The 51,331-nt window shown below is 44.8% G+C and carries 42 protein-coding genes, 1 pseudogene and 1 riboswitch (1 of these 44 running past the window's edge); of the genes and pseudogenes, 18 read left to right on the top strand and 25 right to left on the bottom strand.

Annotated features, from left to right (window positions below; all coding sequences use genetic code 11):
* Positions 1–159 precede the first annotated feature (159 nt).
* The 6 genes from ACBR23_RS06775 to ACBR23_RS06750 all read left to right on the top strand — a co-directional run bounded on the left by ACBR23_RS06775 (position 160) and on the right by ACBR23_RS06750 (position 6,779).
* Positions 160–399: a NifU family protein gene (locus tag ACBR23_RS06775; protein WP_341739772.1), complete on the top strand. Its 240-nt coding sequence runs from the start codon at positions 160–162 to the stop codon at positions 397–399.
* Positions 400–569: 170 nt separating this feature from the next.
* On the top strand, positions 570–2,816 hold the full coding sequence (locus ACBR23_RS06770; RefSeq protein ID WP_371119216.1) for a glycoside hydrolase: 2,247 nt from the start codon (positions 570–572) through the stop codon (positions 2,814–2,816).
* Positions 2,817–2,960: 144 nt separating this feature from the next.
* Positions 2,961–5,516, top strand: a complete 2,556-nt coding sequence (locus ACBR23_RS06765) for a PAS domain S-box protein (RefSeq protein ID WP_371119215.1) — start codon at positions 2,961–2,963, stop codon at positions 5,514–5,516.
* Positions 5,517–5,656: 140 nt separating this feature from the next.
* Positions 5,657–6,049, top strand: coding sequence for a response regulator (locus ACBR23_RS06760; RefSeq protein ID WP_341739835.1), 393 nt, complete (start codon positions 5,657–5,659; stop codon positions 6,047–6,049).
* Between the two features lie 202 nt (positions 6,050–6,251).
* On the top strand, positions 6,252–6,470 hold the full coding sequence (locus ACBR23_RS06755) for a hypothetical protein (protein ID WP_341739834.1): 219 nt from the start codon (positions 6,252–6,254) through the stop codon (positions 6,468–6,470).
* Between the two features lie 186 nt (positions 6,471–6,656).
* The gene (locus ACBR23_RS06750) at positions 6,657–6,779 is read left to right on the top strand and encodes a hypothetical protein (RefSeq protein WP_341739833.1); all 123 of its coding nucleotides are present in this window, start codon (positions 6,657–6,659) and stop codon (positions 6,777–6,779) included.
* 159 nt (positions 6,780–6,938) lie between these two features.
* Here the strand turns inward: ACBR23_RS06750 and ACBR23_RS06745 are convergent, their stop codons facing one another.
* On the bottom strand, positions 6,939–7,082 hold the full coding sequence (locus ACBR23_RS06745) for a chlorophyll a/b-binding protein (RefSeq protein ID WP_332960203.1): 144 nt from the start codon (positions 7,080–7,082) through the stop codon (positions 6,939–6,941).
* 1,046 nt (positions 7,083–8,128) lie between these two features.
* On the opposite strand from ACBR23_RS06745, the pseudogene ACBR23_RS06740 reads away from it, so the two are divergent.
* Positions 8,129–8,404: pseudogene (locus ACBR23_RS06740) on the top strand (NYN domain-containing protein); the annotation flags it as partial.
* Positions 8,405–8,749: 345 nt separating this feature from the next.
* Positions 8,750–9,430: a ribonuclease III gene (gene rnc, locus ACBR23_RS06735; RefSeq protein WP_371119214.1), complete on the top strand. Its 681-nt coding sequence runs from the start codon at positions 8,750–8,752 to the stop codon at positions 9,428–9,430.
* A gap of 34 nt (positions 9,431–9,464) precedes the next feature.
* Here rnc and ACBR23_RS06730 read toward each other — a convergent pair whose 3' ends face one another.
* A complete protein-coding gene (locus tag ACBR23_RS06730) occupies positions 9,465–10,400 on the bottom strand; it encodes a polysaccharide deacetylase family protein (RefSeq protein ID WP_341739831.1) in 936 nt (311 codons plus the stop codon).
* 241 nt (positions 10,401–10,641) lie between these two features.
* Between ACBR23_RS06730 and ACBR23_RS06725 the strand changes: the two genes are divergently transcribed.
* Positions 10,642–11,067 carry a DUF1824 family protein gene (locus ACBR23_RS06725; RefSeq protein WP_341739830.1) on the top strand — a complete coding sequence of 142 codons (426 nt, stop codon included), beginning with the start codon at positions 10,642–10,644 and terminating at the stop codon, positions 11,065–11,067.
* A gap of 97 nt (positions 11,068–11,164) precedes the next feature.
* Here ACBR23_RS06725 and glgA read toward each other — a convergent pair whose 3' ends face one another.
* Positions 11,165–12,589, bottom strand: a complete 1,425-nt coding sequence (gene glgA / locus ACBR23_RS06720) for a glycogen synthase GlgA (RefSeq protein WP_371119213.1) — start codon at positions 12,587–12,589, stop codon at positions 11,165–11,167.
* A 258-nt stretch (positions 12,590–12,847) separates the two neighbouring features.
* Between glgA and ACBR23_RS06715 the strand changes: the two genes are divergently transcribed.
* The gene (locus ACBR23_RS06715; protein ID WP_371119212.1) at positions 12,848–14,932 is read left to right on the top strand and encodes a prolyl oligopeptidase family serine peptidase; all 2,085 of its coding nucleotides are present in this window, start codon (positions 12,848–12,850) and stop codon (positions 14,930–14,932) included.
* Between the two features lie 418 nt (positions 14,933–15,350).
* Positions 15,351–15,725: a hypothetical protein gene (locus ACBR23_RS06710; protein ID WP_371115053.1), complete on the top strand. Its 375-nt coding sequence runs from the start codon at positions 15,351–15,353 to the stop codon at positions 15,723–15,725.
* 191 nt (positions 15,726–15,916) lie between these two features.
* Here the strand turns inward: ACBR23_RS06710 and ACBR23_RS06705 are convergent, their stop codons facing one another.
* The 4 genes from ACBR23_RS06705 to ACBR23_RS06690 all read right to left on the bottom strand — a co-directional run bounded on the left by ACBR23_RS06705 (position 15,917) and on the right by ACBR23_RS06690 (position 21,305).
* Complete coding sequence (locus ACBR23_RS06705) at positions 15,917–16,756, bottom strand: ABC transporter ATP-binding protein (RefSeq protein ID WP_371119210.1); 840 nt, start codon at positions 16,754–16,756, stop codon at positions 15,917–15,919.
* A 153-nt stretch (positions 16,757–16,909) separates the two neighbouring features.
* The gene (locus tag ACBR23_RS06700; RefSeq protein WP_371119209.1) at positions 16,910–18,340 is read right to left on the bottom strand and encodes an ABC transporter substrate-binding protein; all 1,431 of its coding nucleotides are present in this window, start codon (positions 18,338–18,340) and stop codon (positions 16,910–16,912) included.
* A 270-nt stretch (positions 18,341–18,610) separates the two neighbouring features.
* Positions 18,611–19,456 (bottom strand): nitrate ABC transporter permease, encoded by an 846-nt coding sequence (gene ntrB / locus ACBR23_RS06695; RefSeq protein ID WP_371115050.1) that lies wholly within the window; start codon positions 19,454–19,456, stop codon positions 18,611–18,613.
* A 102-nt stretch (positions 19,457–19,558) separates the two neighbouring features.
* A riboswitch (cyclic di-AMP (ydaO/yuaA leader) is annotated at positions 19,559–19,766 on the bottom strand.
* A gap of 201 nt (positions 19,767–19,967) precedes the next feature.
* A complete protein-coding gene (locus ACBR23_RS06690; protein WP_371115049.1) occupies positions 19,968–21,305 on the bottom strand; it encodes an ArsB/NhaD family transporter in 1,338 nt (445 codons plus the stop codon).
* A 285-nt stretch (positions 21,306–21,590) separates the two neighbouring features.
* Here ACBR23_RS06690 and ACBR23_RS06685 point away from each other — a divergent pair, with 285 nt between their 5' ends.
* Both ACBR23_RS06685 and bchD read left to right on the top strand, forming a co-directional pair.
* Complete coding sequence (locus tag ACBR23_RS06685; RefSeq protein WP_371115048.1) at positions 21,591–22,799, top strand: sensor histidine kinase; 1,209 nt, start codon at positions 21,591–21,593, stop codon at positions 22,797–22,799.
* A 52-nt stretch (positions 22,800–22,851) separates the two neighbouring features.
* Positions 22,852–25,005 carry a magnesium chelatase ATPase subunit D gene (bchD, locus tag ACBR23_RS06680; RefSeq protein ID WP_371119208.1) on the top strand — a complete coding sequence of 718 codons (2,154 nt, stop codon included), beginning with the start codon at positions 22,852–22,854 and terminating at the stop codon, positions 25,003–25,005.
* Positions 25,006–25,051: 46 nt separating this feature from the next.
* On the opposite strand, the gene ACBR23_RS06675 is transcribed toward bchD, so the two are convergent.
* Positions 25,052–25,351 carry a PEP-CTERM sorting domain-containing protein gene (locus ACBR23_RS06675; protein ID WP_371115046.1) on the bottom strand — a complete coding sequence of 100 codons (300 nt, stop codon included), beginning with the start codon at positions 25,349–25,351 and terminating at the stop codon, positions 25,052–25,054.
* Positions 25,352–25,735: 384 nt separating this feature from the next.
* Between ACBR23_RS06675 and ACBR23_RS06670 the strand changes: the two genes are divergently transcribed.
* The 4 genes from ACBR23_RS06670 to rpsU all read left to right on the top strand — a co-directional run bounded on the left by ACBR23_RS06670 (position 25,736) and on the right by rpsU (position 29,823).
* Positions 25,736–26,464: a Bax inhibitor-1 family protein gene (locus ACBR23_RS06670; protein WP_371119207.1), complete on the top strand. Its 729-nt coding sequence runs from the start codon at positions 25,736–25,738 to the stop codon at positions 26,462–26,464.
* A gap of 134 nt (positions 26,465–26,598) precedes the next feature.
* Positions 26,599–28,185 carry a tetratricopeptide repeat protein gene (locus ACBR23_RS06665; RefSeq protein WP_371119206.1) on the top strand — a complete coding sequence of 529 codons (1,587 nt, stop codon included), beginning with the start codon at positions 26,599–26,601 and terminating at the stop codon, positions 28,183–28,185.
* 84 nt (positions 28,186–28,269) lie between these two features.
* Positions 28,270–29,380 (top strand): peptide chain release factor 2 gene (gene prfB, locus ACBR23_RS06660; protein WP_371115043.1). Its coding sequence is split into 2 segments (ribosomal slippage): positions 28,270–28,341 and positions 28,343–29,380, totalling 1,110 coding nucleotides; the frame shifts between segments, so codons are not numbered across the junction.
* A 248-nt stretch (positions 29,381–29,628) separates the two neighbouring features.
* Positions 29,629–29,823: a 30S ribosomal protein S21 gene (gene rpsU, locus ACBR23_RS06655; RefSeq protein WP_006632476.1), complete on the top strand. Its 195-nt coding sequence runs from the start codon at positions 29,629–29,631 to the stop codon at positions 29,821–29,823.
* Between the two features lie 2 nt (positions 29,824–29,825).
* Here the strand turns inward: rpsU and ACBR23_RS06650 are convergent, their stop codons facing one another.
* The 12 genes from ACBR23_RS06650 to fbp form a co-directional block, all read right to left on the bottom strand.
* Positions 29,826–31,289 carry an AtzE family amidohydrolase gene (locus ACBR23_RS06650; RefSeq protein ID WP_371119205.1) on the bottom strand — a complete coding sequence of 488 codons (1,464 nt, stop codon included), beginning with the start codon at positions 31,287–31,289 and terminating at the stop codon, positions 29,826–29,828.
* 14 nt (positions 31,290–31,303) lie between these two features.
* Complete coding sequence (locus tag ACBR23_RS06645; RefSeq protein ID WP_371119204.1) at positions 31,304–31,480, bottom strand: DUF4089 domain-containing protein; 177 nt, start codon at positions 31,478–31,480, stop codon at positions 31,304–31,306.
* A 59-nt stretch (positions 31,481–31,539) separates the two neighbouring features.
* Positions 31,540–31,995: a KGK domain-containing protein gene (locus ACBR23_RS06640; RefSeq protein ID WP_371119203.1), complete on the bottom strand. Its 456-nt coding sequence runs from the start codon at positions 31,993–31,995 to the stop codon at positions 31,540–31,542.
* A 99-nt stretch (positions 31,996–32,094) separates the two neighbouring features.
* Complete coding sequence (locus ACBR23_RS06635; protein ID WP_371119202.1) at positions 32,095–32,547, bottom strand: hypothetical protein; 453 nt, start codon at positions 32,545–32,547, stop codon at positions 32,095–32,097.
* Positions 32,548–32,558: 11 nt separating this feature from the next.
* On the bottom strand, positions 32,559–32,867 hold the full coding sequence (locus ACBR23_RS06630; RefSeq protein ID WP_371119201.1) for a hypothetical protein: 309 nt from the start codon (positions 32,865–32,867) through the stop codon (positions 32,559–32,561).
* Between the two features lie 80 nt (positions 32,868–32,947).
* Positions 32,948–33,439: an ureidoglycolate lyase gene (locus ACBR23_RS06625; protein ID WP_371119200.1), complete on the bottom strand. Its 492-nt coding sequence runs from the start codon at positions 33,437–33,439 to the stop codon at positions 32,948–32,950.
* A gap of 93 nt (positions 33,440–33,532) precedes the next feature.
* Positions 33,533–35,272: a cobyrinate a,c-diamide synthase gene (locus ACBR23_RS06620; protein ID WP_371119199.1), complete on the bottom strand. Its 1,740-nt coding sequence runs from the start codon at positions 35,270–35,272 to the stop codon at positions 33,533–33,535.
* Positions 35,273–35,552: 280 nt separating this feature from the next.
* The gene (gene opcA, locus ACBR23_RS06615; protein ID WP_371119198.1) at positions 35,553–36,917 is read right to left on the bottom strand and encodes a glucose-6-phosphate dehydrogenase assembly protein OpcA; all 1,365 of its coding nucleotides are present in this window, start codon (positions 36,915–36,917) and stop codon (positions 35,553–35,555) included.
* Positions 36,918–37,060: 143 nt separating this feature from the next.
* Complete coding sequence (gene zwf / locus ACBR23_RS06610) at positions 37,061–38,590, bottom strand: glucose-6-phosphate dehydrogenase (protein ID WP_371119197.1); 1,530 nt, start codon at positions 38,588–38,590, stop codon at positions 37,061–37,063.
* A gap of 52 nt (positions 38,591–38,642) precedes the next feature.
* The gene (iscB, locus tag ACBR23_RS06605; RefSeq protein WP_371119196.1) at positions 38,643–39,998 is read right to left on the bottom strand and encodes an RNA-guided endonuclease IscB; all 1,356 of its coding nucleotides are present in this window, start codon (positions 39,996–39,998) and stop codon (positions 38,643–38,645) included.
* Between the two features lie 696 nt (positions 39,999–40,694).
* Positions 40,695–41,849, bottom strand: coding sequence for a transaldolase (gene tal / locus ACBR23_RS06600; RefSeq protein ID WP_371119195.1), 1,155 nt, complete (start codon positions 41,847–41,849; stop codon positions 40,695–40,697).
* Between the two features lie 239 nt (positions 41,850–42,088).
* Positions 42,089–43,162 (bottom strand): class 1 fructose-bisphosphatase, encoded by a 1,074-nt coding sequence (gene fbp / locus ACBR23_RS06595; protein ID WP_371119194.1) that lies wholly within the window; start codon positions 43,160–43,162, stop codon positions 42,089–42,091.
* A 364-nt stretch (positions 43,163–43,526) separates the two neighbouring features.
* Between fbp and ACBR23_RS06590 the strand changes: the two genes are divergently transcribed.
* Positions 43,527–44,330: a DUF4058 family protein gene (locus tag ACBR23_RS06590; RefSeq protein WP_371119193.1), complete on the top strand. Its 804-nt coding sequence runs from the start codon at positions 43,527–43,529 to the stop codon at positions 44,328–44,330.
* Positions 44,331–44,757: 427 nt separating this feature from the next.
* Here the strand turns inward: ACBR23_RS06590 and ACBR23_RS06585 are convergent, their stop codons facing one another.
* The 5 genes from ACBR23_RS06585 to ACBR23_RS06565 form a co-directional block, all read right to left on the bottom strand.
* Positions 44,758–45,372, bottom strand: a complete 615-nt coding sequence (locus ACBR23_RS06585) for a pentapeptide repeat-containing protein (RefSeq protein WP_371121197.1) — start codon at positions 45,370–45,372, stop codon at positions 44,758–44,760.
* A 207-nt stretch (positions 45,373–45,579) separates the two neighbouring features.
* Positions 45,580–46,275 (bottom strand): hypothetical protein, encoded by a 696-nt coding sequence (locus ACBR23_RS06580; protein WP_371119191.1) that lies wholly within the window; start codon positions 46,273–46,275, stop codon positions 45,580–45,582.
* Positions 46,276–46,359: 84 nt separating this feature from the next.
* Positions 46,360–47,454: a hypothetical protein gene (locus tag ACBR23_RS06575; RefSeq protein ID WP_371119190.1), complete on the bottom strand. Its 1,095-nt coding sequence runs from the start codon at positions 47,452–47,454 to the stop codon at positions 46,360–46,362.
* Positions 47,455–47,694: 240 nt separating this feature from the next.
* Positions 47,695–51,096 carry a CHAT domain-containing protein gene (locus tag ACBR23_RS06570; protein WP_371119189.1) on the bottom strand — a complete coding sequence of 1,134 codons (3,402 nt, stop codon included), beginning with the start codon at positions 51,094–51,096 and terminating at the stop codon, positions 47,695–47,697.
* Between the two features lie 39 nt (positions 51,097–51,135).
* A protein-coding gene (locus ACBR23_RS06565) for a hypothetical protein (RefSeq protein ID WP_371119188.1) crosses the window boundary here: on the bottom strand, positions 51,136–51,331 show its 3' portion. Its footprint extends 629 nt past the window's final position; 196 of the gene's 825 nt are visible here — the last part of the coding sequence; its start codon lies beyond the right edge, outside the window; its stop codon occupies positions 51,136–51,138.

Here is a 51,331-nt window from a genome sequence, read left to right as displayed (position 1 = left end):
TAGCCTCTATCCTGTGATGCCAGCAGGTATGCCAAAAAGAATGACCACTTTTGAGGTGCCAAGGTTTTCTTTTGTATGCTGAGTCCACGTTTGTCCAATTAATTGGCGATTAGAGGCGTAGCGATCGAAATCAGCAGTAAATAATCTACAAGGTGAAATATGACGACACTAGCACTAACAAGAGATAACGTCGAAACAATTCTGGATGAAATGCGCCCCTACCTGATATCCGATGGTGGCAACGTCGAACTGGTAGAAATCGAAGGCCCAGTCGTACACCTGCGGCTACAAGGAGCTTGTGGCTCTTGCCCAAGCTCTACAATGACCCTGAGAATGGGCATAGAACGTCGCCTGCGCGAAGCCATCCCAGAAATCTCGGAAGTTGAACAGGTAATGTAATTAGTCAGTAGTCATTAGTCAGTAGTCAGTAGTCAGTAGTCATTAGTAACAAGTAGATAAAGCAACTAATGACTAATAAATCATACTGCCGATTAATGACTGCCGATTAATAACTGCCGATTAATGACTGCTGACTAATGACTGCTAACTAATGACTAAGGACTAGAGTAATGTCTCACCCCCTGTATGTAGCCTTCATTTGGCATCAACACCAACCGCTGTACAAATCCAGAGTAGCTGCTAAGGAAACAGAGGCTCAATATCGATTGCCTTGGGTGCGCTTGCACGGGGTTAAAGACTACTTGGATTTAGTGCTAATTTTGGCAAAATATCCCAAACTGCATCAAACTGTAAACCTTGTGCCATCCTTGATTTTGCAGATAGAAGATTGCATCGCAGACCGAGCATTAGACCCCTATTTGGCTGCGGCTCTCAAGCCCACTGAAGATTTAAAGATATCAGAAAAAGAATTTATTTGTCAGCACTTTTTTGATGCCAATTACCACACCCTAATTCAACCCCATCCCCGCTACAATCAGCTCTACACTCAGCATCAGGAAAAAGGTATTCAGTGGTGTGTGGAAAATTGGAATCAACAGGACTTTAGCGACTTGCTGGCTTGGCACAATTTAGCTTGGATTGACCCGCTATTTTGGGATGACCCGGAGATTGCCCGGTGGCTGAAACAAGGACAAAATTTTAGTTTAGCCGATCGCCACAAAATCTACTCCAAACAAAAACAAATCCTAGCCAAAATCATTCCCCAACACCGAAAAATGCAAGCTGAGGGACAATTAGAAGTCTCCACAACCCCCCATACACACCCGATATTACCGCTGCTTGCTGATACGAATTGCGCTCGCATAGCTATTCCCAACATGACCCTGCCACAACATCGGTTTCAGTGGGCAGAAGATATTCCCCGACACCTCAGAAAATCCTGGGAAATGTATCAAGATAGGTTTGATTGCGAACCTCGCGGTTTGTGGCCCTCGGAACAGGCAGTTAGTCCAGAAATCTTGCCCTATATTGCAAAACAAGGCTTCAAATGGATAGTCTCCGACGAAGCTGTATTGGGATGGACAATTAAACACTTTTTTCATCGCGATGGGGCAGGGAATGTCTGGGAACCAGAATTGTTATATCGCCCTTACCGTCTAGAAACTCCTCACGGGGATTTGGCGATCGTCTTTCGAGACCACCGATTGTCAGATTTGATCGGATTTACCTACGGTTCGATGGCACCGAAAAAAGCAGCATCAGATTTAGTGGGACACCTAGAGGCGATCGCGCGAACCCTCAAACACCGACAATCTAGTGGCACCACAACCCTAGAAAATCCCTGGTTAGTAACCATCGCCCTAGACGGCGAAAACTGCTGGGAATTCTATCCCCAAGACGGCAAACCCTTCCTAGAATCCCTCTATGAAACCCTCAGCCTCGACCCAGATATTAAACTGGTAACAGTCTCCGAATTTCTTGACAAATTCCCCCCAACAGCCACAATTGAGTCAACCCAACTCCACACCGGTTCTTGGGTTGATGGTTCCCTCGCAACTTGGATCGGCGATCCCGCCAAAAATCGCGCTTGGGATTTGTTAGGCCAAGCAAGGCAAATGCTGGCAAATCATCCAGAAGCTACGGAAGAAACCAATCCCGAAGCTTGGGAAGCACTCTACGCCGCCGAAGGTTCCGACTGGTTTTGGTGGTTTGGCGAAGGTCACACCTCTAACCAAGATGCCATGTTTGACCAGCTATTCCGGGAACACGTAGCAGCAATTTACGAAGCTCTCAACGAGCCAGTACCTCCCCAAGTGCGCCGACAAGTAGAGGCCCACGAAGCTCCAGGCGACCATCAACCGCTGAGCTTTATTCATCCGGTGATTGACGGTATTGGTAATGAACAGGATTGGGACAAGGCTGGGCGGATTGAAGTTGGGGGAGCGAGGGGGACAATGCACCGCAGTTCTGCAATTCAGCGGATTTGGTACGGGGTGGATCACTTGAATTTTTACCTTCGGGTTGACTTCAATGCGGGTGTTCGGCCGGGAATTGACTGTCCGCCGGAGTTGAATTTATTCTGGTTTTATACCGATCGCACCATGCACAACAGCCTGATTCCACTGTCAGATTTGCCTGATACTGCACCCCTGAACTATCGATTCCACCATCAGTTAGGGATTAATTTGCTAACTAAATCGATTAGGTTTCAGGAGGCTGGAGAACGGGATGAGTGGCATCCTCACATCAGCCGCGCTCAGGTTGGGTTGGATAAATGTCTGGAGGTAGCAATACCTTGGGCAGATTTGCAGATTATGCCAGACTGGTCACTGAGGCTGATTGCGGTGTTATCGGAAGGGGAGCGTTACTGTAGCTGTTTGCCGTTCGATTCTTTGATTGCGATCGGAATGCCTTAAAGAGTTATTGGTTATTGGTTCTTAGTTATGAGTTATTGGTTATTCGTTAGGCCGGAGCTAGCAAATAACTAATCACAAACAACAAATGACAATACATAACTAATAACAAACAACACATAACCCATAACTAATTACAAACAACCAATGAGCCGGATTTTGGTTTTGCTCGATCGCCACCAACAACCTTTGCCGATACAATGCCTCAACAACAAACACGAGGTGTTTGCACCCGATCGCCCCATTTTCTCCAACTTTCCTGTCGAAATGGGCAACATCCCTTTTGACTTGTGCATTCTAGACGAGTCAAATTTCGATCGCATCCGCCCACTTGTAGAAACCTTAAAAACAGCATCGGCACCCCTGTTTTTACCGTTTTTGCTGGTTAGCCAAGGCAGAATTTCTGCTGATATAAATTCGCCATTTCTCCTTACCCCAGAACAACTTGAAGGCAGAATCGACGATTTGCTCCTTAGTCCCTTCCCTCCCACAGAACTCCACTTGCGGGTGGAAAATTTGTTAGCCCGTCGCCACTTGTCCCTAGAACTCCACAGCATTCAGGAAGTAGTTAAAGAACGGACTTTGGCCGAAAATGTGTTGATTGAATCCCTGGAAACAACCAACGAAAATCTGCAAGGGGAAATCTACAAGCGGGTGGAGGTAGAAGCCACTGTGCGATCGAATTCCTATCTGGATTCTCTGATGAATGCGATGCCAGATATTGTCTGTTTCAAAGATGCCCAGGGCCGATGGCAAGAGGCAAATCAAGCAATACTGGAACTGTTCGAGCTTTCGTGCGATGAATATCGGGGACTCAAAGACTCTGAACTAGGAGAACTCAGCACCTTTTATCGGGAAGCTTTGGCTGCCTGCGAAGTTAGCGATCGAGAAGCATGGCATAAAGGTAGTGTTTCTAGGGGTGAAGAAGTGATTCCCCGATCGGACGGTACGATTAAAATCTACGACGTCATTAAAATACCCTTATTTTACCCAGACGGCAATCGCAAAAGTCTTGTGATTTTGGGCCGCGACATCACCGAACACAAGCAAGCTAGAGATGAACTCGTCCGCTTGGCATCTATTGTTGAGTCTTCTGACGATGGCATCATCGGCAAATCCCCCACCGGGACAATTATGAGCTGGAATGCAGGAGCCGAAAATATTTATGGCTATGTGGCGACAGAAGTCAAGGGCCAGTCGATCGAGATTTTAGCCATACCCTCACGCCCCAACGAAATGTCACAAATTCTGGCAAACATTCGCGCGGGAGCCACCATCGACCATTATGAAACCCTTCATTTACGCAAAGACGGCAAAGAAATAGATGTTTCTCTGACTATTTCTCCGATTAAAGATACCACAGGAACCATCATCGGCGTCTCCACTATTGCCAGAGATATCAGCGACAGTAAGCGAGTTGAAAAAGCCCTGGAACAACTCCGCCATCAAAATGAATTGATTCTTTTCTCCGCAGGAGAAGGTATTTGCGGATTGAATAAAGAGGGAAAAGTTACTTTTGTCAATCCCGCAGCGGTGAGAATGGCTGGCTGCGAATCCAAGCAACTGATCGATCGACCGCTTTATCAAAGCATACATCCGAGACAGGAGGACTGCCCACAGGCGATCGACCACAATTCATCTACAGAAATCAATGCGGCCTCTAAATTTCCCACCTCCACCACATCCACTGTGGATCGACTCCTTCCCAATCAAATAAACAGTCAAATTCTCGCCACCTTGCAAGACGGAGAGGCGCGCCGCGTCACTAACGAGGTGTTTTGTCGCCGAGATGGCACGAGTTTTCCGGTTGAGTACGTCGTGGCTCCCATGCGAGAACAAGGCAAAATCATCGGGGCTGTGGTGACATTTAAGGATATCACCGATCGCCTTGCCGTAGAACGGATGAAAGATGAATTCATTTCCGTTGTCAGCCACGAACTGCGGACACCCATGACTTCGATTCACGGAGCCCTGGCCCTCCTCAACAGCGGTGTCCTCGACAATGAACCGGAAAAAGCCAAACGGATGCGATCGATTGCCGTGACTAACACAGAACGTTTGGTACGCTTAATCAATGACATCCTCGATTTAGAACGAATGGAGTCTAGTTATCACAAAGCGGTTAAGCAAACTTGCAATGTGGCAGAACTGATGCTTCAGGCTGTGGACGAGATGCAGGGAATGGCTGACCACGCTGGAGTTATACTGTCCGTGGTCCCTGTGAATGCTCCCTTGCGGGCTGTTCCCGATCGCATAATTCAAACCTTGACTAATTTGCTCAGCAATGCTATTAAATTTTCCTCCGAGGGCGCTACCATTTGGCTGAGTGCCCAATTGCGGCCAAATCACGATTGGGAAAACAAAGCTGGGCTCAAGTCTGTCTCGTATCCTGATTGTGCGATCGCCGATGGGAACTTGCCCATGTCCTCACAGGAAATCCTGATTGCCGTGAAAGACCGAGGTAGGGGAATTCCGGCAGATAAACTGGAAATGATCTTTGAACGCTTCCAACAGGTTGATGCTTCAGATTCTCGACAAAAGGGTGGGACAGGTTTGGGCCTGGCTATTTGTCGCAGTATCGTGCAACAACACGGTGGCAGAATTTGGGTGGACAGCGTTTTGGGGGAGGGTAGCACTTTTTTCTTAAGTTTCCCAGTTTTAACAGATGCAGAAAGTCCCAGGAAGGTAGAAAATAGAAGATAGAAAATTTAGAGTAAAATCTTTATATTTCAGGATAAATACGTAGAATGAGAAATAATGAATTTTTTTAAATTGCACTCCGTACTTTACACAAAATTCATATTTAAGTTCTAGTCTCAGATCAGTTCTTAATTTAAAAAAAAATGTTTATTGTGGCAGCAAAACGCATATTGATTATTGATGATGCCGAAGATATTCGGGAAGTCGCTCAAGTCAGTCTCGAAGTCGTCGGGGGCTGGGAAGTGCTGACAGCTAGTTCTGGTATCGAGGGTGTTGCTAAGGCAGTCGCCCAACAGCCTGATGCTATTCTTTTAGACGTGATGATGCCTGACCAAGACGGACCTACTACTTTTTTACAATTGCAAGCCAATAGTGCTACGCAGCACATTCCCGTAATTTTACTGACGGCGAAGGCTTTGGCAGGGGACAGGCGGATGTTTGCCGATTTGGGGGTAGCCAGCGTGATTGCTAAGCCTTTTGAACCGATGTCTTTAGCAAGTCAGGTAGCTCAAGTTTTAGGATGGGATCGCTCCTAGGGCGATCGGGACATTGAGCTTTGTAGCCTCGACAACAAATTATTCCTGCTTAGTTTGAAAAAGAATATAAACTGGCAGGAGTATTTGACTTTTTGTGAATTCTTGTCGTTCTTCATCAGTTCTTCAGGTTTTAGTTTTAAGTTTAAACCATTCGTCAGGGATCACCCCTGAATTTGGACAAACACCTTGGGAGATGACGACTATGCCCTCAGCCTACATTTTACTACTGATAGTTTCTCTAGCCGCCATCTGGGTCTATTGGCAAACCTCTCAAGATATTTTTGTCCTCGTGGCTTTGGCTGGACTCGGCTGTTTTATTTGGGGCTTCTCTTGTGCTCCTTGGCTCGTTCAACTTCTCATCGTCTTGCTACTCTTGGGCCTCCAAAAGCTTTACTTGGGAGACACTAAAAGTTGCGAGTGAAACCAGCTTTTAGTAATGGCATCTGGACTGAGGACGAACTCAGCATTAGTATAGAATTAATTCTCGATCTACTTGTTAAAAAAGGTTTAAAAAATCATGAATAGTTGCCCTTGTTGCTCATCTCAATTACTCAGACACGCTCGCCAAAATCGCATTTACTGGTTTTGTTCGCACTGTTGGGAAGAAATGCCAGATCTTTCAGAGATGATTTTAGGTAACAGACAGCGGACTAGCAAAATCGACAGTTTAGTGAAAGTCTCTGCTTTGATGCCAAAATTGACAGTTTTGGCATCCGTGGAAATTGCTTAGTTGGTTGCGACTTCTCAGGATTAAAAATTAGTAAAATAGTTTTTTTAGTAGTTAAGTAGGCTAATTTGTTTTAATAAAGATTAAAAAGCCTCCTTCCGTATTGGTGAAGGAGGCTTTTAGATGGGGCGATACAGGCCAGAACTAAATATTTAGGTCTGATTACATCAAACCGATTTGAGAAAGAATACCTTGACCCGTCAGATATTCGGTAGCTAGGCCAATAACAAAGCCAAGCATCGCCAAACGACCATTCCAGGTTTCGGCAAACTCAGTAAAGCCCACTTTTGCGTCTTTATTTTCCATGACCAAAAACCTCGTTTAATTTCAACCTTATGTAAACTAATGTAACACAGCAGTTAAAACATTGCAACATATTTTTACAATTTATTTTTGAAGGCGGGGGCCCAGAAACCGGGTTTTTTAGGAGAATACTTCGTTACAGCCCATAGATTCTGCAAAAAACCCGGTTTCTTTTGCTTTTACCTGGGCCCAGAAACCGCGTTTGTGCGACAATACTTCGTTAAAACCGACAGATTCTGCAAAAAACCCGGTTTCTTTTGCTTGTACCTGGGCCCAGAAACCGGGTTTTTGCGACAATACTTCGTTAAAACCGACAGATTCTGAAAAAACCCGGTTTCTTTAGTTGTGATGCGTAAGTCCTGTCTGAAAAAAAATCAGGTAAATGTACCACTAGCACTTGACGTCCCATACTTAAACGGTTAGCTTAGAGCCGTACAGCTCAGATAGACACCCGCATTCAAAAGCAAAAAGTGTCGGTTAAGTCGTCTCAGCGGTAGGATGTGCAGATTTCGGGTAAGCGCCCTAAGCCCCCGTTGATATAGACATTCAAGTTAATGTCGTTTCAACTGGAATCCATAGGTTAGTTGGCACTACATTTGTTTGAATTTCTATATCAACGGGTTTTTACGACGCCTGTCCGAAATCTGCACATCCTATCGCTGAGACGCTAACCAACTAAGTACACACTAAATCAATAGTGTGGCAGTCAAGAGTTTTGTTCCATGGAAAACCTCACTTTTGAGCGAAGCCACAGACAATCTTTCCTTGACTAAATGCGTAATATCAATTCCGGTTGCACCGTAATGATATAGAGGAGACGGCAGTGCCGTGTCCCTACCCCAGATTCATTGTAGGGACACGGCACTGCCGTTTCCTAATTGTGGCTACTGACGCACCTGACTAATTTAACTGGTTCCCAGGCTCTGGCCTGGGAACCGATGTCTAGAGGCTCTGCCTCGTCCTTATCTATCAGGAAAATGGAGGCAGAGCCTCTAGATATGCGTTACCAGGCCAGAGCCTGGTAACGAGTAAATTCCAAAGACAAGAATAGTGCAGATAAACAATTGATATTTGACTGCCTTAAACGAGTGGCCATCAAACCTTCTCCTGACATAATTATCCTAGTTTCAGGAGATCGGGATTTTGCACCTTTAATCAGTCTGATGCTGGCTGTTGGCAAAACCATCATAGTTTTTTCACAGCGCGATAGTGCCAGCAAAAAACTGATTAACCTAGTTGGTGATGATCACTTTCATTATATAGACGATCTGCCTAACTTGTTTGCAGGGAATACTCAGAATAAAGCAGACAGATTATCTGCATAAAGTTGCACAGTCCGCCAGGTAATAAATTCCCACAGCGAGTAGCTAAAGTCGGTTAAAACCGACTGACACATAGTTAAAAAAAATATCATCTTCAGTCCTCTTCAGAGGACTTTAGCTATGAGCCAGGGGTTTTAACCCCTGGCGGACTGTCGGACTAACGAACTAATAGTAGAACACCAAGACATCTGTTAAAATTAACCTAGCCGCAGATAGCCAAAATCCAGTTTATTTGATAAACTAGATTCTCCAAACAAACCGCTATTTGCAGCTCTTTCATGTCCGCATAACAACACCAACCATTATCAAAATTCCATGCAATTAACTAACCCAACAAAAGAAATACAAATGACCCTTCCCGAATTCCACAATCAAAAACTGTTCCGCCAAGCCCTCACACACCGTTCCTATGTCAACGAAAACCCCACATCCCGCGAAGAAGACAACGAACGCTTAGAATTTCTCGGCGATGCTTTGCTGACTTTTCTCAGTGGCGAATATCTTTATCAGCGTCACCCAGAAATGGGAGAAGACCAACTTACTCGCCGACGTTCAGCCCTAGTAGATGAAAAACAACTAGCCAGATTTGCTAAAGAAATAGATTTAGACTTAAAAATGCGACTCGGAAAAGGAGCCTATCGAGAAGGTGGTATTACTAATCCTAATTTGCTTAGCAGCACCTTTGAAGCATTTATTGGTGCTTACTATCTCGATACACAAGACATGGACAAAGTTCGCAAATTTGTGTGGGAATTGTTTGATTCAGTGCCGGAAAATGTAGTCGAAACGCGATCGAGTATAGACTCAAAAAACCGCTTTCAGGAATGGGTACAAGCCAACGGTGACACAACTCCTCCCAAATACGTGACAATCCAAGCAGGAGGCGCACCTCATGCTCCTGAATTTCTTGCTAAAGTTTATGTCGCAGATAAATCCTATGGAGAAGGTAAAGGTAAAAGTAAAAAAGATGCTGAAAAAAATGCAGCCGAAGATGCACTAGCTAAGCTCAAAAAACGCGGGCTTATCTAAACTTTAAAAAAAACGGTAAAAACTCGTATTTTGACTAAAACCACCTTTTTTTTCTTAAAGTTGAAGCTTTTTCAGCTATCCGAATTAAATCGGTCGGCGACATATCCTTGCTCACTGTCATGCGAGAAATACGATAGTTATTTCTCAATCTGCTGACTCTTAACAAATTGTCATCATACAAAAACCCAGTTAAATGATACTTAGGTAAAATGCTTTCCACTTCTCTATCTGATGCACCGTAGGGATAGGCTATGTGAGCACCGACAAGTTTATTTTTGTCTAAATTGCTCATACATTTTCTCAAAATTAACTTAGATTTAGAAATTTCTAATTCTAAATTTTTCCCATTCAGGGTAGTTAAATTTTTGTGGCTGAAGCCGTGAGATTGAATATCATAAAAACCCTTTTTGTATCCCTCTCTTAAATCGTTGCAGCTAGTATGAGGTAAAAATTCTCCACCCATATCTACACCCAAAAAGTGTGGATTGACAAACAGCACAAATTTACCCTTTTCTTTATAAATAAATGACAGTTTTTCGATCAGGGGTAGTGCATTTGTATGAACGCCTTTGTAGCCGTCGTCAAAGGTAATCATAATGGGTTTTTGACCTTCATGTTGAGGTGGTATTGGCTTGGATTTTTCAATAAAATATAGATACAAGTCTTGAGATGATAAAAACCAGTAGTTTTGTTCAACTAAGTATTCTAAGAATACTGCAAAATCTTGTTTCGTGTAGTCGGTTGAGAAAGCGTTTCTGTGAGGTGGCAATTCGGCGGGATTTTGAATGTCTACAATATCGTGAAAGCCCAGAATAGGAATTCTGACGAAATAAGATTCTACAGTCCATCCAGAAATGCCGATACTGATTAAAAATATCAGCACTAAATAAATAATTTGGGTTTTGTGTAGCAGTCGAAAAAGAAAATTTAGGGGAATCTTTCCCTGCTTTAGTAATTGTTCTTTATTCATCGTCTCCTCACCAGTCTATTTATTATTCATATTTACCATCAATGCAGCCAAATTCAGTAATATTAAGATAGTTTTTCCCGTTTTTTTGTAATTTAGTTAGACTTTCAAATACAGCCGATCGCACAATGGTATAATCTACTGTGAACCGTCAACTGTCAACTGTCAACTGTCTGCCCGCTCCCGAAGCCGAAGGGTAGCCGAAGAGTCAACTGTCAACTGTCTACTGTCAACCATATAATTGATGTCTACTCAAAACCCGACTACCCTCTCCCTGGAAGAAGCACAACAACTTCTTAAAAATTTCACTTGTCTGGATATGCAATCTTTAGCATCGCCACTGCAAAAACAAGAACTCCGTCAAGCTATTTTGCTGGTAGCGAGTTTGTCTGATTATCAAATGCTAGGAGTTTGCGCCTCTTCGACAGATGAAGGCTTTTTGGCTTTAAAAACTTATTTGACAGCTTTGGGATATCAACCTGTTTTAGACCCCAACTCTGTTACTTCATTTACCAGCTCTGTTTATATTAAGTTTAATACTTTGAAAGGTTCCTATTATGTTGACAGCTACACGGGAACTTACCGTGGCGTTTTGGTGTCCTGTCAATCTTCCTCAGAATCAGGAATTAGCGAGACTTACGGTCATTTACCTCTCGATTTATTTTGTTAATTGTAAATTGGAAATGTGGCATTGGGCATGGGAACCAACTAACAAGAGTTAACAGTTAACAGTTAACAGTCAATTGTTAACTGTTAACTGTTAATTGTCAACTCTCAACTGTCAATTCTGGCTGTTCTTCCGGTGCAGATTCTTCCGGCGGTAGTCCCAAAACATCCCTGTACAACTCGACATATTTTCTGGCAGAAATATCCCAGCTAAAGTTTTCTCTCATGCCGCGCTGTTGCAGTTCTTTCCACTTATCTTTATAGCGGAAACCTTCCCAAGTTCGGATCATGCAGGTGAACAAGTCAAGGGGTTCGTAGCGATCGAAACAGTAACCAGTACCTGTATTATCGATCGGGTTATTGTGCGATACCGTATCCACTAAACCGCCGGTACGACGTACCATCGGCACACATCCATAGCGCAGCGCCAGCATTTGACTGATACCACAGGGCTCGAAACGACTCGGCATCAGGAATGTGTCGCAGCCTGCGTAAACGCGACGGGAGAGGGCTTCGTTGTAGAGTAATTGGGTGGACATCCGGCCTGGATAACGGGCTGTCATTTGCCAGAGTTGGGTTTCGTAGTAGCGATCGCCCGTTCCCAGTACAATAAATTGAGCGTCGGTATAGGCCATGAAGCGATCGAGCATTTGGATAATCAAATCCAGCCCCTTCTGTTCCACCAGGCGACTCACCATCCCAATTAAAAACGCATTTTTATTCACTTCCAAACCGACTTCTTCTTGCAGCGCAATTTTGTTGGGATAGCGCTTTTCAATAGTATCAGCACTGAATTGTTGAGGAATGTACTTATCAGTTTCTGGGTTGTAAGATTCAGTATCAATCCCATTCAAAATTCCCGATACTTTCCCACCCAAAAAAGACAACAAACCTTCCAATCCTTCCCCATAACTAGGGGTTTTGATTTGCTCGGCATAAGTCGGTGACACTGTATTTACGCGATTGGCAAACTGTACGGCCGCGGCCATTGTATTATGACCTTGCATATACCAAGGACACCAAGTCATCTGCTCCAAACGCCAGCGCCACGGCCCTTGATAAGCTAAATTGTGAATAGTAAAAACAGTGCTGATATCAGGGTCTTGGTGCATCCAAACAGGTATCATTCCCGTATGCCAATCGTGACAATGGATAATTTGTGGCTTCCAGTAATTCCAAGCAAATTCCGCTGCACCATTAGCAAAGAAAGTAAATTTCCAATCTTCATCGACGCCACCATAAATGCGGCGAGTTGAGAAAGATGGATGTTTAAATAAATATAAAGGAACATCCGTTCCCGGCAAAACAGTTTCAAAGATGGAGAAGCTTTGGAACATGGCATCACCTTTCCAAACAGCTTCTTTGGGCACATCCATTTTGTCCGGGATGAAGCCGTAATAGGGCATGAAGATGCGGACATCGTGACCCATGCGTCGCAGGAATTTAGGCAAAGCACCGACGACATCCCCCATACCGCCTACCTTGGCTAGGGGTGCTGCTTCGGCGGATACAAATAAAATTCGCATTATTTTTTTTGCGTTCCTTAAGATAGTTAGTCTAGATTAAGTTTAAATGGGTAGTGGCACAATATTAACATGGAGCCGAAAAACAACTAAGTCAACCCATCTAATTAAACAAAATACTCACAGCCCCGACAACTGCTGCAAAATTGGGACTCCCACAAAAGAGGGTTGGGGGAGCGATCGTGTAAAATATTGTTACAAAATTACTGTAAAGTAAAAATATAAATTTATTTGTTCTCGCAATACAACAGCCTCAACTACATGAACACAATATCAACTTACGGCTCTTGGAAATCCCCCATTACCTCCGATTTAATTGTTTCGGGAACTGTAGGACTCGGACAAATTGCGATGGAGGGCGAGGATATTTACTGGGTGGAAGCAAGACCTTCTGAAGCAGGCAGAAACGTCATCGTGCGACGCACTCCTGACGGAAAAATCAGCGATGTCACACCCCAACCTTTTAATGTTCGCACTCGCGTTCACGAATACGGAGGTGCTTCCTTTGTGGTGGCTAGCGGTGTGGTCTATTTTTCTCATTTTGCCGACGGGCGCATTTATTATCAAAAATTAGATTCTCAGCCCCTAGCTTTAACACCCGTAGTTAATTGTCGGTACGCCGATGGCATTGTTGACAAGCAAAGAAATCGCCTGATTTGCGTTCGCGAAGACCATACACGAGAAAGTGAAGTTGTCAATACTATTGTTAGTATTAATTTAGACAACGGGGAAGATATTCAAATTTTAGCCCAGGGTGAAGATTTTTATGCTTCCCCCCGTTTTAGTCCTGACGGTTCTCAGATTTCTTGGATTAGTTGGAATCATCCAAATATGCCTTGGGATGGCACAGAATTATGGATAGCGAAAATTCAACCTGACGGTTATTTGGGGGGAAAATACTTAGTTGCAGGTGGCCCAGAAGAGTCGATTTTTCAACCGGAATGGTCGCCGGATGGAGTGTTATATTTTGTTTCTGATAAGTCTAATTGGTGGAATTTTTATAGAACCCCCCTCAATCCCCCCTTGGTAAGGGGGGAAGCAGGAATAGAAGATTCCCCCTTGGTAAGGGGGGAAGCAGGAATAGAAGATTCCTCCTTGGTAAGGGGGGAAATAAATACAGAACCCCCGTTGGTAAGGGGGGAAATAAATACAGAACCCCCCTTGGTAAGGGGGGCTTGGGGGATCGAACCTCTGTACGAAATGGCGGCGGAATTCGGACTACCTCAGTGGGTGTTTGGGATGTCTACCTATGCTGTTGTTTCCGAACACAAAATTATTTGCACCTACACTCAACAAGGCCAGTGGTATTTAGCAACTATTGATTTAGTCACAAAGCAGTTGAGCAAAATTGACACACCTTACAGTGATATTTCTTCACTAAAAGCCCAAGGTGAAAAAGTAGTTTTTCTGGCTGGTTCTCCGACGGAATCCTCCGCGATTGTACAACTAGATTTAGGAACAAGTCAAATAGAAGTATTGCGCCTAGCCAGCAATTTAAGCCTTGATGCTGGTTATCTTTCTGTACCGGAATCCATCGAATTTCCCACGGAAAATGGTTTGACTGCTTTTGCTTTCTTTTATCCCCCAAAAAATCAAGATTTTGCAGCACCAGCAGGTGAAAAACCACCCCTGATTGTCAAAAGTCATGGTGGGCCCACGGCGGCTACTTCTAGTAGTATGAATTTAAAGATTCAATACTGGACAAGTCGTGGTTTTGCTGTCTTGGATGTGAATTATGGTGGTAGCACTGGTTACGGCCGAGAATACAGAAAAAGGCTACAAGATAGTTGGGGTATTGTGGATGTTGATGACTGTGCTAATGGTGCTAAATATTTAGCCCAAAGGGGTTTAGTTGACAGTGCAAAAATGGCGATCGCCGGTGGTAGCGCTGGAGGCTATACTACTCTGTGCGCTCTCACTTTCCGGGATGTTTTCAAGGCTGGGGCGAGCTATTATGGAGTTAGCGATTTGTCAGCTTTGGCAACGGATACCCACAAGTTTGAATCGCGCTATCTGGATGGATTAATCGGACCTTATCCTGAAAGGAAAGATTTGTATTTAGAACGCTCCCCTATTCATGCCGCGGCTAATTTATCTTGTCCTATCATCTTCTTTCAAGGATTGGAAGATAAAGTGGTTCCTCCCAATCAAGCAGAAATGATGGTAGAAATCTTAAAAGCAAAGGGTTTGCCTGTTGCTTACGTTGCTTATGAAGGGGAACAGCACGGTTTTCGGCGGGCTGAAAATATCAAAAAAACCCTGGATGGTGAATTATATTTCTATTCACAAGTGTTTAAGTTTGAGTTGGCTGATGAGGTGGCCCCAGTGCTGATTTACAATCTTTAGCTGAAACTCTGTTTGCATCTGTGTTTTGCAAATATATTCCTAGGGGCGAAGCATGACCGCTGTAAATTTATGGTTATCATATCAATTGCGGTTGTATCGGAATGATTAAACCACAGAGGACACAGAGGACACAGAGAAAGAGAAGAGAGAAATAATAATTCGGATGTCAACGGATTTGATATCACTAATAAATTGTCTGCGGTCATGCTTCGCCTATGCAAAATCGGGATGCTCCCGAAACTCTGCTTGCAGTAAGTACCGTAGCGGCTATATTGTGTGGTGTTAATTGGTAGTTTCAGTCGCTGCGAGATCTGGGATAGAACTTGCTGATTTATGGATGGCGATGCATTTTACGGACGTCGCCAGATTTGGTTTGCCATAATAGGGAATGTGATTTAATTCACAAATCTGGTGGTTTTTGGTCACAAGTTTGGGTGTTTATTGTCACAAATTTGGGTGTTGGCTGTCACATATTTTTAGACAATCAGATAGCAAAAATAGTAAGGTGCGATCGCCTTCTCTGAACACAGAAAGTCTCGATCGCTCGTCGAGTTCAGATTTAATAGCTATGGAAACTCCTGTCCATCTTATTCCATCTGCTTTGGGCGAGTTGTTTGCCGAAGTCAATCACCATAGGTATATTACCGTAGCCGATCGCTACGGTTTGATGGCTGCTATTTTTGACGAAACTTTGACAGAGGAAGAAAAACGCTCGATCGATCGCCTATTGCGCGCCGTGTACCGAGGTAAAATAAAATTAGTTAATCAACTGTCTATGGTGAACGGATTTTAGATTTTGATTTGAGATTAAATAATATCAAATCCGGTAGCATCTGAATTATTCATCTCTCTATTCTCTCCCTCTGTGTCCTCTGTGTTCTCTGCGGTTAAATCATTCCGATGTAGCCGGAAACGATATAATTCAAGAAATCAACAATTTAGCCCACGGATAGATCCGTGGGCTACAGTTTATTGACAATTCAATTACTCGTCTTGGGTAAAGTAGCGATCGAGAAAATTCAAAGCATAGTTACGAAGCTCGTAATACTCCTTCGTTTCCCGCAACTCTTGGCGATCGCGCGGATGAGCAAAAGGTACTGACAAAATCTCTCCAATAGTTGCCGCCGGGCCATTTGTCATCAACACAATGCGATCGGACATATAGATAGCCTCATCCACATCGTGAGTAATCATCATGACAGCTTGTCTGTGATTTTCCCAGATATCCAATACCTGTTTTTGCAACTTGCCGCGAGTCAAAGCATCCAAAGCCCCAAAGGGTTCATCCATTAATAACATCTTAGGGCGAATTGCCAGAGCGCGGGCAATTCCTACTCGCTGTTTCATCCCTCCTGAAATTTCCTCTGGATATTTGTCCGCTGCCGCTGTCAAGTTTACCATTGCTAGGTGTTCGTTGACAAGACTAATCTTATCCGGGCGACTAAGATTTTGCAATACTTCATCAACTGCTAGCCGAATATTCTCTCGCACTGTCAGCCAAGGTAGCAATCCATAGTGCTGAAACACCATCATGCGATCGGCTCCAGGTTTGCGAATTTCTTTACCTTCTAGCCGCACCATTCCCGCACTTTGTTTTTCTAAACCAGCGACTATTTTCAGCAGCGTTGATTTGCCACATCCGGAGTGACCGATGATCGAAATAAATTCATTTTCTCCAATATTTAAGTTGATATTTTCCAGGACTCTAAATTCAGTACCGTCAGCACTTTTGTAGGACTTGAACAAATTGTCTATTTGCAGAAATAGGCCCTCGCTATTGACTGAGTTCTGAGTAGTCGTAGAAGTAGAAGTGTATTGACTCACGGTATTCTCCTAAAAAGTAGTAAAGTGTTAATTGAATTTGCGTGTACTTGCCTAAATCCTAAAATATTGCAGTCGGTTTCAACCGACTGTCTTCTATCAGCCAGGGACTTAAGTCCCTGGCGGGATGGTATAACCAGCGAAAAATCTCAAAATTTAAGACATGAAAAAAGATTGAGGACGGTTAGCTCTAATTTCAAAACTATTGAGATAACCAACCGGATCACTAGGATCAAATCTTTTTTGATCGATAAACAAATCCCCTGGTTCCACCTTATAATCTTCCACTGGACAATTGATTCCCATTTCAGCCACTATCTTGCGGTAAAGATCGGTTCTCCAAGCTTTTTTGGCTAACTCCTCAGCATTTTTGGGAACCTCTTTAATATGTCCCCAGCGAGCAGATTGAGTCATCAACCAAATACTCTGAGATTGCCAGAGAAATGTGGAATGATTGCCTAATATTTGAGGTAAGTTGGCGGGGATATCAAAGAAAATAGTTGTATCCTCCGATCGCACTGTACGGTCTTTTTCATCAAACCCACCGTAGTTGTAGTCTCCCACAATTCCCGGTCGCGTAAATTTATCGATCGGTCCTTTTTTGGGTTTGGCCCCGGTAAACGATCGCTCTGTCAGCAGCAGCGCTATTTCATCGCGGTTTTCCGGCTTGCTGCAATACTGGCAAGCTTCCACCATTGCCTTCACGAGTGAGTAATAAGTCTTCGGATTTTCGTCAATGAACGATTGCATTACTCCCAAAACGCGATCGGGATGGCCTTGCCAAACTTCCTTCCCTTGTGCGAAGGTAAAACCCACACCCAAATTACCTTGAATTGCCCGCGTATTCCAAGGTTCAGCCACCATGTAAGCTTGCATTTCTCCCATCCTCATATTAGTAACCATTTGAGGTGGTGGAACAATAATTACCCGGAATTCTTTGAATGGATCGACACCAGCAGCGGCGGATATATAGCGAACAAAGTATTCGTAAATAGCAGAACTGAGTACAACTGCCCAAACTTTTTTTTCGGCCGGTTGACTATCAAAAAAAGCGCGTAATTGTTTACCAAATTCATCAATATTGCCGTTGTATTCGTGCCAGGGGCGCAAGCCAAAATCCCACATCGCTTTATTCATCGTCATCGCGTTACCGTGGCGGTGAATTGTCATTGCCGCGCACAGGGGTGCGTGGCGGGCTCCTTCGGCACCAATGCGGGCGTTTGTGACTGCGCCCGATACCACTGGGGAAGCGTCTAGTCGCCCGAAAATTATGCCGTCACGGGATGTCGCCCAGCTTGCTTCGCGGTTGAGTTTGACGTTTAAACCGTATTTGCGGAAAAAGCCTTTCTTCCAGGCGATCGCAAATGGTGCACAATCATTAACAGGGACATATCCGATCGTTAAATTGGGTTTTTCTAATGTTTGGGAATTGACGATCGGTGTTACAGCTAAAGCCTCTTCAGTAAGTCCTTTTGCCGATCGATCCGCGTTAATTCCACACCCAGATAAAGTCATTCCCACCGCCGCCGAGCCCATTCGTTGCAAAAACTCTCGCCGGTTCCAATCCTGAAAAAAACGATCGCTCATATTTAATTCTCAATTTGCGACTAATTGCTATTAGATATTTAGTCAATTTCTGGAAACCTTCTGCCTGAATTTCCCCCCTTGGGGGGGGCAGGGGGGGGTTCTTCTTCCTTCTGCCTGAATTTCCCCCCTTGGGGGGGGGCAGGGGGGGGTTCTTCTTCCTTCTGCCTGAATTTCCCCCCTTGGGGGGGCAGGGGGGGTTCTTCTTCCTTCTGCCTGAATTTCCCCCCTTGGGGGGGGCAGGGGGGGGTGACTTCTTCCTTCTTCCTTCTACTAACTATTCACCGATCTATGTGTCACCAATTCTTGAATTTTGCCAACAGCCCAGTCCAGCAGCAACCCAGTCAAACCAATGACAAACACAGCTAAAAATACCGAACTCAGATTCAATCGGCTCCACTCATCCCACACAAAAAAGCCAATTCCCACGCCACCTGTCAGCATTTCCACCGCCACAATCACCAGCCAAGCAATCCCCAAACTAATTCGCAAACCTGTAAAAATATAAGGCAAACTTGCAGGCAAAATTATTTTGGTAATCCGTCGCCATTGTGGCATTTCTAACACTCGCGCCACATCCAGATAATCTTTGGAAACGCTAGAAACTCCCAGGGCTGTGTTAATAATTGTCGGCCACAAAGACGTGATGAAGATGACAAAAATCGCCGAGGGGTCTGCTAGATTAAAAATCGATAGGGCGATGGGCAACCAAGCTAGTGGCGATACTGGTTTGAAGATTTGAATCAGGGGATTTAGCGCCATCATTGCTGCTGGCGACATCCCGATCAGAAATCCCACTGGAATCGCTACCAATGCACCCAGTGTAAATCCCAGTAACACCCGTCGCAAACTTGCTATCAACAGCCAGCCAATCCCTAAATCTCCAGGACCACGCTGATAAAATGGATGCAATATGTAATCCCAATTAGCGATTAACGCCTGGTAGGGAGTGGGAATCAAATCGCTTTTGAAGCTGGCAATAATCCACCACAGGATTAGAATACCTAAAAAACCTGCACCAGGCAACAACACAGTATCCCGGATCATCATTGGTTTTGCCCGCTTCCAAGCTGCAACTCCTGCAACTGCGATCGCCGATAAGTTAAGTTGAATAAACATTACAAATTTCCTCAGAGTCAGGGGAAGGTACAAGAAATCTTGAACAATACCAACCGGAGACACTGATGAGGCAAAACTATCTCGTTAAAGAAAGTTGACTCTTCAGTCTCTACTCAATGCCTGCGAAGTTAGCTGACGGGCTAGGACTGAGAGATGTCCTTCTCTTCCCGAATTAAAAATCAAAAATTACAATCTTTATTTTGAATTTTTGCTCTGAATTCTGTAGAGATTCGCCCCGAAAATTGGTTCCTCCGCTCCAGTGACACGAATTTGTGCGATCGTGTAACACTCGATTAGGCTTGACTTGTTAATTTCATCTTTATAATTATAAGCCTAATGCTAGAGGTTTGTCAATACGTCTTGAGAAATAGATATTTGTCACCAGCCCTGCTCAAATCAGGGAAAACTCCTAAAATTTAATTAAGTAAGACCAAATAAAAAAACATCATACCCACATACCCGCAGCGCTTTCATAAGTTTCGACTCCCTATCCCTTAGCGAACTTACTTCTTTAAATCAGAAACCGAATAGTTACATAGATAGCAGCCGTTACCAATTGCAGTAACATCACAGGAATTCCATAACGCAGAAAAGTTTGAAAAGAAATCCGCCTGCCATGCAATTCAGAAATTCCTGCTGCGACTATATTAGAAGAAGCTCCTACCAAAGTGCCATTTCCTCCCAAAGTTGCCCCGTACATCATCGCATAAAACAGCGGTAAAACTTCCAGAGGAAATTGCCCTGCAAAATCCGGAGCTAACACTTCCACAGGGGCTAACCCGACGTTAACAACATACTGTTTGAGCAAGGGAACCATCGCCACTACTAGCGGAATGTTCGGCACCACGCTCGACATTAAACCCACAAAAAATAACAAAGCTAGGGAACCCAAAAAAATATTCTTACCCAAAATAACTGCTAGAATTCCCGATATACTGTTAATCACTCCGGTTTTTTCTAAACCCCCAATCAGTACAAAAATAGACATAAAAAATAGCAGGGTACTCCAATCTAAATCCCGCAATATATTATTCACGGAATCTATTTTAGATTGATGAGCTAATAGCATGGACAAGGCCGCCCCCAACAAAGCAATGGCTGCTGGTGAAATTGGCACCGGTAGCGACTCTCCCACTACAAAAAATACCAGCACGAAAGCTATAATTAAACCGCCGACTGCTAAAATTCGTGGGTGATTAATTTTGGGATGTGGCAAGTCTGCCAAATCGTCTAATTCTTTGTGCCAAATTTCGGGGAACAACCACGGCAGAATAATGACTATTACTCCTACTGCCAGTGCGCCGCCCAAACTTAATTTCACCAGGTAATCGGCAAAGCTCATATTAATCGCATCACCGACAATAAATGTCGCCGGATCTCCTACTATTGTCAGCAGTCCCGAACTGTTAGCTACAAATACCATTAAAATTAGTAATGGTACAAAATCTACACCCACTTCTTGTGCCATGGGCGGAATTAATGGTGCTAGCAGCATGACCGTGGTAGCATTGGGCAAAACTGCACAAATCGGGGTAGTAATGGCTACAATCCCCAGCAACAGATTTTTGCCTTTTCCTTTCGCCAACAGTACCATTTGAGTTGCCAAATATTCAAATACTTTGGTAGGTTCAAAAGACCTGACCATTACCATGACTCCGAAGAATAATCCCAAGGTTCCATGACTGCGACCAATATATTCGATCGCATCATTTAAAGTCATAACGTGGGTAAAAACCAGGATCAGTGCTCCCAAAAAAGCTGCAACTGTTAGGTGTATCCACTCGGTCATTACTAACAAAATTACACCGATAAAAGTTGCCGTGGCGATCGCAGCTTGCAGGTTTTCCATTTAGTCTCCTGACAAAATTCAAAATTTTAAATTTAACATGATTATGCCACCCCAGAAATTTACTACATCCCGGTAATTTTGTCAATACCTTTAAGAGGTATTTTGTAGTTATAAATACTCTGAATCAGCTCATTGGCAGAGATAGTAGATCCCAAAAATCACCAAAAAACTACTTCTTTTGGCAGGGTGGCGATCGCCAAAAATTTGGTATGTTAATCGGGCGATCGCTCGACTACAATAAGACAATAGCAATATCTGTCAGACTCCACCCCCCCCGCAGACATCATGGATTACAGCCAACTGCTCACCGACAAAACCGACACTATTCTCCAAAACTGGATTGAAGCAGTTAGCCAGGATCGGAAAATAGAAAGTGCTGACACCTTACCGCGCTCAGCCATTAAAAATCATATTCCTCACCTGCTGGCGGCGATGGCAACAGTGCTTTCCCAATATCAAAACAGCGAAATTGGCATCATCATCACAGCCAGTTTTGATCACGGCTTGCTGCGAGCAGAACAAGGCTACGATCCAGCAGAAGTAGCGCGGGAATACCATTTACTTCGTCAAGTCATATTCTCCCATATCGAAGCAGAATTACTAGCAGGAACCAGCGCAGAAGTAGTCAGAGCTTTTCGACTCATAGACTCCGTAGTAGACGAAGCAATTGCCCAGTGTTTTAACAGTTATGTTACTCAGCGCTTGAACGAACTCCAACAAATCCAAACTCAGTTAACACTCACCAATCAAGAACTGAATCGCCTAGTCAGCACTCACCAAGAAAATCTCTCCTATTTAGCCCACGAACTCAAAACACCACTCAACTCAATCATCGGTTATTCTGAATTGTTTTTGCGTCAAGGAAAAAAGCAACCAGAAATCAAAGATACTCTCCCAGGCATCGAACATATAGAGCGAGTATTACGTAACGGTAGACAACTATTACGCCTAATTAACGATGCCCTAGAACTTTCCCGTGCCGATGCCGGAAAAATCCAACTTCAATTGAGACCAACTAATGTAAAATCTCTCATTAATACAGTAGTAGAAATAATGCAGCCCATGGCTGACGCTAAGGGATTAAACCTCTCAATCACTAGCGACAGCGCTCCCAAACAAGTAATCGCCGACTCCCAGCGACTGCAACAAATTATCACCAATCTGCTGAGCAATGCTATTCGCTACACAACCACTGGTAGCATCAAATTAGATTGTCGTCAAGTCGGAACCGAAAATTGGACAATAGCCATTACAGACACCGGCATTGGCATCTCCCCCACCGATAAAAATCGCATTTTTGACCCTTTCTTTCAAGCAGGAGAAGCTAGCCAAAAACAATTTTCACCAGACAGCACAGGCTTGGGATTAGCCATAGTATCGCGACTGGTAAAACTATTGCAAGGCAACATAGATTTAATATCAGAAATTGGAGTAGGCTCGACTTTCACAGTCATTTTACCGCTGGAAGTTAAAACTTTACACAAAGTGCTTTAAGAGTTAATATATGATAAGTATATCAAAGCATCTTTAACAAAAGATTATTTCCATGTCCGCCCTCTACGCAACCCCTACCGTGACAGCCTTTCCCCTAACAGCCGTTGTCGGCCAAGAAGCAATTAAATTAGCCCTGCTTTTAGCAGCAGTCGATCCCGGACTGGGAGGAGTTGCGATCGCAGGTCGTCGCGGTACCGCAAAATCAGTAATGGCCCGTGCCTTGCATTCTCTCCTACCCCCCATAGAAATTGTCAAAGACTCTTTCTGCAACGCCTCTCCAGAAGAACCCCTTGTAGAAGAGCTATCGGGCTTGTCATCAGAAAATCACGGGCAAGATATCTTAGCAGAAAATCATCAGCAAGAGACCCAGACCACAAATACTAATCTCACCACCGCCATTATTCCCACACCCTTCATCCAAATTCCCTTGGGTGTCACCGAAGATAGACTCTTAGGTTCAGTCGATGTCGAACAATCAGTAAAATTCGGCGAAACAGTATTTCAACCAGGACTGCTAGCCCAAGCCAATCGAGGCGTACTTTATGTAGACGAAATCAACCTCCTCGACGACAACATTTCCAACCAATTACTCACAGTATTAACAGAAGGAAGAAATCAAATAGAACGAGAAGGCATCAGCTTTCAACATCCATGTAAACCCCTATTTATTGCCACATATAACCCCGAAGAAGGCCCACTCAGGGAACATTTACTAGACAGAATCGCCATCGCCCTTTCCGCCGATGCCGTACTTCAACTAGAAGAAAGAGTCCAAGCCGTAGACCAAGCTCTATCCTACTCCAGCTCACCCCAACAATTTCTCAACCAATATGCAGAAGACACCGACAACCTCAAAACCCAAATCATCCTAGCCAGAGAATGGCTCAAAGATGTCACCATCAAACGCGAACAAATTAGCTACCTAGTAGAAGAAGCCATCCGTGGCGCAGTACAAGGACACCGCGCCGAAATATTCGCAGTTCGAGTCGCCAAAGCCTGCGCCGCTATCGAAGGACGCACAGAAGTTAACGCCGAAGATTTGCGTCGCGCCGTCGAATTAGTCATCGTACCCCGCGCCACCGTCATCCAAACTCCCCCAGACGAAAACAATCCTCCTCCTCCTCCTCCCCCGCCACCACCACCCCAAAACGAACAAGAACAAGAAGAGGAAGAAGAAGAAGAAGACGAAGACAAGGAAGAAGAACCCCCCGAAGAACAAGAAGAAACGAACATTCCCGAAGAATTTCTATTCGACCCCGAAGGAGTTATTCTCGACCCCAGCGTCCTTTTCTTCGCCCAAAATGCCAGCCGCCAAGGCAAATCGGGAAGCCGCAGCGTCATTTTTTCCGAAGATAGAGGCCGTTACATCAAGCCAGTATTGCCCAAAGGTCCCGTCCGTCGCATCGCCGTTGATGCCACCCTCAGAGCCGCCGCACCCTATCAAAAAGCCCGCCGCGAAAGGAATTCTCACCCCCCCCAACCCAGGGCGGGCACAGGGGCACCGCCCCTACAATCGGGGGGGCAAGAGCCAAATCAGGACGAAGGGAAGCGTCGCGTATTTGTCGAACAGGGAGATGTTCGGGCGAAGCGACTGGCTAGAAAAGCTGGGGCTCTAGTGGTATTTGTCGTCGATGCTTCCGGTTCCATGGCTCTCAATCGGATGCAGTCGGCAAAAGGTGCTGTCATGCAGTTACTCACAGAAGCCTACCAAAGCCGCGACCAAGTTGCTCTCATTCCCTTTCGCGGAGAACAAGCAGAAGTGCTGTTACCGCCTACGCGCTCCATCGCCTTAGCCCGCAAGCGTTTGGAAAGGTTGCCCTGTGGTGGCGGTTCCCCCCTGGCTCACGGTTTGACACAAGCCGTGCGGGTGGGAGTCAACGCGCGACAATCGGGAGATATCGGTCAAGTTGCGATTGTCGCCATTACCGACGGGCGCGGGAATATTCCTCTGGCTCGTTCTTTGGGTGAACCCATTTTAGATGGAGAAAAGCCAGATATTAAGGGTGAATTGTTGGAAATTGCTGCCAAAATTCGCGGGCTAGGGATGCAGTTGCTGGTGATAGATACTGAAAGTAAATTTATTTCTACTGGTTTTGCTAAGGAATTAGCCAAGACTTCTGGTGGCAAATACTATCATTTGCCCAAAGCTACCGAACAGGCGATCGCAGCCATGACTAAAAATGCTCTCCGCGACGCTATCGGCTAAAATAAGTAGAGCCGCAGTTATCAGCATTTATCTGCGGTTCCAAACTCTAATTTTTCCATCGGCGCCGACTACGAGTCACCACCAGAGAACCCACCACTAAACCCAGCCCACCTAGCATCGAAGGCTCAGGAATTTTCACCGGCAGAGGTACCGGGCTGGCTGTTCCCCCAGGCGGGTTCGAGCAACTTCTACAGGGGGTTGATTGAACAACCTGAGCCAACAGCAAATTTTGAGGTTCTGCTGGGACGCGGGCCACCCCTGATTGACCTCCGCAGACAACAGTTGCTAAAGCTAATACAATTCCAGCCGTAGGCTTGAAAAAAATTTTAGGAAAAAAGGTAGGCATTAGACATTACCTGTTTGGTATTTCATTGTTAGATTTAGATATTTTCACGATTAATTTTTTGCATACCCTGTCTACACCTTTGAACATCCAAATCGAAGCGCCTTGAAATTTGAGGGCTGAGGTCTTGGGTAAGTCAGGTTTCCCACCCTAGGAGCAAATTTTACACTTCAACTTGGCTGGTGGTGTGAGACAGTCTCGCTCCCAAGGTGGCAGGGATAAAGAATATACTCATATTTTACAAATCATAAACCATCGCTCCCATCCGGTACATAATATGCTCCTAGTCTTTATCAAATCTTTAAACTTTGAGAGGTTTTGCAAACTCATTGTTACAAATGTCAAAATAATAGATAGCCATTTTGTACTAAAAGTAGGTCAAACCTCGTGAGCAACACCAGCAATTTCCGCGAAGCCCTGCGCGAGGCCAAAAACCACGCGCTGGTAGGCCCCAACGTCATCGCCAACGCCCTCCCCTTTGTCGGCGGTGGCCTAGTCTTAACTGCCATCGGCACCTATGGCGGCCTGGGAGTCATCCACAACTATCCCGGAATCTTCTTTCCCACATTCATCGCTGCGATCGTCCTAGAATTAATTCTATTCTTTGTCGCTCGTGGTGCCGCCGAACAAGGCAACAAAAACACCGCCTTACCTCTCCTCGCCACCTACAGCCTGCTTTCCGGCTACACCCTCAGCGGATTGGTGTTTACAGCCCTCAGAACCCAAGGTGTCGGCATCTCCGGCATCGGTTTTGCAGCCCTCGGCTGTGGCATTACCTTCATCGCCGCCCGCCAAATCGGCTCTAACTTATCCGAAACAGACGGCATGGCCCTCACCAAAACTATCAGTTTGGGCGTCATTGCTTTGTTAGTCGTCGTTGGCGGTCAATTTCTGCTATCTCTATTCGGCGTCTACACCCCAACTTGGCTGGAAATAGGCATTTCCGGCATCGGTGTATTTCTGTTCGCCGGCGCTGCCATTGTAGACTTTTACATTCTGCCCCGCAGCTACCGCGATGACCAGTATTTGCCGGCTGCTTTGTCGATGTATCTTACTTACATCAACTTGTTTATCTTTATTCTGCGACTGCTGATTGCCATTAACAGCCGGGATTAATTGAAATAGTACATTAAAAACCGCAGCTTGATTTTTACAAGCCGCGGTTTTTAATTTTTATTAAGCTGGGGAACTAAGATAGCGAGCGTCCCGTCTCTTTTCAGAATTAATAAAAAATCAATCGGAAAAAACTCATGTACTTAAAGTATGAAGATATCAGAAGAGTCAGCGTAGAGATTACCTCCCGATGCAATGCCGCTTGTCCCCAATGTCCCCGCACTGACAACCGGATTTTACCGATGGCAGAATTAAAGATGGAGGATATTGAGAGAATTTTCCCCAAAGAGTTTTGCTCTCAATTAGATTTGGTATATATGTGCGGCAATTACGGCGATGCTATGACTAGCAATACTACAATTGGGGCGATCGAATATTGGCACCGCATGGGCGTTCCTCAAATCGGGCTTTATACTAACGGTAGCGGACGTAATCCCCAATGGTGGCAAGCCCTGGCAACGGCGATGACGGGAGTAAACGACAGCGTAACTTTTAGTATCGATGGCTTGGCAGATACTAACAGCATTTACCGCAAAAATACTAACTGGGATAAGATAATGCAGTCGGTTAATGCCTTCATCCAAGCTGGCGGAAAAGCGGTCTGGCACTACTTAATTTTTGAACACAATCAACATCAAGTAGAATCTGCTCGTGCTTTAGCTGAAGAATTAGGATTTGCCGAGTTTGTACCGAAAGCTACCTCTCGTTTTGTGGCGAAAGAACTTTATGAAAAAGATTCTGCAATTCCACAGGATCGGCAGGCAGAAAACTCTCAAGTAGATGCTAATAATTCTCACCAAAATCCACCCGCAACAACTAATGCGTCAGCCCCTCAAAATCAAGCACAGACGGCTGTTGAGTTGCACCAACAAGCGGAGGACTGTTTGAGACAAGGACAGCTCTCAGAGGCGATCGCAGCCAGCCAACAAGCCCTAAAAATTCAACCGGATTTTGCAGCAGCCTACAAAACTTTAGGCAATGCTGTTCAAGGTTTGGGACGGATGCAAGCAGCAGCAGACTGTTATTCTAAAGCTCTGCAAATTCAGCCTAATTTTCCCGAAGTTTATGCTAATGTCGGCAGTCTTTATGCTCAACAGCAACAGTGGCAGCCAGCTAGTGCTTATTACCAAAAGGCGATCGAGCTTAAACCCAATTTTGCAGGAGCTTATCGCAATTTAGCTAAAGTCTTGACGCAGTTGGGACAACCAGAAAAAGCAAATTATGCTTGGTATCAAGCTATAGCTATCGAAACCTCTCAAGCATCCGAACCAACTCAGCCAGTCGTCCCCTCAAAGCCAGCCACCGAAGAACTACAACCCCCATCGTTGGAACAATATCAAAATCCACAGGGAGGCGAATTTCTGAAAGTTGTAGAAACCTACGGAGGCCTAAACAATTACTACCGCAATGTAGAAATTAGCTGTCAAACTCAAGCCAGTAAAGATATTTTTATCAGTTTTGAAGCTGAACTTTGGCCCTGCTGTTGGGTGAGCCATACTAAATACGCTGTTTACAACCATACTTACAGACCGCAGATGTTGGCTTTACTTGAAAAGTACGGAGAGGGCTTTAATTCTCTCAAAACTCAATCTGTTAAAGATGCCTTAGAAAGTGATTGGTTTCGTCAAGACCTCACAGCTAGTTTTTCCTGTTCTAAAAGGTTGGATGTCTGCGCTCACGAATGCGGTAAAACTTTTAATTCCACGGGTTCGCAGTATATCTAATTAGGAAGAAACAATAACAGTTTGTTGAAATATTCCAATTTCAGCTATAATAGGTAAAACACTTCAAAACCACGAGGACTAATAGTGGAAATTCTAGATATCAAACACAACATCGAAACATTGTCCGATCGCCTGGGTAAAACCCAGGACTATCTTTGACATCCCCGCACTATCCGCCAAAATCCAAGATTTAGAGCAAATTGCCGCTCAACCAGCATTCTGGGACGACCAAAGTCAAGCCCAAGTAACTCTCCAAGAACTTAACGACCTCAAATCTCACTTAGAGCAATATCATGGCTGGCAAAATAGCTTGGAAGATGCCAGAGCTATCTTAGAATTGCTAGAACTAGAAGCCGATGAATCCCTGTTTCAAGAAGCCTCTTCCAATCTTTCTCAGTTAACTCGCGACCTCGATTTGTGGGAACTGCAACAGTTGTTGTCAGGGCCCTACGACCAAAGTGGCGCTGTTTTAACAATTAATGCTGGTGCCGGCGGTACTGATGCTCAAGATTGGGCAGAAATGCTGATGCGGATGTACACGCGCTGGGGAGAAAGTCAAGGTTACAAAGTACATTTAACCGAATTTTCTGAAGGAGAAGAAGCAGGCATAAAATCTGCAACTTTGGAAATTGCCGGCCGCTACGCTTACGGTTATTTGCGATCGGAAAAAGGCACTCACCGGTTGGTCAGAATTTCGCCTTTCAATGCTAACGACAAGCGTCAAACCAGTTTTGCCGGTATCGAAGTGATGCCGATTCTCGATCGCTCCGTACAGTTAGACATCCCCGAAAAAGACCTGGAAATCACCACTTCCCGCGCAGGTGGCAAGGGCGGGCAAAATGTTAACAAGGTAGAAACGGCTGTCCGCATCGTTCACCTGCCGACAGGTTTGGCCGTGCGCTGTACCGAAGAACGCAGTCAGTTGCAAAATAAGGAAAAAGCCCTCGCCTTGCTTAAATCCAGGCTTTTGGTGATTGCGAAGGAACAGCGGGCTTCGGAAATTGCCGAAATTCGGGGCGACATCGTGGAGGCGGCTTGGGGCCAGCAAATTCGCAACTATGTTTTTCACCCCTATCAAATGGTCAAGGATGTGCGGACTGGTGTGGAAACAACCGCCATTACCGATGTGATGAACGGTGAATTAGACCCGTTTATTCAAGCTTACCTCCGCCAGGAAAATCAGTTGGTCAGTTGACAGTTGACAGTTGACAGTTGACAGTTGACCCTTCGGCTACGCGAGCCCGCAGGCAGTTCACCTGTGGTAGGGGCGGTGCCTGTGAGTGCCCGCCCTCTTAGTTGACAGTTGACAGTTGGTCAGTAGTCAATTAACTGTCAACTGAATGAAGAACCTATTTTCTGGTACAATTTTGGGGTTTTGGGCGATCGCGCAGCCAGAAACCTTGATATCATAAAATTTGATCTGACAAACACTAAGGAGAAAGAATGACCCAAGTTGTAATCGGCGAAAACGAAGGGATCGAGTCAGCCCTGCGACGGTTCAAGCGACAAGTTTCCAAAGCAGGGATTTTCCCCGACATGAGAAAGCACCGCCACTTTGAAACTCCGTTGGAAAAGCAAAAGCGCAAAGCGATTGCCAGAAGAACTAAAAGACGCTTCCACCGCAACAACAAACCCTAGAATTAGGGGCCAATTGATTCGGCAGATACAATTCCTTGGGCTTCTAATACCGCAGCGACTCGGAGAATCACCGCTTCGCTGTAGGGAGCACCAATGATTTGTACCCCCAAAGGCAAAGCGCCGGGCCGCTGTACGGGCACGCAAAGAACCGGCAAGCCTATAAATGATAGGGGTTGGGTAAACAGTCCGAGATTGGGACGCACTAAGATTTCTTGTCCGGCTATTACCATTTTCTCGACGCCAATTAAAGGGGCCGCCATCGGGGTTGCGGGTGCGAGAATGATATCTGTATGTTGGAATATTTCCCGAATTCGATCGCGATACCATTGTCTGAATCTCTGCGCTTGCAAGTACCAAGCCGCCGGGATCAGAGCTCCAGCTAAAAAACGATCGCGCGTCGCCGGATCGAAATCTTGAGGGCGCGATCGCAAATTCTCTAAATGCAAATTTGCCCCTTCACAGGCGGTAATGATAAATGCAGCAGCCCTGGCGCGATCGGATTCCGGTATGCTGACAGTTCCAAGCCCCCCAATTTTCGGGGGGTTTGTTGTTGTTTTTACTGTCTCATTACCACAATTTAAGACATTTGTCAAGGCTTGGGCAACTATTTCTACTGCATCCAATGCTTCCGGTTCGGCCCCTGTAGTGAAATACCCGTCAGCAACCGCAATTCGCAATCCGGCAATTCCTCGATCTAACTGCGGTAAACAAAGTTCTGGGGGGCGCTGAGTGCAAACTGGATCGCGATCGTCGGGCCCTTGCAAGATATCATACAGCGTCGCAATATCCCGGAGCGATCGCCCAAAGGGCCCGACACAATCCAAACTGCCCGAAAACAAATAAGCGCCAGCCCTTGACAAACGGCCGTAAGTAGGCTTAAACCCAAAAACCCCGCACAAAGCAGCCGGTACGCGGATGGAACCGTTAGTATCCGAGCCCAAAGTAAAGGGCACCAAACCCGCAGCCACCGCCGCAGCGGAACCGCCACTGGAACCGCCAGCAATCCGCGCAGTATCGTGGGGATTGCGCGTGGGCCCGTAATGGCTGTTTTCCGTGACAAAACCGTAGGCGTACTCATCCATGTTCAGAGTACCTAGGAGTACCGCACCCGCTTGTCTGAGTCGAGCCACCCCCCCCGCGTCACGGGTAGCCGGAGGATGGTCAGCATTAATTTTTGAGCCGGCTAGGGTGGTAATTCCGCCGATGTCGAAGAGGTTTTTGACGGCGAAGGGTACACCTGCTAGCGGGCCTGGATTTTCGTTATTTGCGATCGCACTATCTATTTTTTCAGCATCCGCCAGCGCACTTTCAGCAGTAACATTAGTAAAACAGTTAAAAGTTCGATCGGCAACAGCAATCCGTTCCAAAGCAGCACTAACCGCCGCTGTAGCCGTAATCTTACCGCTTTTAACCGCTGCTGCCGTAGCAACCGCATCCGCCTTATCTAAAAAAACATCTGCATTCATCTGCGGTTAAAAATTTAAGGTTCAAACACTGGTGCTGCTTCTATTTCTGGAGCTAAAGGGAATTCTGTAACAAGTTGGGCGATCGCCGCTATCCTCTCGAAGTTTACCACAACACCAGGCCGATGTTCTGGGTCTAAGGGCAAGTTTATCAGTTCGGCAGTGCGATCGACATATTCTTCTATATTTGTCATTTTTTTCTTGCTAGCCTTTGAGTGCGATCGATTATTTTATTCTAAGGGCGATCGGGCTGTCAGTTATTTTCGAGCAGTTTTTTGTATTCCTCAGATTGCCTGATATCATCGAGAGGTGATTTTTGCTCTGGTAGTTCATCAGGACAAAACTTTATACAGACCTGCGTTCTCCCAGCCTTAAATTTTTTATTAATTTCTATTTGAAGCTTTCCTTTTTGCCAACCCTTGGAACCAATTTTTAGAATTTGACAATCGATTCCTTCTTGAGGGGTATTCCAGTTTATATTCCCTCCATAAATTATTGTTTCTTCGCTAATCCGCAGTTTTTCAATCCAACGATCTATCGAGTCCCGACTAGATTTAGCTTCTACAGTAATCTGAAGTATATCATTAAACTTGGTATAGACTGTATTTTTCAACTTCAACACCGTAAAAGTAGCTTGACCCAATAACAAAACATCATCATCGCCGTCTAGTGTCTCATAGCTTCTATTGATTTCAACTTTTTCGTCCATTTTATTTCACAAAATTATGCTGATTTCTATTTGATACCATTTCAAGCTATCTGAGTCAAGCTGGTTAACAAAACAAATTAACTCTTGTACTTTTCCCACTCAAACACTGACAGTTTCCCGCAACTTCTCAACAGCCACATCCAGCGGAGGCAAAGCAAAATCCTCAGCATCCATCAATTCCTTAACCTGATCAAAAATCTCAACCTCCGCCTCTTCCTGATCCGTCAGCTTATCATAAAAATAAGGGTCAGTAAACCACTGTTCAAACGCTATCCTCAACACGCCATTCGGGTAAGGCATCACCCGCCAATACTTAGAAACTCGGCTGTCAACAACCTCAAACAGCGGTGCAGGGGTCTGCATGGGATAATAGCTGTAATTATCATCACAAATATAGTACCAAACTATTCCCTGCCATGCTCGGATAGCATAGACAACATATTCCTTGCCAACTGTCAACGGCAATTTAATCTTTTTAGTATAACCTCTTGCCGGATCGATATAATTTTCCGGTAGGTATTCCCCAGTATTAGCAATACAGCGAATTATCATAACTTGTCTACCTATAAATTTTTGGGTGCTGTTTTAGGATATTGTCGTTTGAATTTCAATTCAACTTGTTGCAAAATTTCTGCGTTTTCAAACCAGTGGACTTGTACGGAAGCTCCATTAATTACAAAAGCATGAATGCTAGTTATTTTGTACCAGTCTTCTGGATTCCCTCCATAGAGAGCAACCAGTCTGGAAACATCCCCCAGTATATCGTCCGGCCCACCCTGAATAGCTCTACAATTACCAGCCTTAGCATCTTGCAGGAGCAATTGCTCTGGTAAATTTCTCGGACTCTCATTTGGAATACCACCTTTATTCATAGTTTAACAGTTTCAGATGTTGCTCAAATAATGATTATGGCCTATGTATTATGCCATCCACTCTTTCAAACGAGAAAATATCAGACAATCTCAAATTCCAGATTGTGCTTTTTCACAAAATCAAAACTAAAATGATCGACCACATTAGTATCGCTCAATTCAAGATTATAAAAATCAACAAAGTCCGCATCAAAATAAGGCCCAGCGTGCCAAGTACCCACATCTAACTTAATAAAACAATTGCCAGGAATCCGAAAAGCAACAATATCCTCTAAACTTGGTTCATTACTATCACAAGGAGGTGCAACCGCCATCAACCAATCCTTCCCATCCAAAGCACCCAAACACTGAGTACATTCAACGTGTCGCGTAATTTTGCCAAACTTGCGACATTTACCTTGCAACCGCATAATGTAAAATCTAGGAATGCCATTGTCCAAATTTAACTGAGCATCCTCAACATCAAAACACTTGCCATCAAAACTCGCAGAGATAACTTGACCGTAACTCCGAAAATTCTCCGGTGTCACCCATTGCGCCAATAACCGCTTAGTCGAAATTGATTCACTCATAAATCCCTACAGAAATTACGCATCTTCCCTTCATCTTCTTCCTCTCTTCCTTAGCGCTCTTCGCGTCTTCGCGGTTCGTTAAAAAAATATTATTTAAGCCCGATCCCCCAAAACACCCTTACCCTCAAACTCCGCACACCGCTGCAAAAACCGAGCCGGAATATCAGGCCTCGCCCCCCAATGCAAGTGCAAATAAGAAGCATGAACTCCATTAACTCCCCAACCTTCACCAACCTGCTCAACTTCACCGCGCTTCCCATATCTCCAACTATGATAAACTGGGTCACTCGGTTCCACAGTCAAGTGCGATCGATGAAACTCATGGCCGCAAACTCCATCTCCCGAACTTAACACCGAACTATCTCTCAGCGCCACAGTTTCTCGATATCCCAAAGTCAAACGCTTTCCCATCTCAGCAGTAGAGGGCAACACTCCCACCCCTTCCCAAGAATTGCCATCAAAGTCTACAATCGAATCGCACAAATACATCAACCCCCCACATTCGGCATAAGTTGGCATTCCCGCAGCGATCGCACTTTTTACCGCCTCTCGAATCACCACATTACCGCTCAATTCCTTGGCAAAAACTTCAGGAAAACCGCCCCCAAAATATAAACCTTGCACGTTGTCAGGAAATACAGCATCATCAACGGGACTCCAAAAGACCAATTGAGCACCCAACTCTTCCAATAAATCCAGATTATCCTGATAGTAAAAATTAAAAGCCCGATCGCGCGCCACCGCAATCCTCACTCCAAATTGTTTTCCCAAACTATTGACATAATCATTTTTTTTAGTTATACTTGGGGAAGGGAGACTGTATCTACCCAAAAGTTGCTCAGGCCCCTCACCCCCCTCATCAGAAGTAGCCGCCAGCATTGGCAAAAGTTTTTCCCAGTCAAAAGCCACAGCAGCCAAATCAGCCAACTTGTCGATCGCATCATGAAGATGTGGCAACTCCTCAGCGGGAATCAGACCTAAATGGCGATCGGGAATAGTCACCGCCTCATCCCGTCGCAACACTCCCAAAACAGGTAAATTTAGCGGTTCCAGAGCATCTGTCAGCAACTCCAAATGTCGATCGCTCGCCACCCGATTCAATACTAAACCAGCAAAATTCAGGTTTTTGTCAAAAGAGCGAAAACCGTGGGCGATCGCAGCCACAGAGCCCGAAAGTCTACTGCAATCTATCACCAACAATACCGGCAAATTCAGCAAAGAAGCAACATGAGCCGTAGAAGCAAAGGAAAAATCATAATTGAACTCTTCTTCCCCCCAAGGCGGGGATAGGGGGCAGTTATTATTACCCGCTTGGTGGGAGTTATTACCCCCTTGGGGGCAGTTATTACTACCCGCTTGGGGGCAGTTATTATTACCCGCTTGGGGGCAGTTATTACTACCCGCTTGGGGGCAGTTATTACTACCCGCTTGGGGGCAGTTATTACTACCCCCTTGGTGGGAGTTATTCTTCTCCCCTTGGAGGGGCTTCTTCTTCCCCCCTTGGGGGGGGTAGGGGGGGGTTCTTCTTCCTTCTTCCTTCTTCCTTCGACTCACACCATCAAATAAACCCATTACCCCTTCAACCAAGGCAAAATCGACATCTTGAATATGGCGATAAAAACACTTCTGCACGTAAGATTCAGAGGTTAATATCGCGTCTAAATTCCGACAGGGGCGGCCCGTGACATAAGCATGAAACATCGGATCGATGTAATCCGGGCCTACCTTAAAAGATTGAACATTCAAGCCTCGGCGGATTAAATAAGCTAAAAGGGCGATCGTTACAGTAGTCTTCCCGGCACCACTGCGTTCGCCCGCAATTACTAAAGCCATAACCCTAGATTAATCATAAAAAATACTGACAATTGATAATCGATCAAATTCTGATATCTAATTCATCTCTCTTTTCTCTCTCTGCGTTCTCTGTGTTCTCTGCGGTTTAATTATTTCTATGCAATCATAATCCATCTGAGTATTGCCCATCGAATAATATCTATTTAATCAACCGCGAAGACGCGAAGAGCGCGAAGGAAGAAAAGAGAAGAAAAGTAGGGCAGACGTTGCCTGCCCCACTGAATCTTAACTAATACATTGCCCGTTGCCGAACTTGTTTTTACCGCTTAGCTAATTTCAGCAATTGAGCTGTCACTGCCAAGCTTTCTTCGTAAAGCACGTCGCGCCCCCAACTCTGCAAATGCTGGCCAAGCAACTGTTCCGTCACTTGATCGAACAGGGGTGTCACCTGGTTAAATCGATCGGTTTGAGCGCCGCCACGAGTTTCCATCCGCATACAGCCACCAGCTTCCGAACACAGCACCGTACCGCAATCAGCATTCTCGTTGGTAGAATTTAAACGCAGAGCAATCAAATCCCCAGGGACATCGCCACTATCAGCAGTCGGAATCGCAGCTAACTCTGCTTCAATCACCCGCTCATCAACACCGGCGAATTTAATCCGTTTGATTTGGTAATCGCCCTCTTCTTGTAGAAAAGCAACCGGACGCCACTGGAGACGACTCGCCAGCCAGCCCAGATACATCAGCGCTTGAGTAGAATTGCCACGTTCATAATCGATCGTCACGCGATCGATTTCCCGAATTGCCACACGACGTCCTGGCGGATCGAAAGCCTCCGCAGCTAACTCCTGCCACGCAGCCAGTCGGCGCCAATTCAGATCCGCGATCGGAATTCCCTCCTCAATCAAACTTTGCATCAACAGCAATTCAGCCTGGGGTTCACTAAAACAGCTAGAGTCAATAATTACAGAACTGCTAGTGGCGGCCAACCGCTGGAATAAATCTCGATCGGCATCAGGAGTAGCTTTCCACCATAGCAAGGTCGGCAAATCCGCGATCGTCAGCCCAGTCACAATACCGCTCACCCGTTCCAGAGCCGCTTCGGTACCCCGGAGCGTAATGTACTCGCAACAAATCAGATTGCCACTTCCACCCTTGTGTACCGGACAATAAGCAGCCACTTGAGCCTGTACCCCAGTATCTTCCCCAGCCGTCGGACACAGAGCAATAATCCGGCAGGGATTAGCCGCCACGATCGCGTCGGCTACAGCCGAACCACCTGAACTAAAGCCCGTTGGACCCAACTTGCTGCCAGTGGAATTTTTCCTAGCCACCTCTTCCCGCAAAGTTGCCAGCAATTCAGCATTAGCTTTGCCAGTTCTCGGCAAGCCATAAGCTTTTTGAGCAGCCCTGATACTGGATGCCGTCATGGGCCCGGTAATACCATCGATCGGACCATCATAAAAGCCGACATCCGCCAATAACCGTTGAGTTTCTTCGGGTTCGTAGACTACAAAGGTAAAGGTTGTAGCTCTAGTGGCGATCGTCCAATCATTTTGAGACCCAGATTCTCTGTAGCTTTCCCAAATTCGACCTAATTCGGCCTCTATTTGGTCGATCGAAACATCTTTCGGACTTTGCAATGAAACTAGAGGCGGAGCTTTCATCGGTGTCATAATCATCGGTTTTTTCTCCTTTTTTATTTGTCAGTTGTCAGTTGTCAGTTGTCAGTTGACTGTGGTTATTTGTTATTTGTTATTTGTTATTGGTCGAGCGATTTCCCATAACTAATAACCAATAACTAATAACGAATAACTAACAGTTTTTAAAGTCTCCGCCACTTACGGCCGTCTCGATTAATTAGCAGCTCTGCCTCGGCGGGTTCCCAGGTACCTGCTTCATACTGAGGCACCAGGGCGGGATCGCTCGGTGCTTCCCAGGCCATGAGTGCTGGTGTGACAACCCGCCAAGCTTCTTCTACTTCATCAGAACGAGTGAACAAAGTTTGGTCGCCCAACATACAGTCAATCAAAAGTCGATCGTAAGCGTCCGAGGAAGTAACCCCAAAGGAAGAACCATAACTGAAATCCATATCCACCGTCCGCGTTCTTAAATCAGGTCCTGGCATTTTCGCCTCAAACCTCAGTGAAATCCCCTCATTGGGATGCACGCGCATCGTCAACACGTTAGGAGTCGTTTGTTGAGCAGCAGACTGAAAAATTAACAGTGGCACTTCGCGGAACTGAATCGCTATTTCGCTGACTTTTTTGGGCAATCGCTTGCCGGTGCGTAGGTAAAAAGGCACTCCCTGCCAGCGCCAGTTGTCGATCGCAAACTTCATCGCCACAAAAGTAGGCGTCATCGAGTTAGGATTGACTCCTGGTTCGGTACGGTATCCGGGCACTGGCTTGCCTTTCATCCAGCCGGCGGAATACTGTCCGCGAATTGCAGAATTCTCTAAGTTATGCAAGTCAGCTAAGCGTGTTGCTTGCAAAACTTTCATCTTTTCGGTGCGGATGCTGTCAGCGTCTAGGGAGTTTGGCGGTTCCATCGCTGTCAGACAAAAAATCTGCATCAAATGGTTTTGGAGCATATCCCGTAAAGCCCCAGAGGATTCGTAGTAACCGGCTCGGTCTTCTACCCCTACTGTTTCTGCCACTGTAATTTGTACGTGATCGACAAATTGGCGGTTCCACAGTGGCTCGAAAATGGCATTCGCAAACCGGAACACCATCAGATTTTGAACAGTTTCTTTACCCAAATAGTGGTCAATGCGGTACACTTGCTGTTCTTGACAAACTTCCTGGACTACTCGATTGAGAGCTTTTGCCGAGTTCAAGTCCCGGCCGAAGGGTTTTTCAATCACTAAGCGGTGCTTCAGGGGGTCTGTGAGCATTTTCGCTGCCCCCAGTTGCCGAATTGCTTCGGGAAAGAAGTTGGGAGAAACCGAAAGATAAAATATATGGTTGCCGCGGGTTCTCCTTTGTTGGTCGAGTTCCCCTAGGAAATCTTTGAGTTTTTGATAGCTTTCGGGGTTATCAATATCGCCCGGACAGTAGAACAAACCTTGAGCAAAGTCTTGCCAAAATTCTTCATTACCAATGCCGCCACCAAATTCTTCAATCCCTTCGCGCATTTGCTCTCGGAAGTAATCATGACTCCAAGGGCGACGTGCCACTCCCACCACGGTAGTTTCTGGTGGCAGGCGTCGATCGCGCTTCATCTGATAAATTGCTGGTACGAGTTTGCGCTGGGTGAGGTCTCCCGAAGCTCCGAAGATTACCAGAATTTGCGGTTCTGGCACTCGTTCTTTTCGCAAACCTATCCGCAACGGGTTTTCAAGAATTGTGACCATTTTCTATTTTGCTCCTTCTAAAGCTGACAGCCGCGCTAATACGGCTTGATAATTAGCAGTTATAGCATCCGGTAACGAAATCTTGGAGTAAGTATTTCGGAGTATTTCGGAGTATTTCGCAGTCTGAGAATGCGTATCCATAACCATCATTCCTGTAAACGAAATGTACATCTTTCATGGTTGAAAAGCTGATTCGGTTCCCGTAGATGAGAACTTCACAACCGTTCTTGTTTGGGGTTTTCACCCGTGCGGTGTAGATTCCTGCTTTCACCTTTTTTCTATCCTTGTCAATCGAAACCTTGACAATATCGCCAGCACTGACATGATGAAACACATCTTTCGCCCTCTTGACTGCCGGGAATCCTGATGCGTTGACGCGCCGTGCTTGACGGTTCCCATGTCCTTTACAGGTAACAAGTAAAGGTTGATGGGTTCGCAAATCGATCGACTGCCCTGATTCCCCAATACAGGCGGCATCTATGCTGTGAGACTTTTCTAACCCCTGAGAGCATCGGTTATATTTCGTTCTCCCACCCGTCCAGCATTTGACCGAATCACATAATCCTTTCGCCATTCGCACAATTGCGTAACGAGTCGCGTTGACTGCTGCCGCATCCTTCAAAGGTTTCTTTACTTGTTTGAGAATTCGATCTAAAATGTTCGGCTTTTGTGACAAAAAATCTCGAATGTCTCGATCGCCTTTCGCCTGGTTGCAAGCATGACAAGCCAATGTAAGATTAGAAACCCGATCGCTTCCTCCTTTTGATTTTGGATGAATATGTTCGATTTCTAAAGGAATATTCTCAGTGCCACAGTACGCACATTTTCTATCCCATTTCTCCAAGAGATATTCCCGCACTTCATAGCCGAATAATGTCCCTTGCTGATAGTCAATGCCATTGATTTCAGGATTCTGCAACTTCTGCATATCGAAGCGAACTTGCTCGATTTCAACGCCATCCACGGGGCAATACCGAATCAACCGCTTAATCCACGTCTCAACGGTTAAGACGCGGTGCGCAATAGAAGGTGCTAACCATCCTTGGGGTTTGCGGCGATCGAATCGCTTCTTGCGATACCGCAGATTGCGAGAACGTCTTCCCCGTCTGAATCCTGCGCGTTGCTCCAGGCCTGCTTTAATCGTTTCGCCACGATGCTGCAACTCCATCCTCCACACAATATCTTGACCGCATTGCAAGGCGAATCCGGTGAATTTTGACCCCGGATCTATTTTGATGGAATACAACTTGGTGACAGGATTCTGCACTTGCTCTTGCAAAATCAAAACGTAGGGATATTGGCGAAACACTTTCGCTTTCTCCTTTGATTGAAGCTCTCTTGCACGGGCAGGATGAATCAGAGCTAATGGCGTTTTATCGGCATTCAAAAGAAACACATGATTTGGCATTTCTGCCTTCTCCAAATATTGGGTTAAGTTTGCTTCGATCGGCTTGAGGGCTTGTTAATCGGTTTGGTGTTCTACCTTCAGAAACTAGGCGATGTTCCTCCCCTAACCGCTTGGGACTAGCAATCTCTATAGCTGAGAAAATCCCATTAAGGTTGTGACCTTTCAAGCGTCTCCACCTTGCTCAAGGGTGGGATCTGGCGTAGCAGGTAGATTAACTACTGAAGATTCGGGAAGACCCCGAATTACTCTGTTTCTTTGCTACTCATTTCTGCCAGTTGCTGGGCCATATAGTTAATCTGTGCTTCTTATTCAGCTTTAACTTCAGCCCTGATTTCCTCTCTGAGTTCTGCTCGAATTTTTGCCATCTCAACCGCCAAACGAACTTCCCAGCCTCGATATTGGTAGGAGATGAAGAATTCGAGTTTAAGCTTCTAGTTGGAGTCCTCCCAAACAAGAAACTCGATTTCCCTCTGGAAAGTTTTTGATACTCATGGGTGTCGATTTTTCTAGTTCGGGATTGCCAACTCAGCGATAGGAGCCAAAGTTAGACCTTCTCGATTTTCCTCTGAAAGGTTTTTTGACACCCATGGGTCTCACTTTTCCAGGTTCGAGATTCACAACTCAGCATTTAGGAACCAAAACAATTATCTATTCGGACTCCTAAATGCTTCTGCCTCTAAGGATACAGATATCACACTAGGCGACAGGTGAGAGCTTCTGCACTTTCTCTGCCAAGGAATCCATCAGAGATTGGAACGGGCTAACGAATTTCTCAATCCCCTCCAGCAGCAAGTCTGCCATCACTTGATCCAAATCGATGTCGATATCTGGATCTTTGAGACTTTCGATCAGCGCGTAAGCTTCTGCCACGTTGTTCTCAATCCGGGGTGCGACATCGCAGTGATCGAAACAAGCCTCAACGGTGTTCGGTGGCAAAGTGTTCACCGTGTCAGGGCCGATTAATTCATCGACATACATCACATCGCTGTAGTTGGGGTTTTTGGTGCTGGTACTCGCCCACAACAGCCGCTGCACTTCGGCTCCCTTGGCTGCTAGTGCTTGCCAGCGATCGCTCGCTACGATTTCTTTATATTTCTGGTAAGCTACCTTGGCATTGGCGATCGCAATTTTTCCTTTCACCGCTTCCAGTTTGGCTTTCGTAGCAACATCAGTAACTCCTTTGAGTTTCGCGTCAATTTGACCGTCGATGTTAATGTCGATCCGGCTCAAGAAGAAACTGGCAACAGAGGCAATATTGCTCACATCCAAACCTTTAGCTGCTCGCGCTTCCAAGCCACGAATATAAGCCCAGAAGGTTTCGACGTAGCTGTCAACGGAGAACAGCAAAGTCACGTTAACGTTAATCCCTTCGCTGATAACTCGTTCCACTGCCGGCAATCCTTGAGCAGTTCCCGGAATCTTGATCATCACATTTGGTTTGCCGATCGCCTGATAATAACGTAAGGCTTCACTAATCGTGCTTTCGGTATCGTTGGCGATCGTCGGTGGCACTTCAATACTGATATAACCGTCCAAACCCTTCGACTCTTCGTACACCGGGGCGAAGATGTCGCAAGCGTTGCGGATATCTTCAAATACCAGAGATTCGTAAATTTCGAGTACAGATTTGCCAGCCCGGATGCCAGCTTCGATATCAGCATCGTAAATCACATTGCCCGCGATCGCTTTCTCGAAAATGGCAGGATTAGATGTAATTCCCCGCAATCCGCGACTTTCAATCATCTTTTTGAGTTCGCCGGACTCGATCAGATTGCGAGTCAAATTGTCCATCCAGATGCTCTGGCCGATTTCTTTGATTTCTAACAGGTGATTCTTGGTCGTTTCCGTCATGATCTGTAACTCCTACAATTTGATATTTGGTAATTGGGAATTGGGAATTGGTAATTGGGAATTGGTAATTGGGAATTGGGAATTGGTAATTGGGAATTGGTAATTGGGAATTGGTAATTGGGAATTGGGCAGCTACAACTTTCTTCCTTCTTCCCTCTTCCCTCTTCCTTCTTCCTTCTTCCCTCTTCCTTCTTCCCTCTTCCTTCTTCCCTCTTCCTTCTTCCTTCTTCCTTCTTCCTTCACTCCAGAACTGTTCGAGGATTGCGCGATCGATCTTGAATAAAAGACTCTACGAGGGCGACATCTTCTTTACTGCCAATAATCAAAGGTGTGCGCTCGTGAAGTTGAGTTGGCACCACATCCAAGATGTCTTGAATGCCGGTACTAGCCCGCCCGCCGGCTTGTTCCATCAAAAACGCCAAAGGAGCAGATTCGTACAGCAAGCGCAATTTGCCCTCCGGTTTTTTCACCGTTCCGGGGTACAAAAAGACACCTCCCTGAAATAAAATCCGGTGGAAATCTCCCACCAAAGCCCCGCCGTACCTGGCACTGTAACCTTGATTGCGGTGGACGTAGCGAATGTAATCTCGATAAGATTCCTCCCACTGCCAAAAGTTGCCTTCGTTGACGCTGTAAACCGGGCCGCTTGCAGGTGTCTGAATGTTTTCGGTTGCTAGAATAAACTCGCCCAAACTGGGGTCGAGGGTGAAGGAATGGACACCTTGACCGATCGAATAAACCAGCATGGTACTGGGACCATAAAGCACGTAGCCCGCGGCAATTTGTTTGTGTCCGTGTTGCAGCAAGTCTGAGGCTGAGCCATCTGCATCATCCCCTTCTTGCTTGCGGATGCTGAATATGGAACCGACATTGAGATTGGTGTCGAGATTGGAAGAACCATCTATGGGGTCGTAGAGCAGACTGTAGCGCCCGATCGGACAATTTTCGGGAATATAGTAGGGTTTTTCCATTTCCTCCGAAGCCAAGCGGCAGACAAGTCCGCTTTGCTGGAAGACGGAGATAAAAACTTCATTAGCATAGACATCCATCTTTTTGACGGATTCTCCCTGGACGTTGACAGCCCCTGTAAACCCCAAGGCATCTGCCATTAATCCAGCCCTACTCAGTCGCCTCGCGATCAGCTTGGCAGCTAGTCCGATGCGATTCATCAGGGCACTGAGATCCTGAGCATCTGCACTAAAGCTGTGGAGTTGCTGGAGTACGTGACGGGATAGAGTCGTGCAATCGCGGTCTAAGGCTTGCACCTGATCGATCGGACCCAGACGGGTTTCTCCTGTCGGCGCTTGTACCATGATTTTGATAACCTCCCTGTCTTGCGGCTCGCTAATTTGGGGTTTTCAGGTGCTTGACATTTGCTCCTGAATCGGGTATGAGACCGATCGCCCTCTCACTTATATCTTAGGGAGGGTTTTGGGAAAGGGGGTGGAACTTTAGGGGAATTTTAGATCCGGTGGAAAATTGAGGAGTGCGATCGGCTGTTGAGTCCGCAATTGTATCGAAAATAACTAATTTTTTGATTGACCGCAGAAAGTGTTGGTTTCGGGATTTAGGTTTGGTGTATGGCAGAAAGAAGTTAGGCAACGGATTTAACGGAGGTCAGTCAATCGAACCCACTGCTAAAATGATTTTAAACTCAATACATCGGAAAGCTGTCCTATGCCCTCTCCCTTTCCCGGAATGGACCCCTACTTAGAACACCCCGATTTTTGGCAGGAAACTCATAATCGATTAATTGTCGCGATCGCTGATAGCATCATGCCTCAAATTCGCCCTAAATATGAAATTGCGATCGACAAACGCATCTATGAAATTACCGATCCAAATGACAGTAACGGCGACTCGCTTTTAGTTGGTATCCCCGATGTGGCGATTAAACGTCAATCTAATAGCCCCGATCTTCCCACCCGTTCAGTTGCCACTTTAACTATCGCACTTCCTACTACCGTCAAAGTCCCTATTCCTGAAAAAATTAAACAAACTTACCTAGAAGTGCGAGAAATGGCAACTAAACAAGTTGTCACGGCAATTGAAATTCTTTCTCCTGTCAACAAACGCAGTGGAGAAGGCAGAATTACTTATCTCAAAAAACGCCAGAGTATTTTAGGTAGCTTAACCAATTTAGTGGAAATCGACTTGTTGCGAAGCTGGGAACCGATGCCTGTACTCAACAGTTCCATTCAAAGCGATTATCGGGTTTTAGTCAGTCGTAGCGATCGCCGTCCTTTTGCCGAACTTTATGGTTTTAATCTCCGGGATTCTCTACCTATATTTCCGGTGCCATTGCGCGAAGAAGATGTAGAACCTATTGTTAATTTACCAGAATTGTTCGCAGGTATTTACGATCGCGCCGGCTATGATTATCGAATCGATTACGATCGAGAACCCGTACCATCCCTGTCAGAAGAAAATCGGGTTTGGGCACAGGAACTTTTACAAGAAACAGGATTGCGAGATAATTAATTTTATTTTACCTTATTAATCGGCGATACTTTGGCTGTAATGCTCGATCGAGTAGGGATGATTGTCAAAGTTAAATATGAGACCGATCGTCCTGTAAGTTCTATCTTAGGGATGGTTTTGCGATCGGGCATGGAACTTTAGGTGAACTTTAGATCCCCAGACAAAATTGAGGAGTGCGATCGGCTGTTGAGTCGGGAATTGTATTCAAAATCACTAAATTTTTTATTTACCGCAGAGGACGCAGAGGGCGCGGAGGAAGAGAGGAGTAAGTTGGGCAAGGAATTTAGTGTACGGCAGTCACGGATGTCAAGGATGTCAGTTTGTCACAGTTTGATGATAGACCAAAATTGTATTTTAGGGGCGGGATTTCTGGCCCACCCACAAAAATTTCATCAAACTTGACCGTACAATTGAGATCAACCAAACCTTAACCCTTGTGCTTGACAAAAAAAGCACCTTCAGGTAATCGCACACCTGTCAAAGTCGTGAACAGAGTATGAGCAAATTCGGGGTTAGAACCTTCTAAATCAGCGTAACTTAAATTCGCCATTGTCAGGTCAGCTTCACCCAAATTTGTATTGCTAAGGTCAGCCCAAGTCAAGTTTGCTCGACTCAAATTAGCACGGCTAAGATTGGCTCCTTTTAGATCGGCTTTGCTCAAGTCAGCAGCGTATAATTGAGCATCAGGCAATTCGGCTCCTACTAAAAAAGCATGGTATAAGTTGACATAGCTCAAATTAGCTTTACCAAAGTTTACCCCATTGAGATTTGCACCTCTCAAATCAGTTCCGACAAGTACCGCTTCGTATAAATTAGCGTTACTGAGGTCTATGCCCTGTAAATTCATGCCACTGAGTGTCACGCCACTTAAATCAGCACCCTTTAATTGTACTCCATCATGTAAATTGACCATCCGAAAATCCGAGCCACGGAAATCAATTCCACGCAAATAGATGTGTTGAAAATTGACATTTTCAAAAATGAAGTTACGAAAATCTCTCCGACCAAATTTATATTCTTGATGAAATTCTGCCTCTTTCATGATTTTATTGAATTTAGGAGGCTTAGGGGGAAGAGTCGCAGTATCATTACCTGAGATTGTGCGGAACATTTTGAACAGTCTGCTTAACATGATTTTTCTCCTATTCTGTAAGTAAGTAAAATGTAAATTCCATCCAAGTATAGAAACCCAGTCTCACTAAAAAAATGGGTTTCTATCTGGTCATTTTTGTGCATGAAAATATTCCATTCACAAATCATCAGATTGCGTACCAGGAACTTTATCAAAAATATTTCTCCGGGTACGATAGGCTAATTGTCCACAATATCTTGGCAAAACATCAAGATAATTTAAGCTGCGACGCAGGTAAGCTTGAGGATGAGGACTTTGCTCAAAAAATGCAACTGATACATGGGCTTGTTCCACCAAAAACCTCCGAATATAATCGATGTCACTGATGAGCTTTTGATAACGTAGATTATCGGCTTTTTGTTCGTCAGTGATTTTACCTATGATTTGTTGAGGATGTTTTTTAGCAATGTTAAACAGGCGATAAATTCCTAGCTCAAGGTTTTTTTGCTCTAACTCAAGCCGTTGTTCTATCGCTTTGATATTACCACCTTGAATCTGCTCTGGCTGCTTTTGCAGTTCGCTCCCTAAAAAATAGAGCATATCACCTAAAGAATAGGCTGATTTTTCAACAATTTCTACATTCTGAGTAAGAGCCTGAGTTAACCTTTCAGCTCTTTGTGAGGATATCACTTCCTGACCAGAACGGAGAAGTTTAACAACCTGTTTTAATTTGGGATCGTCACATTTACCAGTGCTGCGGTATTGATCGGCTTTGCTGGTATCAATGTACTTGTTTTGAGGATCGGTTCTGGAATGACCTCGGAAGTCAATCACATTTTCAGATTGAATGTCATTGGGATTTTTTGCGGTCATAACAATTACTTGTGAGTGTTGAGTGACTGTTTCTTCGATGTTTGGTGGTTGTGTACCCAAGGGTGAATAGGGTACACTTTGCATTTAGCTATCTTCCAAAAATTCATCAAGTTCCATTTGGAGAGACTCGTCAAAAGACATTTGAATGTCTTGGCGGTAGGAATGAGCGATCGCCAACGCGCAAGCCCCCGCAGATGTAATAACTGATGTCGCGAAAAAGAAAAGTGAAAAGCCGAGACTATTCCAATTTCCCGTGATAAGTTTTGAAGTCGTACTTTGTATTGCTAAGCGAGTCGCTTCTGTCCCAGAAATTAACTGACCCTTAGCGTCGAAGTGCTGTTCGTAAAGAGCGGGCATGATTTGTTTTACTCCTGCTGCATAGCTAGCCGATCGCACAATCTGAGCCTTTTGCTTTTCCCAGTCAGCTTTAGCGACTTGAGAAACTTTGAAGGCATCTTCTGTTAAAAGCTTGGCTAAAGGGCAGAAGGGTACTTTAGCTTGACCTTCTTGAGCCAACACCGATTTCCAGTCCCGGTTTTGTTCTTGATACAAACCGTTAGCTTTGATAAAATAGTCATTGCGTGCGGTGCTGCCTTCAGGATAAGTCGCAGCCTTTTCTTGAAACTCTTTACATTTGGCTTCTGCATCCTTAACTGCTCTTAAATCTGGCTGAACGTCGTTAACCTTAATTTCTTGTTCGGCGACCAATTCTTTTGCTCTTAACTCGGCTAAATGACTTTGGTTAAGCGATAATTCAGGTGCGACTAAAGAGGTTCCCGACATCAATACATTCATTGCCAACATCGGCACGGTGGCACAGGCAGACCAAATTCGGTTTCCCGGTTTGCGAGTGGCAACTGCTTTGCCCATACCGTTGGTAAATTTGGTCATAGCAAGAGCAAGGGCAAGGGCGAAAATGAATCCTAAAAGCCCCATGTCTTTGCAGGAGTACAACAACAAGGGGAATATACTCACGCCGTCAATCGTGTTGCTAACGTTCATCGCTGTTGCTGTAACTGTCGAAGCTTGTGTGACTTCTTCAGTAACGTAATTAGAGCCGTGGAGTTCTTGTGGGTCAGTCAAGATCAAATCTTTGGACTTTTTGAACCAATTTTTGCTCTTTTTCAACCAAATATTAGGGTTTGCAGAAGTTTCATAAGAGTGATTCAGTTCGTGCATTTCTCTTTTCTCGCTGGGACATCTTGTGATAACAGACTGTGTTGCCTGACATTGCTATATCTGCGATCACAGGAGGTTTTCTGCAAAATGGGAAAATTTTTTGATGGCTGTATCGCCGAAATTAGTCAAAAATCAAGGATTTTATGGCGATCGTATAGGTTGAGTCAAGGAACGAAACCCAGCTATAGCCATTGTTGCGGTTGGGTTGAATGCAGTGAAAGCCAACCTACTGATTCTTAGTTAGTTAAGTTTGAATTCACCAACCGCAGAGAACGCTGCCCAATAGAAAGGATCTTGAAAGGGCTTAGAGTTATCTTGAAACATATCAAACATACGATGCAAAGCCATTTTTTGTGTGCGATTCAAAGGTAACTGTTTTTGATCTATCCACAGTTTTAGTTCAGCTATAGTTGTATCACGCAGCCATAATTGAGCTTGACAAAGTGCTGTAGCTACGGATGTTTGACTTTGCAGATTTTCGTAAAACCTAATCATTAAAAAACTTGTAGAAAAGTCGTTGACTGCCCAAAGGCTACTGACCACACTCGAACTGCCTGCAAGTAGGAATCCGCTGGGAAAACCCATGTACTCATCACTTTTACTGGTGAAGTCAATCAACCCACTTTCACAAGCTGAGAGAGTTACTAGGCCACATTGGCTGAGATCTAGGTTAAGGATTTCTCCCAATGTCAGGCATTTGTCTAAATTAATTTTTGTACTGTCTAGTGAACGATTATTTTCACTTGCAGTTCCCTGTAATTGTCCGTTAGAACCTCCAGCCTCAGCTAAGACCAGAGCCGATTCCAGAGGTGATTCAAAGTTAAAGTAGCCGTGACAAGAGAAATGGACGCAATTAGCATCAAGAAAATGCTTGTTATCTAATATTTCTTTTTTACTAGCAGCTTCTTTCACTAAGACATAATCGTTAGGAGCAAAGTACCGCCTAATAGTTGCGACTTCAATATCAGTAAAAATCAGGTCTTGGGTAGGGTTTTGAATAGCAAATAAGTGTATCAAATCGGAGCGTTTTTGATTCTGACTTAATTGCAGTAGTTGACAACTAGGAGCATAACTCACACCTCTCAAGAAATGGTCTAGGATATTATGGTTTTGACCTTCATTTAGAGGCAAAGCATGGAGAGGTAGCAGGTGCAGGAAGCGATGGGGTACAAAAATTATTCGGTCACAATCCGCAGGCAAATAGTTGATGATTCGATCGATATGTAGTATTTCAGCGAGATGCTGAAGACGGGCTGAAAGTTGATCTTGCCATTGTCTCGTGTTCTGCCCATAATCCTCCAAGTATTCCCCAAACCAAGTAAGTAAAATTTCTATATCCTCATGGGAGGATTGCAAAACTACAGGACTATTGCCTTGACTGGTAATTATAAAAGTGAAGATTTTATTGCTAACAATATACCATTCTATGATGGCTGTTTTTTCATCAAACTCAAATTTTAGTAAAGCTTGAATTTGATCGAACGAGATTGGTTCAACTTGGTAACTGAATTTTAAATCATGGTCAGTTAGAATCTTTTTTTTAGGGTAGAGTTCCCGACTGGATAGAATATCCACAAGATTACGGGCTTTGCTGCGTTCGACATATTCAATAGCTCGATCTGGTAGATCGATATTAACGTAGCTTTGGACTATTTTTTCATAAATATCAATTGCTTCTTCAAGAATCTCTTGTCTTCTAAATTCAGAAGCCGCCCAACTCCGACTTTGTTCTACGGCTTCAATTGCTACCGCAAAACCTTCTATTGCTATGTCCCATAATTCAGCATCAAAAGCTGTATTACCCATATTTTTTCCTGTTTTCAAACAGTCTAAAGGAAATGTTTGCGGTGTAAAAATCTCTAAAGCTCTTCGATAAGCTTCAATTGCTTCTGCAACATTATGAGATTTGAATCCCGAAATTCTGTCACTGTAGGCATTAGCCAAATTACTTTTAGTAGCAGCCCACAGTTCTGGAAAAGTGTCGCGAGTACGGAATTCCAAAGCAGCTTGATAACAACAAATAGCCCTTACCAAATTTTCTGATCTATTTCCTTTTATGCGGGATTGATAGGCTGTACCTAAGTTATTCTGAGTGGCGGCCCACTGTTCGGGAAAAGCTTGACGGCTACGGACTTCTAAAGCAGATTCATAACAATAAATAGCCATTTCCAAATTCTCGGCTTTATCCCCCATAATTCTCTCGGAGTATGCCTTGCCTAAATTATTCTGAGTCATCGCCCATTCATAAGGAAATGTCTCGCGAGTGTAAACTGTTAGGACATCATGATAACAAGAGATGGATTTTTCAATATTCTCCGCTTTATTACCTTTGATTCTATCGCTGTAAAATGTAGCCAAATTATTTTGAGTGGCCGCCCACTGTTCGGGAAAAGCTTCACGGCTACGGACTTCTAAAGCAGCTTGATAATAACAAATAGCATTTTCCAAATTCTCGGCTTGATCTCCGAAAATCCTCTCTTGGTAAACAATACCAAGATTATTGATAATCATTGCCCAATCCGACGGAAAATTCTCGCGCGTGTAAACTTGTAAAGCATTTTTATAGAAAGAAATAGCTGTTTCTAAGTTGTTAGCCCTATCTCCGAGAATTCTATCTCTGTAAACTGTAGCTAAATTGTTTAGAGTGGCAGCCTCCTGTTCGGAAAACTTTTCACGACAATGGACTTCCAAAGCAGCTTGATAAAAATAAATAGCCATTTCTAAATTTTGTGCTTTATCTTCCTGTATCCGGGATTTATAGGCTGTTCCTAAGTTGTTTTGGGTCGTAGCCCATTGTTCGGGGAAAGCGTCGCGACTGTACACTGCTAAAGTGCTTGTATAAAGCTCGATAGCTTTTTCCAAATTGTCCGATCGCATTCCTAAAATACGATCGCTGTAAGCATTAGCAAGGCTATTTTGCAAGCTAGCCCACTCTTGAGGAAAAGCGGCGCGAGTGTACACTTCTAAAGCTGCCGAGTAACACTGAATAGCTACTTCTAAGTTTTCACTTCTTTGACCTAGAATCCTGTGATTGTATGCCCTACCCAAATTCGTTTCACAAAGCGCCCAATTCTTCGAGTATAATTCTCTAGTAAAAAAACTCAATCCAATTTCATAAGCAACGATCGCTAATTCTATATTCACATTTCTACTTCCTAAAGGAAACTGCTGAATTAAATTGCCAAAATTGCAAATTGTTGAGGCTACAGCTTCAGCTTCGTCGGCAGTCGATTCAGATAATAAAGTAGTTGCCACTCCCTGTAAAGTAGCACTTAATTTGACATCCAATTTGTCTAAATTAGATTGTAAAAACTGGTAAACAACCCGTAGATCGGCATCTGTATCGGAAACTAATTGTAAAACCTCTAACAAAAAATGTAAATAATGTAAATCCTGTGGTGATTCAGCTATTGATGGGTTTTCTACTAACTCTATTATTTGAGTAGCAACACTTTGCAGGAAATCCGCTGCATTTTTATCTCCATTTTCAGCGAGATTTTCTGCTACTTGTGTCATCACCTGAACTAAGCCAGCATCAAGAAGTTCTGAGTTAGCATTTAAGATAGCTGCTTCTTCTCCACTTGAACAGCTTAGCAGTGCTTGTACGAGATGTAGGTAGCCCTGTAGACGCTGCTCGTTCATTCTTGATGCTCGCTTACGCTATTGTCGGATTTGATTTGGTTAATGGGTATCTCCAAAATTCAGGAGGATTGCCATAATAAACAAAAATTGTGCCAGATACAATTTTACCACGGCTATCAGTTTTTTGTCTTTGATAGCTCGCTGAAAAAAAGAACTAATCGAAGCAATTATGACATTTGCACCAATTTTGGCTGACAACTTGTCAGATATTTCCTGCCAAGTGTATCCATCTAAC

The organism is Microcoleus sp., from assembly GCF_041354475.1.
GTDB lineage: Bacteria > Cyanobacteriota > Cyanobacteriia > Cyanobacteriales > Microcoleaceae > Microcoleus.
The sequence above is the reverse complement of the archived record's forward strand: the minus strand, read 5'-3'. Positions and strand labels throughout refer to the sequence as shown.

Coding starts and splice junctions, on each gene's coding strand:
- ACBR23_RS06715 (WP_371119212.1), top strand. CDS start 12,848: ATGAACACAATATCAACTTACGGCTCTTGGAAATCCCCCATTACCTCC.
- ACBR23_RS06585 (WP_371121197.1), bottom strand. CDS start 45,372: ATGAAAGAGGCAGAATTTCATCAAGAATATAAATTTGGTCGGAGAGAT.
- fbp (WP_371119194.1), bottom strand. CDS start 43,162: ATGGTACAAGCGCCGACAGGAGAAACCCGTCTGGGTCCGATCGATCAG.
- ACBR23_RS06770 (WP_371119216.1), top strand. CDS start 570: ATGTCTCACCCCCTGTATGTAGCCTTCATTTGGCATCAACACCAACCG.
- tal (WP_371119195.1), bottom strand. CDS start 41,849: ATGACGGAAACGACCAAGAATCACCTGTTAGAAATCAAAGAAATCGGC.
- ACBR23_RS06690 (WP_371115049.1), bottom strand. CDS start 21,305: ATGGAAAACCTGCAAGCTGCGATCGCCACGGCAACTTTTATCGGTGTA.
- ACBR23_RS06775 (WP_341739772.1), top strand. CDS start 160: ATGACGACACTAGCACTAACAAGAGATAACGTCGAAACAATTCTGGAT.
- ntrB (WP_371115050.1), bottom strand. CDS start 19,456: ATGTTTATTCAACTTAACTTATCGGCGATCGCAGTTGCAGGAGTTGCA.
- ACBR23_RS06755 (WP_341739834.1), top strand. CDS start 6,252: ATGCCCTCAGCCTACATTTTACTACTGATAGTTTCTCTAGCCGCCATC.
- ACBR23_RS06725 (WP_341739830.1), top strand. CDS start 10,642: ATGTCTACTCAAAACCCGACTACCCTCTCCCTGGAAGAAGCACAACAA.
- ACBR23_RS06580 (WP_371119191.1), bottom strand. CDS start 46,275: ATGACCGCAAAAAATCCCAATGACATTCAATCTGAAAATGTGATTGAC.
- ACBR23_RS06760 (WP_341739835.1), top strand. CDS start 5,657: ATGTTTATTGTGGCAGCAAAACGCATATTGATTATTGATGATGCCGAA.
- ACBR23_RS06650 (WP_371119205.1), bottom strand. CDS start 31,289: ATGAATGCAGATGTTTTTTTAGATAAGGCGGATGCGGTTGCTACGGCA.
- ACBR23_RS06620 (WP_371119199.1), bottom strand. CDS start 35,272: ATGGCTTTAGTAATTGCGGGCGAACGCAGTGGTGCCGGGAAGACTACT.
- ACBR23_RS06575 (WP_371119190.1), bottom strand. CDS start 47,454: ATGCACGAACTGAATCACTCTTATGAAACTTCTGCAAACCCTAATATT.
- ACBR23_RS06665 (WP_371119206.1), top strand. CDS start 26,599: ATGTACTTAAAGTATGAAGATATCAGAAGAGTCAGCGTAGAGATTACC.
- ACBR23_RS06765 (WP_371119215.1), top strand. CDS start 2,961: ATGAGCCGGATTTTGGTTTTGCTCGATCGCCACCAACAACCTTTGCCG.
- rnc (WP_371119214.1), top strand. CDS start 8,750: ATGACCCTTCCCGAATTCCACAATCAAAAACTGTTCCGCCAAGCCCTC.
- ACBR23_RS06700 (WP_371119209.1), bottom strand. CDS start 18,340: ATGAGCGATCGTTTTTTTCAGGATTGGAACCGGCGAGAGTTTTTGCAA.
- ACBR23_RS06630 (WP_371119201.1), bottom strand. CDS start 32,867: ATGAATAAAGGTGGTATTCCAAATGAGAGTCCGAGAAATTTACCAGAG.
- opcA (WP_371119198.1), bottom strand. CDS start 36,917: ATGATTATGACACCGATGAAAGCTCCGCCTCTAGTTTCATTGCAAAGT.
- ACBR23_RS06675 (WP_371115046.1), bottom strand. CDS start 25,351: ATGCCTACCTTTTTTCCTAAAATTTTTTTCAAGCCTACGGCTGGAATT.
- ACBR23_RS06730 (WP_341739831.1), bottom strand. CDS start 10,400: ATGAATAAAGAACAATTACTAAAGCAGGGAAAGATTCCCCTAAATTTT.
- ACBR23_RS06745 (WP_332960203.1), bottom strand. CDS start 7,082: ATGGAAAATAAAGACGCAAAAGTGGGCTTTACTGAGTTTGCCGAAACC.
- ACBR23_RS06685 (WP_371115048.1), top strand. CDS start 21,591: ATGGATTACAGCCAACTGCTCACCGACAAAACCGACACTATTCTCCAA.
- bchD (WP_371119208.1), top strand. CDS start 22,852: ATGTCCGCCCTCTACGCAACCCCTACCGTGACAGCCTTTCCCCTAACA.
- ACBR23_RS06645 (WP_371119204.1), bottom strand. CDS start 31,480: ATGACAAATATAGAAGAATATGTCGATCGCACTGCCGAACTGATAAAC.
- zwf (WP_371119197.1), bottom strand. CDS start 38,590: ATGGTCACAATTCTTGAAAACCCGTTGCGGATAGGTTTGCGAAAAGAA.
- glgA (WP_371119213.1), bottom strand. CDS start 12,589: ATGCGAATTTTATTTGTATCCGCCGAAGCAGCACCCCTAGCCAAGGTA.
- ACBR23_RS06750 (WP_341739833.1), top strand. CDS start 6,657: ATGCCAGATCTTTCAGAGATGATTTTAGGTAACAGACAGCGGACTAGC.
- ACBR23_RS06590 (WP_371119193.1), top strand. CDS start 43,527: ATGCCCTCTCCCTTTCCCGGAATGGACCCCTACTTAGAACACCCCGAT.
- ACBR23_RS06570 (WP_371119189.1), bottom strand. CDS start 51,096: ATGAACGAGCAGCGTCTACAGGGCTACCTACATCTCGTACAAGCACTG.
- rpsU (WP_006632476.1), top strand. CDS start 29,629: ATGACCCAAGTTGTAATCGGCGAAAACGAAGGGATCGAGTCAGCCCTG.
- iscB (WP_371119196.1), bottom strand. CDS start 39,998: ATGCCAAATCATGTGTTTCTTTTGAATGCCGATAAAACGCCATTAGCT.
- ACBR23_RS06640 (WP_371119203.1), bottom strand. CDS start 31,995: ATGGACGAAAAAGTTGAAATCAATAGAAGCTATGAGACACTAGACGGC.
- ACBR23_RS06625 (WP_371119200.1), bottom strand. CDS start 33,439: ATGAGTGAATCAATTTCGACTAAGCGGTTATTGGCGCAATGGGTGACA.
- ACBR23_RS06635 (WP_371119202.1), bottom strand. CDS start 32,547: ATGATAATTCGCTGTATTGCTAATACTGGGGAATACCTACCGGAAAAT.